The organism is Rhodococcus sp. GXMU-t2271 (assembly GCF_041414735.1).
In the GTDB taxonomy this organism is placed as follows: Bacteria; Actinomycetota; Actinomycetes; order Mycobacteriales; family Mycobacteriaceae; genus Rhodococcus; species Rhodococcus indonesiensis.
In genome coordinates, this window is the sequence record NZ_JAUIZP010000001.1 from 1 (window position 1) to 57,671 (window position 57,671).

Here is a 57,671-nt window from a genome sequence, read left to right on the forward strand (position 1 = left end):
CCGGCGGGCTGTCCCGCGTGGATCTGCTTGGTCTCGAAGCTCCAGGAAGCTGCGGGATCGATGGGGGTTTCGCTCATGGGGTTGCTGCTCCGTTGTTCGTTCGACAATCGTCTCGGGGTGACGTGACGGTTCCCGCACGGGACGAGACACGGGGACGTCACGTCGGTTGCGCGATCGGGATGCCCGGTACGGGCGAGGATCGGGTGCGGCCGGTCAGACGGCCGGACACCCGCGCATACACATGCGCACGGCGTGGCAGCGGGCGGAGGGCCCCGGCATTGCCTGTATCAGTGTCCGGCTCACGCGCCCGACACTATCTGCTGTGCGAGGTGCCGACCAGCGCTCCCCGGAATTCATGCGATCTCGACGACGGTCCGCACCGGGGTGGGATTGCGGGTCAGATCGAGGACGGGGCAGTGGGCGTCCACCGCTTCCTGCAGTTCGAGGTAGCGTTCGCGCGGCTCCGGTCCGGACAGAGTGACGGCGACCCGCACCTCTCCGAATCCGGGGCGGACGTCGTCGAAGCCGAAGAACCCGCGCACGTCCAGGTCGCCCTCGGCGCGCGCAGAGATGTCGTCGACGCTGATCCCGAGTTTGTCCGCCCAGACGCGGTAGGTCACGACCTGGCAGGACAGCAGCGAGGCCAAGTAGTACTCGACGGGGTTCGGCGCGGTGTTCTCCCCGCCGAGAGCCGGCGGTTCGTCGACCTCCACGCTGAACCTGCCGAGGGCGACGGTGCTGGCGACGGCGTCGTGCCCGTGCGCTTCGGCTCGGAAGACGGCGTGGGCCCTGGTGTGGTCCTCGGCGATGGCGTCACGGTTCGTGTCTACGACCGCGCGCAGGTCGGTGGATGGGGCAGTGCTCATGAATGTGATTCCTCGACAGTCGGTTCGGGGGAAGGGACCGGCCTACGGGCACGGACATGTGGACGTCGCCGTGCGGGCGAAGTCGATGTGTCGGCGACGGGTCAGCAGGAGCACGGCGCAGACGGTAACCAATTCCAGACCGTAAAGCTAGGGATAAGTGCGTGTGTTCCGCGGCTCAGTGTCTGCACCCTGCGGACGTGAGCTCGGCGAGCTGGGCGATCACGTCCCGGGCGGTGCCGCCGGCCGAGAACACCCGTCGCTGCCGGACGGCCCCGTTTCCACAGCCGAGCACGGCGTGCAGGCCCTCGCGCGCCTGCTGGTAGCTGCCGAGATCCTCGAGGGCGGGCCGGACGTGCTCGATCATCGCCCGGAGCAGCTGGGCGGCCGGGCGACGGGCGGTCGAGGGCAGGTCGATGCCGTCGCCGGGCAGGCCGTCGCGCGCCGCGCGCCAGTACGCGGCCCGCAGTACTTCGGAGGAGAAGGCCACGGCGGTGCGGCCGGCATCGAGATCGCGCAGAGCGGTGAGCACCAGGGCGCGAACGAGGACGGCGACGAGGACCGTCTCGGCGACGGTCACAGGGACGTCGCACACCCGCACCTCGACGGTGGGGAAGTTGGCCGACGGACGGACGTCCCAGTAGACCATCGCCTTGTCGAGGATGCTGCCGCACTCCAGCATGGCCGCGACGGTGTTGTCGTACTCCTCCACCGACGAGAAGTACGGTGGCGGACCGGCACTCGGCCAGCGCGACCACAGGATCGAGCGCCAGCTCGCGTACCCGGTGTCCACTCCCCGGTGGATCGGGGAGTTGGCCGACAGTGACAGCAGGGCGGGCAGCCACGGCCGGAGGTGATTGCTCACCTGCACGGCGGTCGCCCGGTCCGGCACGGCCACGTGCACATGACAGCCGCAGATGCCCTGTTCGCGGGCCAGCATGCCGAAGTGACGTTCCATCCGCAGGTATCGCGGCTTCTCCGTGACCGGAAGCTCACGGGATCCGACGACCGGGACACCCACCGCCACCAGCCGGGACCCGCAGCGGCGGGCCGCCTCGGCGACGAGGGATCGCCGGGTGGACAGGTCGGTGTACAGCTCGTGGGCGTCGTGGCAGACCCCCGACGCCGTCTCGACCTGGCAGCGGTCGAGTTCGTACTGCAGTTCCACCCCGAGCACGCGGGCCTGCTCGACGACCTCGGAGTTGTTGACGGCGGGTTCTCCGGTTTCCGCGTCGACGAGGAGGAATTCCTCTTCGACCCCCACCGTGGGGAGGTCGGACGATGTGGTCATGGTGCTCCCGGGCAGGGCTCGCGGTTCCTACCTGAATTCTGCGCCGCCAGTGACGGTGCTGCAGCACTTGCGCGAATCCGGCTTGCCGGATCGGTGCGCCGGCGACGGGATTCCGTGGACGAGGCCCGGCGGGCGGTCCGGCCGAGTAGGGTCGATTCCCGAACCGAGGAGGCGTGGTGAACGAATCGACATCGGTTCCCGGAGGGTCGTGGCCGCGATTGCGCACGGCCGACTGGGCCGCGACGCGGGACACCCTGCACATGTGGCTGCAGATCGTCGGCAAGATTCGGCTGACCCACGCGCCGATGGTCAACCACTGGTGGCAGGCGACGCTGTACGTCACCCCGCGCGGGCTGGGCACCTCGTCGATCCCCAACCGGCACAACGCGTTCGACCTCGAGTTCGACTTCTGCGAGCACCTCCTGCGCATCCGCTCGAGCGACGGCGGCAGCCGCTCCGTCCCGCTCGCTGCGCAGTCGGTGGCGGACTTCCACGGACGCGTTCTCGGCGCCCTCGACGAGCTGGGCCTCCCCACCCGGATCCAGGGAACCCCCAACGAGGTGGACCCGGCGATCCCGTTCGCGCAGGACCACGAGCACAACACGTACGACCCCGATGCGGCTCACCTCTTCTGGCGGCAGCTGCTCCAGGCCGATCGCGTCCTGCACGAGTTCCGAGGGGAATTCCTCGGTAAGGTCAGTCCGGTGCACTTCTTCTGGGGCGCGATGGATCTCGCCTGCACGCGCTTCTCCGGGCGAACCGCGCCGCCCCACCCCGGAGGCATCCCCAACTGCGCCGACTGGGTGATGACCGAGGCCTATTCGCACGAACTCAGCAGCTGCGGATTCTGGCCCGGGGGTGCGGACGAAGGCGCCTTCTATTCCTACGCTTATCCGGCGCCGGAGGGTTTCGCCGAGCATCCGGTGCATCCGGACGCCGCGTACTACTCCGCCGAGCTGGGGGAGTTCCTGCTGCCGTACGAAGCGGTGCGTACCGCGGCCGACCCCGATGCGGAACTGCTGCGGTTCCTGCGCAGCACCTACGAGGCGGCCGCCGATCTCGGCCACTGGGAGCGAGCCGATCTCGAGCGGACGACCGGATGAGGGTGCGGGCCGGGGACCCCGGACGGCCGGGGCGCGCGAGACCCCTCGACCTCGCGCGACCTCGGCCGTGACGGCTCAGAGCAGGTGGACCTTCTTGTAGAGAATCTTCGACGGTCCACCGATCAGGCCGACGCTGTCGAGGAACGTCATGAGCTTGGCGCCGGACTTGCGCACGCGGTCGTGGTAGTGGGTGTTGTTCGCGGCCTCGGCCAGTGCGCGGTCGCGGTCGAGTCCCGCGTTGCTGTACACGTCGGGATGGATCATGCTCTTGACCACGAAGTACACGGTCACCGCGGTGTTGATCCGCTCGAACTGCAGGCGGGCGCGGCTCGCCCCGGCCAGCCGGCGGGCGACCTCCTCGCGGGCGAACCGGATGTGCCGGGCCTCTTCGAGGACGTGGATCTTGCTGACCGTGCGGGTGACCGGCTGGACGCGTTCGTCGCGCATGAAGTCGCGCTGCATCATGTCCAGGATCTCCTCCGCGGCCATGACGCTCGCGTAGGCGTTGGCACCCCGGAAGAACCCGCCCCACACCCGGCCGAGGCGGTGGATGTAGCGGGCCGGGCCGTAGTCCGGCATGCCGAGGCGTTCCCCGGCCCGGCCGAACATGACGGAGTGGCGGCACTCGTCGGCGACCTCGGTCAGGGCGAACTGGACGTGGCGGGAGTGCTTGTCACGGTTGTAGACGTCGCGCAGCAGCATCTGCATGAGCAGGATCTCGAACCACAAGCCCACGCTCGAGACGCTCGCGGCCTCGTGCTTGGTCAGTTCGATGCGCTGTTCCTCGGTCATCTCGTCCCACAGCGCGGTGCCGTACAGCGTGCTCCACTCGGGGGTCATGCCGTACTTGTCGGTGGGGACGGGGGCCTCCCAGTCGACCTCCACCGTCGGGTCGTAGGACTTGCGGGCCGACGAGGCGAGCAGGCGCTGCGCCGTCTCCTCGCGCTCGGACAGCGGGACGCCGGGGACGAAGCCCTTGCTCTCGGCTTCCGACGGGCGGGTGAGCGATGCGGTCATGTCTCCACCTTTTAGTGTGACGACTGGTAACTGTTAATCCGAGGTTACCGCGACAGCCGTCGACACACAACAGGTCGTGGCCGCCCGCCACGCACACCACACCGCTCCGGCCGGCACCACCACCCCGCGCGCCCAGCTCACCTGCTGCATTCCGTGCAGGAATGCATCGCGAGCAACCACCTCGAGCTCGGGTCCGCGTGGACCGTCGGGTTCGGCGACGACCGCGGCAGCGAGCGGGTCCGAGGTGATCGCACTGCTTGCCGGTTCCGGGACAGCTCGTGACCGGCACGATCCGGTCGGAACGAGCCGCTTTCAGCGAGGTCGACAGTGCCCGGCGCGCTCTACGGGATGGCGGTCACTACGGGGCCGACGTAGTAGTACGGCGCACCCGTGCCGATGCACTGGATGAACACTCGGGTGCCGGGGGTGTATCGGAAGAACATCGGGTTCGGTCCGGTCTCGAACTTGTAGAAGTCCGGTATCACCTGCAGGTACGGCGGCTCGAGACTCCACCCCTCGCACTCCCACGTTTCTCCCGGAGCCAGGTCCATACGGATGATCCCGCCGGGCTCGGGTGTGGCGACCGGCGGAGTCGCGGACGCCGGGCCGACGGCCAGCAGCATGAGCGCTGCCGCCGCAGCTACCGGCCCGGCACCTCGGGTGTTTCCGAGTCGGAGGTTTCTCATGAGAAACCCTCCTCTGGTCGGATCTGGGGGGCAGGTTCAGCAGTGGTTGTGGAATGTGCCAGCCGGATCAGCAGACCGCCGAGCAAGTGGCCTTGCTTCCCGAGCGCTCCGAAGCGGTGGATCACCGCGAGGTCGCGTTTGTACCGGGTGCCGGTGCTGCCGCAGACTCGCTCGGCTGCGGCAACCCTCCGAGCAAGCTCCGTGCGCCGCACGATCGCCGCAAGGATTTCGGCGTCGATGTTGTCGATTTCGTGGTGCAGTTCGCCGAACTCGATCGTGATCGACCGGTCGTTCGATTCGAGGGATGCAAGCGGATTCATCTTCGGCTCCTGGCGGCAATCGGGTATCGAGCCCGGGGTTTTCGGTGGTACACCGCGCAGTCGAGACCCTGTGTGGGGGCTGGGTCAGCCGCGCAAGCGCCGGGCTCACCGGAATCTTCTGCATCGTCGAGCTCCGTCGACTGCGCAGCTGATCGCCTACCACAATCTGCCGGGACCGCTACCTGCGGTAGGCACCCCAGGGTGCCAATTCCCACCCCCCGGGGGGTGCTTGCGGGTGGGTCGGCACGAACCGTGCCGGTGGTCGCGGACCGGGCGAGGGCATGCTGCCGCGTGGAACCTGTCGAGGTGGGGCGGGTGAGGCATCCGTGGCATCGGCGATCGCGGCGCCCTCGCGCATGACGGCCTCGCCGGGCCGGGCTACACCGCCGACACCAGGTCGGGGAAGGAGAAGGCGTTGTCGACACGCGGCACACCGGCGCGGGTGTGGGCACCGGCGGGTCGAGCAGATGGATCGGCTCGGGGCGGCCACCACGGCGCGAGGCGCGTTCTCGGTCACGGTGGTAAGGGCGACGCTGTTCGGCACTGCGACTGGGCGGTCCCTGCCGGTGGCTCTTCCACGCCCGCCGTCGACGCGCACAGTCAGCGCATCGACTGCGGCCCAGCGAGAGCCGATTCTCGCAGGGACTCGTCCAGCCCGATCCGCGCATGCAGCCGGCGCAGCGGTCCCGGTGCCCACCAGTTGTATTCGCCGGCCACTTGCATGAATGCCGGCACCAGCACACCGCGCACGAGGGTGGCGTCGATCAACACGGCGAGAGCGGTGCCGATCCCGAACATCTGCAGGAACGACAGCCCGGTCGAGAAGGACAGCAAGGTCACGGAGAGCAGGGCGGCGGCGCTGCTCACGATCCGCCCGACGCGACCCAGGCCGTCGATGGTCGCCTCGGTGAGACTCGCCCCACCGTCGCGCGCCTCCTTGATCCGGCTCAGCAGGAAGATCTCGTAGTCCACCGACAGACTGAAGGCGATGCAGCACACCAGCACCACCATGCCGATGGTCAGTGGTGCGGGTGTCACGCCGGTGATCGCGGTCAGGTGCCCGTCCTGGAACAACAACACCATCACCCCGGTCACCGCGACGAGCACGCACACGTTGAGCAGCAGCGCCTTGATCGGCACGATCACGCTGCCGGTGAACAGGAACAACAGCACGAAGGTCGACGCGGCCAGCAGTGTCAGCGCCAACGGCAGCCGCGCGGTGATTGCGGAATTGCTGTCGATTAGCGTCGCCGTCGGACCACCGACGGCGAAGTGGTTCTCGGTCACTGTCGGCAGCGTCCGGATCCGGCGCACCAGGTCCTGGGCCGCTTCCGAGTGTGCCTCCGCCGTCGGTTCGACCAGGATGTACCCGGCGTCGCCGGCGGTGAAGCGCGCGCTGTGCGGGCCCGGGCCGGCCACCGGCATCCCGTGTCGGTAGCGGCCGAACGCGCCGTCCACCCGGGCCACCTCGTCGAGCGCGGACACCTCACGGGCCACTCGCTCGAGCGCCGCCGCGTCGTCGCGCGCTACCACGGTCGTCGCGTCCGAGCTGTCGGCGGCGTAGTCGTCCCGGATCGCGGTAGTGACCTCACGCGCGGGCGAATCCGCCGGCAGGGCCCGCGCGTCCGGGGTTGCGAACTGCGCATGCAGGGCTGGGGTGCCCAGCAACAGCAACAGCACCAGCACCGGCAGTGCGGCCCGTACCGGTCGGCGCATCACTGCCGCCGCGGTGCGACGCCAGAACGGCGAATCCGTCGCCAGACGGTCGCGGCGGCGCCGCACCGTCAACGAGTCGATTCGCCCACCGAGCAATGCCAGGATCGCCGGCAGCACCACCACCGCGCTCACCGCCGCCGTCCCCACCACCACCATCGCCGCGAGCCCGACCGACCGCAGGAAGTAGAGGGGGAACACGAGCATTCCACCCATCGCCACCGTCACGGTGGCCGCGCTGAACAAGATGGTGCGGCCGGCCGTCGCGACCGACTCGATCACCGCTTCCCGCGGCAGTTTTCCAGCGGCCCGCTCCTCACGGAACCGGGACACCAGCAGCAACCCGAAGTCGATAGCCAGGCCGAGTCCGAACGCCGTGGCCACAGTCAGGGCGTAGACGGACACGTCGGTCATCTTGGCCAGCACGAACAGCACCAGCATCGTCGCCAGAATCGAGATCACGCCCAGGCTCAGCGGCAGCAGCGCCGCCACCACGCTGCCGAACGCGACGATCAGCAACAGCAGCGTCGCAGGCAGCGCGATCGATTCGGCCAACTTCAGGTCCTGTGCCACCTGGGTCTCGAGGGCGTCGGTCAGCCCCAGCCTGCCCCCGGCCGCCACCCGCACCGCCGGGTCCTCGGCGGGCAGCGCCGCGAGGATCGCCGAGGTGTGCCGTGCAGCCTGTTCCGCGCTGCCGCCGACGTGCAACAGCACCAGCGCCGACCGGCTGTCGGCGCTGCGCAGATCCGGCAGCTGCGTGGTCCAGTAGGAGCCGACCACGGTCACTTCCGGCTCCGCCGCGATCCGCCGCTCGAGCCGCTGCGCCGCCACCATCACCTCAGGATTGTTCACGTCGCCGGAGCGGGCGGTGACCTGAAGTATCAGGTTCGGTGTCGAGCCGCCGAAGCGCTCGTCGAGGAAGCTTTCGGCCAGGGACGACTCCGAATCGGGGTCGTTGAAACCGCCGACCTTCAGTTCGGCGGAGACCCCGGTGCCGAGTACGCCGGCGAGCACCATGAACGTCAGCGCGATGGCGAGAACTCGGCGCGGATGGTCGACGATGCGGGTAGCGAGCCGTGTCAGCATGGCGCCGTACCACGGGGAACCGGTCGTCGGACCGAACGGTCCTGCGCATGCCGCGGGCCCAACACGTCGAGCATGATCGGCCGGCGCGGTCCGGTGGCGATGTTGTGCGGGACCGACACCGGCGGTCGACGGCGTCGGTCCCGTTCCGGCAGGGCCAGCCGGACCCGCGACAGGATGGTCGCCAGCACGATCGGCATCTCGTAGTCCGCCAGAGCGGACCCGATGCACCGCCGATGCGCCCCGCCGAACGGTGCGAACTCGAACGGGCTGTAGCGCCGTCCGACGAAGCGCCCGGGATCGAACCGGTCGGGCCGCTCCCAGACGCCCGGATGCGAATGCAGAAGCGGCAAGGCGATACCGACCGTCGCGCCCGGGGCTACCGGGACGCCACGCACGTGCAGCGGCCCGGTCAGCCGACGCAGCACGATCGGCACCGGCGGATGCAACCGCAGCGTCTCGTTGCACACCGCGGTGAGGTATGGCAATCGCGCGAGTTGCTCGGGTGTGGCCGTCGAGCCCAGGTTCCGCACCTCGGCCATCACCCGCGCGCGGACGTCGGGGTGGCGGTGCAGGTGGAACAACGCCCAGCACACCGAGGTCGCGGTGGTCTCGTGGCCGGCGACCAGCAATGTGCGCAGTTCCTCGCGCAGTTCGGCATCGTCCATCCGTGACCCGTCGTCGTAGGTGGCGGTGAGCAACATGCTCAGGATGTCCGGCCGGCCGTCCTCGGGTCCGGCGCGCCGGCGCGCGATGTCTTCGGTCAGCAGCGCATCGAACTCGTCGCGGGCGCGGACGAACCGGTCCCAGGGGGCGCGTCCGAACATGCCGTGGCGCAGCAGCGGAACCAGCATCAGCGGACCGGTATAGGCGGCGAGGAAGTCGGCGACCACCCGCGTGTATGCGGCCGACCTGTCGGCGTCGGAGAGCCCGAACACTGCCTCCAGGATCACGCGCAGGGTGATGGCCCGCAGGGCAGCCCGCGAGTCGACGGTGCGTCCCGGAATCCAGCCGGCGATCTCGTCCAGCGTCGAATTGCGGATGATCTCGCCGTACGCCCGCATCCGTTCCCCGTGCAACGGCGGGGTCAGCAATTTCCGTTCCCGGCGGTGCCGCTCTCCGGATATCAGAATCAGCGACGAATCCCCGACCATCGGCGCGATCGGATTCGGTGTCGGGGGTTCGACCAGATCGACGGGCGCACGGAAGATGTCGCGGGCACCCTCGGGATGGCCGGTGAACAGGATCGGTGCAAAGCCGGGAAACCGGACCTCGAACGGGTCGCCGTCACGGTCCCGCCGCCACCGGAAGTATCGATCGGGATCGGCGCCGGCGGTGACGGTGCGAACGGCTCCGCGTCCGGCCGCACGGATCCGCGCAGCGCGCGGCCGCATCGTGGACATACGCGGACCTCACAGCTTCCGCAGTGTCCGCAGCACCGCGCGGCCGGCAGCGCGGTCGCCCACCGCGATGCGGGCACTGCCGTCGGCGTAGGACTTGGCCACGATGCCGGCGCGCTGCAGCGCCGGTGCGGTGTGCGGCCCGCCCAGGAAGAGGAAATTGGCGTGGCTGCGGGGCACCTGCACCCCGTTCTGCCGCAACGCGTCCCGCAGCAGCTCGCGCTCGGCGGTGATCCGCGTGACCCGGGCTCGCAGTTCGTCCTCTGCCGCGTAGGAGGCGGTGACCGCCGCCACCGCCGCACAACTCATTCCGAACGGTAGCTGCCAGCGCCGCACCCGTGCCGCCAACTCGCGTCCCCCGAAGGCGTACCCGATGCGCAGCCCGGCCAGTCCGAACGCCTTCGAAAACGTCCGTAACACGAGCACATTGGGGTAGCGACGAACGAGGCCGAGCACGTCGACCGCATCGACGTCGTCGACGAACTCGACGTAGGCCTCGTCGAGGATCACCACCACCCGCGGCGGGATCGAGGCGAGGAACACCTCCAGGTCGACCGCGGAGACCAGAGTGCCGGTCGGGTTGTGTGGGCGGCACACCACTACCAGCCCGGTCCGGTCGTCGACGATCTCGCTCAGGGCGCCCAGATCCTGCCGCCCCGCCCGGTCCAGCGGCACCGTCACCGCTTCGACCCCCATCATGTCGGCCATGATCGGGTAGCCGTCGAACGTGGGCGTCGCGAACGCCATGGTTTCGCCGTCGCCCAGCACGGCCTGCATGATCTGCATCGCGACCCCGGTGGCGCCCGCGCCGACCACCACCTGCGGGGGATCCACGCCGAGTCGTTCGGCGACGATCTGCGGTAGCCGCTGTGGCAGGAACTCCGGATACCGATTGGCCTGGGCCATCTGTTCGTGCAGCGCCGCCAGCACGGACGGTAATGGGGGGAACGGGTTTTCGCTCAGCCCGAGCTCGAAGTGGCGTGCCGGTCGACTCCCGCCACCCGCCACTGGTGTCGTCATCTCTGTGGTCTTGCCGGTCATGGTGTCGGCCCCGCTCCCCATCGGACGGCGGCGGCACCGGCGAAGTCGCCGGCGTGGGCGAATCCGGCCAGCAGCACCAACGATCCGTTGCCGATGCGCCCCTCCCGATTGGCGGTGTCCAGCGTCACCGGGATCCCGGCGCCGAACAGGTTTCCGCACTCGTCGAAGGTGTCCGGGTGCTTTTCCGGGGGCAGCTGCATGGCCTCGCGCCAGTTCCGCAGGAACAGCCGATTGGGTTGGTTGGTGACGAAGGTGTCGATCTCGCCGGACTGCACCCCGATCCGATCGCACACCGCCAGCGACACCTCCGGAACCAGCCGGTTGCCGCGGGCGAACACCTTGGTGATCTTGGACTCGGTGAATCCCACGCACACCTGGCCGGGTCCCGATTCCCAGTACTTGCGGTCGGAGACCGGGACTGTTTCGAAGGTCATGTCCCCACCGAACTCCGGGTAGGTGCGGCAGTCGATGCCCAGGATCGGCGCGTCGTCGGATTTGGTCAGCAGGCCGACCCCGCAGCCGTCGCCGGGGACCGAGGCGTGCGCCAGCCCGCGGATCTCGGTCTGGGTGAAGACCTGTCCCGCACTGTTCTGAACCGTGGCGATCAATGCCGTGGTCGCGTCGGTGCTGCGCAGGATGGTCCGGGCGAGTGCCATCATGTGCACGAACGATGCGCAGCCGCCGTTGTGCACGTCGATCACCCAGTCCGGGCGCAGCCCCAACCGCCGGGCGACCTCCGGGCCGCAGCCGAGCACCGGGTTGTCGGGCAGTTGGGTGTGGGTGAGCAGCACATCCACGTTGGAAATTGTGTCCGGGCCGTGTCTGTCGATCAGCGGCGCGACCGCCCGCTCCACCATGTCCACCGCGGTCTCGTCACGGGCCACGTGGTGCCGATACCTCGGTGCGCGGAACATGACGTTCTTCGCCATCCGGTCCGAACGTGAGAACTGGGTGAAATACTCGGTGGGAACTCGGTTCTCCGGTAGATAGCCGGCAACGTCGATCAGGCTGACCGCAGGCAGGGACGCTGTCGTCGGCGCGTGCGCTGTCATGCTCATTTCATCCACTCCGGCTTGATCGGAAGACCATGTGCGGCGCGGTACTCGCAGATGGCCTTGAGGTTGTCCATTTCCAACTGGTGTCCGGCGGAGAACATGTCCCAGAAGTCGCCGACCCACACCGGGCGGTTCGCCGGCGCCGTCTCCGGGTAGGGGTTCTCGTCGTAGAACGGGTGGTGGCAGTTGGTCCACAGCACCACCGATCCGGGGGTGTTCAGCACCACTTCCGCGTCGACCACCCGCATCAGATAGATCATCCACAGGTGTCGGCCCTGGTCCCAGGCGCAGTGGTAGTCCACCGTCATCGCGTCGGGGTTCGCGACGGTGCGGACAAAGCATTTCGTCTGGTCGCCGAGCCGGTCGTAAGAGAGCCACAGCCCGGGCTCGTCGGTCTCGGTGAACCCGCGCAGGCTGTAGGTCCACTCCTCCAGGCATCGGGTGTCCGCCAGGTACTCGTACACCTCACGCGGCGGTGCCGCGATGTAGGCGTTGATCGGACAGAACTGGCCGAACACCTGCTCGTGGGGGTACACCGACCGCAGCATGTCCATGATGATCGGTGTGGTGGCATCCTTGTCGGAATTCTCGATCCGCATCACACCGGGGATCGAATCCTCGGCGATGTCGCTCAGGGCGGGAAGGCTGATGGTCATGACTTGTCTCCTGGAATCAAGGTCGGGTCAGGAACGGCAGGAACGGTGGTATCTCGTCGGGATCGCAGTCCACCGCAATGAAGGACGGGCCTTCGGCGTGTGCACTGTGTGCCAGCGCGTCGGTCAGCTCGCTGACGTTTCGGGCGGCGAATGCCGGCAGCGTCGGGAACATCGCCGCGATGCCCTCGCCGAGCAGAGTCGGCCGGAAGCGGTTGAAGCTGTATCGGTCGCGGTAGAACAGTTGCTCGCGGGTCACGCACATGGCGTGCGCGTTGTTGTTGAACACGATGAAAGTCACCGGCAGGTCGTGCTCGATCGCGGTGTGCATCTCCAGGCCGTGCATGAAGAACGCGCCGTCACCGGCGATGACGAACGTCCTTCTGTTCCGCGCGAACGCCGAACCGATCCCCGCGCCGAAACTGTAGCCCATGCCACCCATCCCGAGGGCGACCACGAACCGCCCGCCCCGCGGCACCGGCAGATGATGCACCACGGATGCGCCCGTGTTCCCGGCATCGGCGAACACGTCCGATCCCGCCGGCAGCATCGCCGAGATCGCCTCCACTGCCTCGCGGTAGCGCAGCCCCGGCCCCGAGGAGTCCGGCACCTCCAGCGTCGTCAGGGCCTGCGGGCCTACCGGTTCCGGTTCGCCGTCGGCCTCGAACATCGCCGCGAGCTCGGCCAGTGTCGACCGGAGGTCCCTGCTCACCGCGTGCACTGTGGGCGGATAGGGTGGTTCGGCACCGATGCTGGCCACCGGCACCCCGGCCAGCGCACCGTCGAGTCCGGCCCGCGCGGTCATCGGCATCCGGGTGCCCACCAACAGGCACAACGCCGAATGCTCCACGGCGTCGACGAGTTCGGCGTGGCCCATCGTGCCCGCGACCCCGCAGAATCCGTGCTCGTCGGCGGCGTAGCAGTCCTTCGCATCCGGTGCGACTCCGACCGCCGCATCCAACGCGACGGCCAATTCTCGCACCTGCGCACGGGCGTCGTTGCGCGCAACCTGGTCACCGACGACGAGCACGATCTTGCCTGTTCGTCGGGCCGCGGCGACCATCTCGGCGATCCGGGCCAGCCCGACGTGATCGTGAACCACCTGGGGTGTCGGCGGGGTGAACCGGGACACCGTCACGGATGCTTGCTGAATGTCTTTGGGCAACAGCAACACCGCCGGACCGCCCTGCAGCGCCGAGGACACCGCTCGCTCCAGGTGCTCGGCGATGTCCTCGGGCTGGTCGATCCGCGCGCAGTAGCGGGAGATCTCGAAGAACAACCGCGCCGCGTCGATCGAACCCGCTCGGCCGCTGGAATCCTGGAATGCCCCCTCGCCCTCCGACGCGGTCGGTGGCTGGCCGACCAAGGCCAGCACCGGTACCCGCGAGGTGTAGGACTCGGCCAGCCCGGCGACCAGGTTCATCGCGCCACCGCCCGATGTTGCGGCGACGACGCCGAGCCCGCTCGTCGAGCGGGCGTACCCGTCGGCCATGGTGGCCGCGGAGAACTCGTGCTTGGCCACCACTCCGGTGACGTCCACGTCGGCATCGAAGACCGCATCGTAGAGGTCCTCGATGTTGGCGCCGTCCACCCCGAAGATGTTCCGCACGCCCAGCGCGGCCACGGCCTCGACCAGATAGTCGACTACTCGGCGCTGTTCGCGTCCATGACTTCGATCGCTCGCTACCATCGTGTGCTCTTTCCGGGACTCCGGTCCCTCGGGTGCTTGCCGCTCCCTGCGGATATCGCTGGTCGGCTCGGTCACCACCGCGGGTGTGCCGGGGCGACCCGGGGTGGGGCGGGAGGGTGGGCCCCGAGTCGCCGGACCTACCCGAAATTCCTCCGTTGTCACGCGTCGTCGGATGTGCAGCTGATCGCCTACCACGATCTGCCGGAACCGCTACCTGCAGTAGGAACCCCAGGGTGCAAATCGCTACCCCGAGGGGGAGGGGTTGCGGGTAGGTCGGGACGGTGACCCCGGACTTCGGGCCGGCGCAGCACCGCTGCACGCAAGTCCCGGCGCCGCTGATCGGCAGCCGCGCCACTGGTACGCAATCGAGTGTCACCCTGCCGCCGCCGGAGCGCGCGACAGGACAGTCGACGTTCTCCGACTGCCCCGGTGCCGGCGTCTCAGTCCTGGGCCGGCCGCAGCACCGAGGGACGCAACCGGTGGAAATCCTTGACCCGCAGCGCGCGCAGGGGGCGCAACCGGAAGTGCTCGTCGCCCTCGAGCACGCCGGCCAGGGTCGAGTCGATCAGCACCGTCCCCGGTCGCGCGGCGCCGGTCAGTCGTGCCGCGATGTTGACCGCCGAGCCGAACATGTCCCCGAACCGGGCCAGGACCGGGCCCTGCGCCATGCCCACCCGCAGTTCCGGGGCGTCGGGCCGCGAGCTCGACGACTCCTGCAGCGCGAGCGCGATCCGGGCCGCGTCCACCGGGTCTTCGGCGGCGAACATCACCTCGTCGCCCACGGTCTTGATCACCCAGCCCCCACCCTGGGTCACGATGCCCGTCGCGGTCGACTCGAAGTCCTCGAGCAGATCGTTGAGTTCGTCGGCGTCGATCCGGCGGGTCAGGCGGGTGTACCCCACCATGTCGGCGAAGCCGACGACCAGCACCCGGCCCGCCGACTCGCCCCCGGCCCGCACCACGTTGCGTCCGGTCGTCGCGACCAGGTGCCGTCGCCACACGTACAGCTGCAGGTTCTCGGTGAGCGGCAGGACCTGTTGCAGCAGTCCGTCGACGAACGACCGGATCTCCTCCTCGGACGGGGAGGCTCCGGTGTACTCGGTCTCGAGCCGGTCCAGGATGTGGGTGTTCATCAACGTCACCTCCCACTCGGCCAGCCGGGACATGGACTGCCCCAGCGACCGCGCAGCCGCGAGCTCGAGGTCGGGGTGCAGGGCGCCGCTGCCCACGATGGCGTCGATGTTGCGCAGAGCCGCGACGTCACCGTCCGTGAACGTCCGCGCGTCCGGGTCCGGATCCACGGTGAACCCCAGCGCCTGCCAGAGTCGTTGGGCGCGTTCGTAGTCCACCCCGGCCAGGGCGGCGCTCTCCTTCTGGGTGTAGCGGCGTTCGCCACCGAGCAGGGTCCGCTCGAGTTCGGCCTGCACGGCCTGCAGGAGCTCGTTCCCGAGCTCCGGTTGCTCCGACGCGCTCACGTCGCTCCTTCCCGGCCGCCGAAGGTGACCGGCCGACCCAGCATTGCTCACCACGGTTCGGGTGCGCAACGAATTCGCGAGAGTGTCGCACCTGTGTGCGACAGTGATCGCGCCTCCTGCACCCCCAGCACGAAAGGACGCGCATGCCGCCCCGCAGACGAGCCGGCGCAACCGGCCCGGATCACCTCACCGACGAGCAGCTCGCCGAGCTGACCGCCGCCATCGCGAACGGTCGCCGTGCCACCGTCTATCTCATCGAGGGCATCCCGAGCCTGGGCATCGCGCCGGGCGCGTCGGCCCGGGCGGTGTCGGTGGCGGGCCGCACCCTCACCGTCCGGCCCAAAGGCGTCGACGACGAACTGCCCTTCGAGGCCGAGGAACTGCGCCTGACGAAGGAGCCGGCCCGCAAGACCGCGGATCGACCCGCCCCGCGCTCCACCACTGCGCGCTCCACCACTGCGCGCTCCACCACTGCGCACTCCACCCCGCGCACCGCCGCGCAGCCCGCGGCATCGGGGACCTCCCGCGGTCCCGCCCCGAAGAGCTCGTCGTCCCCGGCACCCACGCCCGCCCCGAAGGAGACCCCCGCCGTGCCGCCCACCGCACCCGAACCGCAGACCGGCGCAACCGCGAAGCCCAAGGCGGCGCCGCGCCGGGCCAAGAAGCAGCCGGGGGTGACCGTCACCATCACGATCGATCCGGACCAGGAGTGGACCGTCGGTGTCGCGCAGGGCACCCGACGTCTGAGCAAGGCCAATCCCGTCAGTCCCGACGCCGTCGAGCGCGCGGTGCTCGAACTCGGCGACGAGGCGGCCGTCGAGGCGGTCCGGTCCGTGATCGACGCGGCGCGTCAGGCGGCGGAGGAACGCGTCGCGCAGCTCAGCCGTGAACTCGAGGCGGCCAGAAAGGCGTTGGAGAGCCTGGGGTCGGGCTCGACCGGGTAGGCTGATCGGCTGATGCGGCCGGAACCGGCCGGGCGGGAGGGCTCATGTTCAAGCGCGTTGCGATGGCGATCGTCGCGGGTGTCGCACTGCTGGCAGGGGGGACGGGGGTCGCGGTCGCGGCACCGCCGGTTCCGCTCGGGGGTGGCTCGGGCATCACGCTCGGCAACGGTTCCGAGGACATGTTCGACTGCACGCTCACCACGATCGGCAACGACCGGGCCGGCCGGCTCGTCGGCTTCACCGCCGGACACTGCGGCGGCCCCGGAACGACCGTGAAGTCCGAGATGGACCGCGGGGCCGGGGTCCTCGGCCGGATCGTCGGCACCAACGAGGTGCTCGACTACTCGGTCATCGAGTTCGACCGCAGCCGGGTCGCACCGGTGAACCGGGTCGGCAACGTCACCATCACCGGCGTCGGCACCCCCGTGGGATTCCCCAACGTGGCCTGCAAGGAGGGCCGCACCACCGGCAACACGTGCGGTGTGGTCTGGGGTGACGTGTTCAATTCCCAGGAGACCTGGACGCAGGTGTGCGTCGTCGAGGGCGACTCCGGCGCGCCGTTGGTCGTCGGCACGACCCTCGTCGCCATGGTCAACGCGTACCTGCTCACCCCGTGCGTCGGCCCGGAGGTCGGCACCAACTTCGTCACGATCCTCGGGGACGTCGACGCCCGCGGCGGCGTCGGCGCGGGTTACCGCCCCATCTGACATGCACCCGGATGCGGGCCCCTGTCCGGGGCCCGCATCTCAGCCGCAGACCGCCCCGCCCGACGCCGACCCGACGAGCTTCGTGTACTTGGCCAGCACCCCGCGGGTGTACCGGGGAGGCAGCGGTTCCCACCCCTGCCGGCGGGACGCGAGTTCGTCCTCGTCGACCAGTACGTCCAGGGTGCCGTTCGCGACGTCCAGCCGGATCGGGTCGCCGTCGCGGACGAACGCGATCGGACCGCCGTCCACGGCTTCCGGCGCCACGTGCCCGACGCACAGCCCCGTCGTGCCGCCGGAGAACCGGCCGTCGGTGAGCAGCAGCACGTCCTTCCCGAGTCCGGCGCCCTTGATCGCGCCCGTGATGGCGAGCATCTCCCGCATTCCCGGCCCGCCCTTCGGGCCTTCGTACCGGATCACCACCACGTCGCCCGCCGTGATCGTGCCGTCCTCGAGGGCGTCCATCGCCGCCCGCTCGCGCTCGAAGACCCGGGCGGTGCCCTCGAACACCGACTCGTCGAATCCGGCGGACTTCACCACCGCTCCGCCCGGCGCGAGACTGCCCTTCAAGATCGTGATGCCACCCGTGGGATGGATGGGCTCGCCCAGTGCGCGCAGCACCTTTCCGTCCGGATCGGGCGGGGCGATCTCGGCCAGGTTCTCGGCGACGGTCCGCCCCGTGACGGTGAGGCAGTCGCCGTGCAGCAGGCCCGCGTCGAGCAGGGCCTTCATGATCACCGGGACTCCGCCGATGTGGTCGACATCCTTCATCACGTGCCGGCCGAACGGCTTGACGTCGGCCAGATGCGGAACCCGGGCACCGATGCGGGAGAAGTCGTCCAGCGTCAGCTCGACCCGCGCCTCGTGCGCGATCGCCAGCAGATGCAACACCGCGTTGGTCGACCCGCCGAACGCCATCACGACGGCGATCGCGTTCTCGAACGCCTCCTTGGTGAGGATGTCGGAGGCGGTGATGCCGCGGCGCAGCAGGTTCACCACGGCCTGGCCGCTGCGGCGGGCGTATCCGTCGCGACGGCGGTCCGTCGCCGGCGGGGCCGCGCTGCCCGGCAGCGACATACCGAGCGCCTCGGCTGCGCTCGCCATCGTGTTCGCCGTGTACATGCCGCCACACGCGCCCTCGCCGGGGCAGATGGCCCGCTCGATCGCGTCGACGTCCTCCCGGCTCATCAGTCCCCGGGCGCATGCGCCGACCGCTTCGAAGGCGTCGATGATCGTCACGTCGCGTTCGGAGCCGTCGGACAGCTTCGCGACGCCCGGCAGGATCGATCCCGCATAGAGGAAGACGGCCGCGAGGTCGAGACGCGCGGCGGCCATCAGCATCCCGGGCAGGGACTTGTCGCATCCGGCGAGCAGCACCGACCCGTCGAGCCGTTCCGCCTGCATGACGGTCTCCACGCTGTCGGCGATCACCTCGCGTGAGACGAGCGAGAAGTGCATCCCCTCGTGGCCCATCGAAATGCCGTCGGAGACGGAGATCGTGCCGAACTCGAGCGGGTAGCCGCCGGCGGCGTGCACGCCGTCCTTGACCGCCTGCGCCAGCCGATCCAGCGACAGGTTGCACGGGGTGATCTCGTTCCACGACGAGGCCACCCCGATCTGCGGCTTGTCCCAGTCGTCGTCGCCCATGCCGACGGCACGGAGCATGCCGCGCGCGGCGGTCTTCTCCAGCCCGTCGGTGACGTCGCGGCTGCGCGGCTTGACGTCCGGCTCGGTCACACCGCTCGCCTCGGGTGTCATCGCGCTGCTCCCCGCGGGTCGCGTCCGGTCAGCGCCAGCAACCGGTCCTGCAGGGGCGCGTCGTCCGGCATCGGGACGGGCGGCGCGAACAGCCCGCTCGCACCCAGCATGTCGCGCTGCGGTTGCAGGTCCTCCCACACCGCCGCCACCAGATCGGGGTCGAGGGTCTCGTCGGCGCCCACGGCCCGTGCCAGATCCCAGGTGTGGATCGCGATGTCGCTCACCTGCTGTCGCAGATAGTCCCGCGCGGGAACCATTCCGTACGACAGGTGCACCTGTCTGTCCGGATCGGTGGACGCCCACGCGACGGACGCGTCGACCGCGTGCCGGTCCCACTCGGCCGGCAGGTCGTCGCCGAGGGGGAGGAGATCGGCCTCCGCCTCGGCGATCGTCTTCCCGGCGAGGAGGGGCGGCACCCACCGTTGCTCGTCCACCACGTGCCGGACCAGCGTGGCGACGTCCCATTCGGTGTCGGGGGTGGGGGCGGACCAGTCGGTGACCGCCGAGAGCCGGTTCTCGAAACCCTGCCGGGCGATGCGCTGCAATTCGAGCCAGTCGTACGACATGGACTCAGCGTAGGCGGGTGGTGGCGACGGCACCGGGTTTCCCCGGACGTGCGCCGGATGCCGATGTTCGGAAGGATCGAGCGGGCGCACCCGGCGCGCATCCCGTTCGTCCGACATGCACTGGAGAATTCATGCCCGTCCCCACCGTCGCCCTCGCCCCCGGTCTGACCGTCAGTGCCCAGGGCTACGGCGCGATGTCCGTCTCGCCCGCCTACGGCCCGGTCGACCTCGACGAGGCCCTCGCCACGCTGCACCACGCGGTCGATCTCGGCATCACGTTCGTCGACACCGCCGACGTCTACGGCGACGGCACCAGCGAGCGGGTCGTCGGGAAGCTGCTGGAGGACCGCGGCGACGAAGTGCAGGTGGCCACCAAATTCGGTCTGGTCGGCGCGCTGGGGACCGGCAACCGCGGTATCGACGGCCGCCCCGAGTACGCGAAGCGGGCGATCGACGAGTCCCTGGGCCGGCTCGGGGTGGACAGCGTGGACCTGTACTACCTGCATCGCGTGGACCCGAACGTGCCGGTCGAGGACACCGTCGGCGCCCTCGCCGAGCTGGTGCAGGCCGGCAAGATCCGGCACATCGGCCTGTCCGAGGCCACCGGCGACGAGCTGCGGCGCGCGCACGCCGTGCACCCGATCTCCGCGATCCAGTCCGAATGGAGCATCGTTTCCCGCGACGTCGAGAAGAACGTGGTGCCCACGGCCGCCGAGCTGGGCATCGGATTCGTGCCGTACTCGCCGGTCAGCCGGGGCCTGCTCACCGACGACTTCGACGCCGGACAGATCGGCGACCGGGATCTGCGCCGGCGTTTCCCCCGGTTCGACGCCGACGCGCTGCCCGCCAACCTGCAGGTGCGGGCCGCGGTGCGCGCGGTCGCCGACGAGGCGGGGGCGACCGTCGCCCAGGTGGCGCTGGCGTGGCTCGACGCCAAGGCACGGCAGTTCGGATTGCCGTCGGTCGCGATCCCGGGCAGCCGCTACGCCGCACGCGTCACCGAGAACGCCGGCGCACTCGACGTGCGGCTCACCGACGAGCAGCTCGTCCGGCTCGACGCCCTCGCCGACACCGTCGTCGGTGGACGGGCCGCGGACCCGACCTGGGTGTCGTGGGGCCGCGAATGACTACCGGCCGGTAGACCCGTCGCCACGTAAAGTCGTTTCATCATGAAACGGGTGTGGTGGGTCTGGGGTGTCGGTGTCCTTGCCTATGTCGTGGCCGTCATGCATCGCACGTCGTTCGGCGTGTCCGGTCTCGCGGCCACCGAACGTTTCGACATCACTCCGGCCGTGCTCTCCGGATTCGTGGTCCTGCAGATCGTGGTGTACGCGAGCATGCAGATCCCGGCCGGGGTGTTGCTCGACCGGTTCGGGTCCCGGGTGATGATCGCCTCGGGTGCGGCGATCATGGCGTCGGCGCAGCTGGTGCTGGCGTTCACCGAATCCCTGCCCGCCGCCTACGCGGCCCGGGTCTTCGTCGGCGCGGGCGACGCGCTCACGTTCATCTCGGTGCTGCGCCTGGTACCGGTGTGGTTCGACGTGCGCCGGGTGCCGCTGGTCTCCCAGCTCACGGGAATTCTCGGGCAGCTGGGGCAGGTGCTCTCGGCGCTGCCCTTCGTGCTGATCCTGAACGGAGCGGGGTGGAGCGCGGCCTTCGCGAGTGCTGCGGCTCTCGGTGTGCTCGCGTGCGTGCTCGCCGTGGCCGTGGTGCGCGATGCCCCGCCCGGCGTGGTGGTGCGGACCGAGGCTGCCGGGATGCGGCAGGTGCTCGCGCAGATCGGGGTGGTGTGGCGCCGGCCGGGGACGCGGCTGGGGTTCTTCACCCACATGGGGACCCAATTCTCGATCACCACGTTCGCGTTGCTGTGGGGCGTGCCGTATCTCCAGTCGGCGCAGGGACTGTCCGCGGCGGCGGCCGGGTCGCTGCTCACCCTCTCCGTGGTCTCGGCGATCGCGGCCGGCCCGGTGCTCGGGATCCTCAGCGGCCGGTTCCCGCTGCACCGCTCGTGGCTGGTGCTGTCGATCATGGTGAGCAACGCGGTGATGTGGACGGTCGTGCTGCTGCTGCCGGCGCCGGCCCCGATGTGGCTGCTCGTCCTCCTGATCGTGACCATCTCGGTGGGCGGGCCCGGGTCTATGATCGGATTCGACTATGCGCGGACGTTCAACCCGAGCACCGCGCTCGGCACCGCCCAGGGCATGGTCAACATCGGCGGATTCCTGGCGTCCCTGCTGGTGATCCAGGCGATGGGGGTGATCCTGCAGCGTCTCGGCGGCTACACCTTCGAGGCGTTCCGGGTCGCTTGGCTGGCGCAGTATCCCGTGTGGGTCGTGGCGATCGTCGGGGTGCTCGTCACCCGCGGCAAGGCTCGCCGCGAGGCGGGGGTATCGCCGCGGACGTTGCGGCAGGTGCTGCGCGACGGTCGTCGCGCAGGGCCGGCGGAGTCGCCGACGCGCGTCGAGGAGGCTGGCGATGACGGGGATCGGACCCGAGCGGACTGACAGCCCCCGGCGGGACCCGGCTGGTGGCGGCAGAGCCGGCGGATTCGCCCTGGAGGACCTGCGGACCAAGATCGGAATCGTGCGGGACGAGTTCGTCGATCGTCACGGCTACGACCCGGTCGAACACGTCGAGTCGTGGACGGCCGGCGCCGCGTCGTCCGAGCTCGCCGGAATCCGCATCACGTGTGGAGTGAACGCCGACGTGTACCGGCTGCGGGATCTGCTCGCCGTCCGGCGGGACGTGCGGGTGGTGGAGGCCCGGGACTACATCAGACGCGCGGGTCCCGACGGGTACCGGGGTCTGTGCCTCGTCGTGGAGGTCCCGGTGACACGGTCGGACGGTGTGCGTGCGGTGCGCGTCGAGGTGCAGATCCGCACCGGGATCATGGAATCGTGGGAGTTCGTGGCGACCCGGCTCCGCACCGGATTCGCCGATCACCTGCCGCCGGAGATGCTCGACGAGCTGGGCGTGGCGGCCGAGCGTGCCCGCGACCTCGACTCGCGGATCGGCGCTCTGCACCGGCGCATGGAGGACCGCATCGCCGGGACGCAGCAGGAAGCGCCGCCGGCCTAGAGCCGGGCGTGCACCTGCGCGCGCAAAACCTTGTCGCGCGGGTACTTACGGGCGCATGCAGCACTACCCCGCGCGGGGACGACGACAGCACGGACCCCCGCCGGAGATCCGACGGGGGTCCGTGCTGTGGGGCTCAGTTGTAGCTGTAGAAGCCCTGGCCGGTCTTGCGGCCGAGACGGCCGGCGTCGACCATGCGGCGCAGCAGCGCCGGCGGCGCGTAGTGCGGCTCGGCGAACTCGTCGTACAGCGACTGGGCGGCGTTGAGCGTGATGTCGAGGCCGACGGTGTCGATGAGGGTGAGCGGGCCCATCGGGTAGCCGCAGCCGCCCTTCATCGCGGCGTCGATGTCTTCCTTCGTCGCATAGCCCGACTCGAGCATCCGCACGGCGGAGGTCAGGTACGGGATCAGCAGCGCGTTGACGATGAAGCCGGCGCGGTCGCCGGCGCGGACCGTCGTCTTGCCGAGGGTGTTCTTCACGTAGTCGAAGACGGCGTTCGCGGTCTCCTCCTCGGTGGTGAGCGCCGAGATGATCTCCACCAGCGGCATCACCGGCACCGGGTTGAAGAAGTGCACACCCACGACCCGACCCGGACGCGACGTCGCCTGGGCCATCTTGATCACCGGCAGCGACGAGGTGTTGGTCGCCAGGATGCCGGACGGCTTCACGACCGCGTCGAGCTTGGTGAAGATGTCGACCTTGAGCGACTCGATCTCGGGCGCCGCCTCGATGACGAGGTCGCGGTCGGCGAGGTCGGAGACGTCGGTAGTGACGCGGACCCGCGCGACGGCGGCGTCGGCCTCCTCCTGCGTGATCTTGCCGCGGGCGACGCCCTTGCCGATCGAGCCGGCGACGCGCTTGCGGGCCGCTTCGGCGAACTCCTCGCTGGTCTCGAGCACGATGACGTCGCTGCCGGCCTTGGCGCACACCTCGGCGATGCCGGCACCCATCGTGCCGCCACCGACCACGCCGATCAATTCCACTGCCACGGGGATTCTCCTCGTTACGAAGGTTGGACCAGGGTGAACTTACTGCCGCAGGGTCAGCGCAGCAGCGCGCGGGACATGACGACCCGCTGGATCTGGTTGGTTCCCTCGTAGATCTGGGTGATCTTGGCGTCGCGCATCATGCGCTCGACCGGGAAGTCGGTGGTGTATCCGGCGCCGCCGAACAGCTGCACGGCGTCGGTGGTGACCTCCATCGCGACGTCGGACGCGAAGCACTTGGCCGCGGAGGAGATGAAGCCGAGGTTCGGCTCGCCCCGCTCGGCGCGTGCCGCGGAGGTGTACACCATCAGCCGGGCGGCCTCGACCTTCATGGCCATGTCGGCGAGCATGAACTGCACGCCCTGGAAGTCGGAGATCGACTTGCCGAACTGCTTGCGGTCCTTGGTGTAGGCGATCGCGGCGTCGAGCGCGCCCTGCGCCAGGCCCACGGCCTGCGCACCGATGGTGGGCCGGGTGTGGTCGAGCGTGGCGAGGGCGGTCTTGAAGCCGGTACCGGGCTCGCCGATGATGCGGTCGCCGGGGATGCGGCAGTTCTCGAAGTACAGCTCGGCGGTCGGGGAGCCCTTGATGCCGAGCTTCTTCTCCTTCGGGCCGACCACGAAGCCCTCGTCGTCCTTGTGGACCATGAAGGCGGAGATGCCGTTGGCGCCCTTGTCGGGGTCGGTCACGGCCATGACGGTGTACCAGCTGGACTTGCCGCCGTTGGTGATCCAGCACTTCGAGCCGTTGAGGATCCAGTCCTCACCGTCGGCCTTGGCGCGGGTGCGCATGCTCGCGGCGTCGGAGCCGGCCTCACGCTCGGACAGGGCGTACGACGCCATCTCACCCTTGACGAGGTCGGGCAGCACCTTGCCCTTGAGCTCGTCGGACCCGGACAGGATCAGTCCCATGGTGCCGAGCTTGTTCACGGCGGGGATCAGCGAGGACGAGCCGCATACGCGGGCGACCTCCTCGATGACGATGCAGGTGGCGACGGAGTCGGCGCCGTCGCCACCGAACTCGGCCGGCACGTGGATCGCGTTCAGGCCGGACTTGTTGAGGGCGTCGAGCGCCTCCTGCGGGAAGCGTGAGTTCTCGTCGACGTCCTTGGCGAAGGGCGCGATCTCCTTCTCGGCCAGCGCGCGGATCGCGGCGCGAAGCTCGTCGTGCTCCTCGTTCAGCTTGAACAGACCGAACTCCGGGTTGAAGGCCATGACGGCGGACTCCTATCGGCACGCAGTGCCAGTATCTGAGTTGGTGTCGCATCCACCCTATCGGACGTAGGGCGCGCGACGTCATGAAATTGCATCAAGTGAAGCACGGCACTCAGTGCCAAGTCAATGGTTGCGCGGGTCGGAGGTTCACCCGGCGTCAGTCCGGTGCCGCCTCGAGCTGTGCCTGCACCCGGCGGGCGACCTCCGCCGGCGGGGTGCCCGGCGGATACGTCACGACCGTGATCGCCCGCTCGTCCGCGGCGGCAGCGACGCCGGGGGCCTCGCTCTGCCCCGGGGCGACACCGAACGAGCGTCGCACCTCGAGCAGCGCGCGGCGCAGTTCCTCCGCCGTCGCGGACTCGTCGCCGCGGATCATCGCGCGCAACAGGAAGTTGTGCGTCGCGGTCATCGCCGCCGCGAAGCTGACGATCCGCACCCCCGACTCCGACGGCACCGCGGAACGCAGGTAGTCGGTGAACAGCCGCTCGTAGCGGTACGTCGTGACCAGCTCCCGCTCGCGCAGCGCGGGCACCCGCTGCACCACCCGGTACCGCCACACCGCGAGCTCCCGCTTGTCCCGGAAGTGCCCGAACACCAGCTCGGCGGCCTCGGCCGTGGCCGCCCACGGATCGGCGAAGTGCCCCGACAGGTACCGCGCGACCTGCTCGAGCAGCGACTCGTGATCGGCGAAGATCACGTCCTCCTTCGAGCGGAACTGCCGGAAGAAGGTCCGGCGCGACACCCCCGCGGCCGACGCGATCTGCTCGACGGTGGTCGACTCGTAGCCGTACTCGGAGAACAGGCGGATCGCCTGCGTCACCACGTGCACCCGGAACTGAGCGGGATCGGGGCCGGTCGCGTCGATGCGGCGGGCGGAGTCGGGACCGAGTGCCATGGTTCTCAGTATCCAATCCGCCGCATCGAAGTCGAAACGGCCGCGCCGCCGGACCGGCGGCGCGGACGGCCTCAGGCCTGCGGCGAGTGCGCGGCCCGCAGCTCGAACTTGAGGATCTTGCCGGTCGGCGTGCGCGGCAGGTCCAGCGGGAACACGATCTCCCGCGGCACCTTGTACCCGGCGAGCAGCGTGCGGGTGTAGGAGATGAGCTCCTCCGCCGTGACGGTCTCGTCCTTCTTCAGGATCACGAACGCCTTGGGTCGCTCGCCCCACTTCTCGTCGGGCACGCCCACCACCGCGACGTCCAGCACCGCCGGATGGCTCACGATGGCCTGTTCGACCTCCACGGTGGAGATGTTCTCGCCGCCGGAGATGATGATGTCCTTCGCGCGGTCCTTGAGCTGGATGTAGCCGTCCGGGTACATCACGCCCAGGTCACCGGTGTGGAACCAGCCGCCCTCGAACGCCTTCGCCGTGGCTTCCGGATCCTTGAAGTAGCCCGCCATGACGTTGTTGCCGCGCAGCACGATCTCGCCCATCGTCTGCCCGTCGGCGGGCACGTCGTTCATGTTCGCGTCGACGACCCGGGCGTTCTCCGCCTGCAGCATGCCCACGCCCTGACGCGACAGCAGCGCCGCGCGTTCCTCGGCGGGTTTGTCGTCCCACGAGTCCTGGTACTCGCAGATCGTGTACGGCCCGTAGACCTCGGTCAGGCCGTACACGTGCACCACGGTCACGCCGATCTTCTCGAGCTGTGCGATCACCGTCGGCGACGGCGGCGCGCCCGCCGTGGTGATCCGCAGCGGCCGGTCCAGCCGGTGGGCCTGCGGGGCTTCGGCGATGGTCGAGCACACTGCCGGAGCGCCGCACAGGTTGGTGACCCCGAGGTTGTCGACGGCATCCCAGATCGCGTCCGCCCGCACGGCCCGCAGGCAGATGTGCGTACCGCCGGCCGCCGTGACGGCCCACGGCGTGCACCACCCGTTGCAGTGGAACATCGGCAGGGTCCACAGGTACTGCGTCTTCCCGTCGAACCCGTTGTGGAATGTCTCGCCGAAGGAATTGAGATACGCGCCGCGGTGCGTGTACATCACGCCCTTCGGCTTGCCGGTGGTGCCCGAGGTGTAGTTCAGGGTGATGACCTGCTCCTCGTCGTCGACGCCCCAGTGCAACGGGGTGCTGTCGAGGCCGTCGGCGGCGGCGAGGAACTCGTCGTACCGGGCGGTGACGATCCCGGCCGGAACGTCCGGGTACGGAACCGTCGAATCCGGCACCTCCACGACCTCGGTCAGCGACGGCACGCGGTCCGCGACGCCTGCGACCGAGCCGACGAACTCCGAGTCGACGAACAGCAGCGACGCCTCGGCGTGGCCGAGGATGTACTCGAGCTCGGGTCCGGCGAGCCGTGAGTTCAGCGCGATGAGCACACCACCGGCGAGAGGCACCGCGAAGTGCGCGATGAGCAGTTCCGGCACGTTCGGCGCCAGGAACGCCACCCGGTCGCCGGGCTGGATGCGGCTGCGCAGAACCCGTGCGAAGCGCTGTGCCTCGTCGGCGAACTGCGCGTACGTGTAGCGGCGGTCGCCGTGGATGATCGCGGTGCGATCGGGGAACACGGACGACGATCGTTCGAGGAACCGCAGGGGGCTGAGCGGGGTGTGGTTCGCCGTTCGGGCGGCGGCGCTGGACGTGAGGGTGGACGACGGGGTGGACACGGATACCTCCGGAACTTCGGCACTCGGTCGGTGTACGCCATTGTGATCGCTGCAACACCGGAACGGGTGGAGGCTATGGGTCACGGGAGATCCCCCGCTACCCTCCGAAGTGGGTATTCGTGGTCTCGGAGGTGGTTCCGGTGAGGTCTGTGTCGGCGAGGCTCGGGGCGTCGACTGCTGCGCCGACGGGCCGGCACGCGCAGCTGCGGCCGAGCGACGAGGACGCGCTGCGCGCCGAGCTGCGCCGCCTGCAGACCTTGACGGGGATGCCGGTGCTGTTCGGCGGCACCGTGCACGGCGGGGACATGCTGCTGTCCGGGTTCGTCGGCACGCGCAGTGGCATCCTCCGCGACCTGGTGATCAGCTCGGAGTGCGGGCTCGGCGGCAAGGTGGTCGCCGAGCAGCGGCCCGGGGCGGTGTCGGACTACTTCAACTCCCGTCAGATCTCCCACGAGTACGACCGCGAGGTCGCGGGGGAGGGCATCGAGTCGCTGCTCGCCGTGCCGGTGGTGGTGCGCCGCCGCACCCGCGCCGCCCTGTACGGCGGCCTGCGCACCAACCTGCCCATCGGCGACGTGGTCGTCGAGCAGGTGCTGCGCTCGGCCCGCACCCTCGCCCGCGAGATCGAGATCCGCGACGAGGTGGACCGGCGGGTCGCCCTCATCGACAACGCCCGTGCCGCCGCCCCGCCGGCCGTGTCCGCGGCGGTATCGGAGGGCATCACCGAGAGCTACCTGGCCCTGCGGGAGATCGCGGCACAGACGTCCGACCCTGCGATCGGAGCGCGCCTGCGTGAGGTCGAGGAGAAGCTGCGGACGCTGACCGGCGGGAATGCGGCACCGGCGGTGCGGCTGTCGGCGCGGGAGCGGGATGTGCTGGCGTACGTGGCGCTCGGGTGCCGCAACGCCGAGATCGCCGAGCGGCTGGCGCTGAGTGTGGAGACGGTCAAGAGCTACATGCGCAACCTGATGGGCAAGCTCGAGGTGGGCAGCCGGCACGAGGCGGTCGTCGAGGCCCGCCGGCAGGGCCTGCTGCCCTAGCAGGCGACGAGCGAGGCGCGTGGTCCGTGCGCGCGTCGCCGGTTCACACGTCCAGGGTCACCGAACACGACCATCCGTCCGGTCCGCGCCCGAGGCGTAGTCCGTGCAGCGAAACGGCCTTCGGGACCGCGCCCACCTGGGCCACCGTGGCGGCGTCGACCATCGAGAACCGCACCTCCGCCGTGCCGGCACCGGAGTCGACGACCACGTCGACCGGGACCTCGCCGGCCGCGTCGAGCAGATAGACGACCTCGTCGAGTACCGCGACGAGCAGGTCCTCGTCGCCGTCGGCTGTCAGCCGGCGGGTGCGTATCCGGGCCGGCCCGGCGGCGGAGATGTCGGCGAAGCTCGCGACGGCGCCGTGCACCGCCTGCGCGATGCACTCGTCACGGGTGGGTGCCCACGCCTCGATGCGCAGGTCCGCCGTGTGCGGCACCGACCGGTACCCGCTTTCGTTCATGACGCGCTCCTGTGCAGCGGGCACTGCAGATTCTATGGTGGAACGAAGCCGCCGACGTCGCGTTCTCCACCCCGGATCGGACAGTGATGAGGATCGTCGAGGAGACCCCGTACCGGTTCCGGATCGACCGGACCGGCGCGATGCGCGTACCCGGGATCGTCTTCGCGGCCCGGTCCCTGCTTCCCGCCGCGGAAGGAGACGAGGCGCTGACCCAGGTCGCGAACGTCGCGACCCTGCCGGGCATCGTCACTGCGTCGTTCGCCATGCCGGACGTGCACTGGGGTTACGGCTTTCCTATCGGTGGGGTCGCGGCGACGGACATCGACGACGGCGGCGTCGTCTCCCCCGGTGGGGTGGGCTTCGACATCTCGTGCGGCGTGCGGCTGCTGATCGCGCGTGACGCCGACCGGTCCGCGCTCGCGCCGCGCCTCGGGTTGCTGATGGACCGGCTCGGTCGCGTCGTGCCGCGTGGCATGCAGACCCGGGGCGTGTGGGAGCTGCCGAACCGCACCGTGCTGCACGAGGTGCTCGAGGGCGGCGCCCGATTCGCGGTGCAACAGGGGCACGGCGTCGTCCGCGATCTCGAGCGATGCGAGGACCGGGGCGTGTTGGACGGCGCCGACCCGGCCGCGGTGAGCGACCGGGCCGTCGAGCGGGGCCTCGGTCAGCTCGGCAGCCTGGGGTCGGGAAACCACTTCCTCGAGGTGCAGGCCGTCGAGCGGATCTTCGATCCGGACACCGCGCGGCCGATGGGTCTCGACGTGGGCACGGTGTGCGTGATGATCCATTGCGGGTCCCGCGGTCTCGGCCACCAGATCTGCACCGACCATGTGCGGGAGATGGGTAAGGCGATGGGCCGCTACGGGATTCACGTTCCCGACCGACAGCTGGCGTGCGTTCCGGTCCGGTCACCGGAGGGGGAGGCGTATCTCGGGGCGATGGTGGCGGCGGCCAACTACGGCCGGGCCAACCGGCAGTTGCTCACCGAGGCGGCCCGCCGGGTCTTCGAGGACACGGCCGGTACGACCCTCGACCTCCTCTACGACATCTCGCACAACCTCGCGAAACTCGAGCGGCACGAGGTCGACGGTCGCCTCCGCACCCTGTGCGTGCACCGCAAAGGCGCGACGCGGTCGCTGCCGCCCCGCCATCCCGACGTCCCCGCGGATCTGGTGGACGTGGGGCAGCCGGTGCTCATTCCCGGCACGATGGGCACCGCGTCGTACGTGGTCGCGGGCATCGCCGGGAACCCGGCGTTCTACTCCACCGCGCACGGCGCCGGCCGGGTGCAGAGCCGGCACCGCGCCGCCCGGCACACCGACGGCCGGGCGGTGCGCGACGCGCTCGAGTCCCACGGCGTGCTCGTGCGGGGGAGTTCGTGGCGGGGGCTGGCGGAGGAGAAGCCGCAGGCGTACAAGGACATCGACGCGGTGACGGAGGTCAGCGAGCGGGCGGGCCTGGCCCGTCGGGTCGCGCGGCTCGTGCCGCTCGGTGTCGTCAAGGGGTGAGCGCTCCGCCCTGACCGAATGTCACATTCGGTCGACTGCATCGACGCGATGTGACATTGGGTCACAACAGCTCTCAGGCGATCCCGCGAATCGGCCACTGCGGGTCCACGTCGGACACGTCGCGCCCGAGACCCGCGAGATACTCGGCGAAATTGCGTTGCCGCTCCGCGTGCCAGGCCGCCTGGTCCGTCATGATGTCCAGGTCGGCGAGCTGGGGGAAGCGGGTGCACAGCGCCCGCGCCAGTTGCCCCGCAGCGAGGGCGTCCGCCTCGGCCTGGTGAGCGGCGGTCAACGCGATGCCGTATGCCTCGCAGACCGCCTGCAGGGTGCGGCTGCCCTCGCGGTCGCGGTCCAGCTCGCGGTCGACGACGTACGGGTCAAACACCAGGCCCGTCTCGAGTCCCGGCAGACCCAGCCGGCGGCCCTCGGCATCGATCACCGTGAGGTCGTAACTGGCGTTGAACGCCACGACGATGTGATCACGGACCCATGCCTCGCACAGTGCCTCACGGATCCGGGTGTATCCGGTCGTGTACTCGAGGCCCTCCGCGCGCGCACGCTCCGTGGTCACACCGTGGATCGCCGACGTCTCCTCGGGGATCTCGATGCCCGGATCGAGCAACCATGTCCGCGACGAGACCGTGTCACCGTCGAGGACGACGACGGACGCGGTCACGATGCGCGCGATCCGCGGATCGCGGTCGGTGGTCTCGAGGTCGAACGCGCAGATCGGTCGATCGGGCCAGTGCGTCATCGGGGTCCTGTCGTCGGTCGGGCGGTCACGGCGATTGTGGCCGCACCCACCGACACGTCGCCGCAGCGCGAGCCCGGGGGACCGGACCGGCTGGCTCCGCACGGCCCGAGGGCGTACGCTGCTGGGGGTTCGTCGAGCCTCGGCGCGGTGCCGGGTGATGTGGAGGAGGTGGGACTCGCGATGCGCAGTCGACCTCCGAGTACCAGCTGACGGCAGCCCGTACGCGCCCTGTCGGTGCGCGACGGTTGCCGTCGCGTGTGTGTGCCCTACGGCGAATGTCCTCGCCGTCGCCCTCCGTGCCCCGAAAGGCCGTGCCGACATGCTGCCGAACCGTTCCGTCCGTGCCCTGCTGCCGCGTCGCTCCGTCCCGGCGACCGCCGACCCGTCCGCCGGTTTCGGCGCGTCCCTGAATCCCGCTGCCGCGCAGAGTTCCGGCCGTGACGGTGCGGCGCGGGCGGAGAACAGCATCGTCGACAGCGCGGTCTACCGGGACGGCCGCCGCGTCGCGTCGCCGGCGACACTCGCGCAGGCCCTCGACTGCCTGCCCGAGCCCGGGTCGATGGCCTGGATCGGGATGTACCGGCCCACCGACGCGCAACTTCACGCCGCCGCAGAGCAATTCGGGTTGCACGAGCTGGCCGTCGAGGATGCCATTGCCGCCCACCAGCGCCCGAAGCTCGAGCGTTACGGCGACACCCTGTTCGTCGTGCTGCGTGCCGCCCGCTACGTCGACGAATCCGAGCGCGTCGACTTCGGTGAGGTGCACGTCTTCGTCGGTCCGACGTTCGTACTGACGGTCCGGCACAGCGAATCGCCCGACCTGTCGGCGGTGCGGGACCGGATGGAGAGCGAGCCCGAGCTGCTGCGGCTGGGCCCCGAGGCGGTGCTCTACGCGATCCTCGACGCCGTCGTCGACGGGTACGCGCCGGTCGTCGCGGGCCTGCAGAACGACATCGACGAGATCGAGACCGAGGTGTTCAGCGGGGATCCCCGGGTCTCGCGCCGCATCTACGAGCTCTCCCGCGAGGTCATCGAGTTCCAGCGGGCGGCCAAGCCGCTGCTCACGGTGCTGTCCGGTCTGTCGTCGGGATTCGCCAAGTACCGTACCGACGACGAACTGCAGCGCTACCTGCGGGACGTCACCGACCACGCGACGACGGTCGTCGAGCAGGTAGACAGTTTCCGGCAGTTGCTCGGCAACATCCTCACGGTCAACGCGACACTGGTGTCGCAGATGCAGAACGAGGAGATGCGCAATCTGAGCCGGGCGAGCATCGAGCAGAACGAGGAGATCAAGCGCATCTCGGCGTGGGCGGCGATTCTGTTCGCGCCCACGCTGATCGGCACGGTCTACGGGATGAACTTCGACACCATGCCCGAATTGCATTGGGCCGCAGGTTATCCCATGGCCCTACTGATGATGGTCATGACGTGCGCGGGTCTCTACGCGATCTTCCGTCGCCGCGGCTGGCTGTAGCGGCCGCGGCGGGCGGCGACCTCAGAGCGTATCGGTGCAGACCACGAAACGACGCTCGCTGTAGACGAATCCACCCTCGGAGGTGGAGCAGTCGTTGACGTTGTCGGTGTTCTGCAGGATCTCGGTGACCTTCTCCGTCTCGGGGCCGGGCGCGGCGCAGTCGACGCGCTGCGGGTCTTCACCGGAGATGTCCATGCAGCTGCCGACCACCCAGTCGACGTCGAGGCACAGGGCGCCCACCTCGACTCCGCCGGAGGACTCGTAGTAGGTCTGGTCGGCGTCCGAGACGCACTGCTCGCTGGAGTCGACGATGTCGATCACCTTGTAGTTCGAGTCCATGCTGCCGCAGGTCGCGTTCTCGATGGTCGCGTCGTCGACGGTGCCACCGAGGCGCACGCAGTCACCGATCTCGACGTCGATGTCCAGGCCGGAGGAGCCGGGGGACGTCGGTGCCGAGGTGGTGGTGGTCGGACGGCCGGTGGTCGTCCGGGTATCCGATGCGCTCGCCGACGTGGTCTCGGACCCGGACTCGGGCACCGCCCGGGGCTCGACGTCCGATCCGCACGCGCCGAGCACCAGAGCCGCCGCGGCCAACGCAACGGCGGTGCCGCTCACCCGTCGAATGAGGTTCATGGGGGGAGAGCGTACGGAATGTCCGCCTCGGACGGTAACCGTAGGGCGATTTCTCACAGATCCGGCGGGCACGTGTCGGCCCCGGGTGCGACCATGAGCCGGTGCAGCTGCCAGTCGAACCGCCGATCGCACCGATGCTCGCCAAGGCCGTGCCCGAGGTTCCGGCCCAGCCCACCGACGGCGACCCCGAGTGGTCGTACGAGCCGAAGTGGGACGGCTTCCGGGCTGTGGTGTTCCGCGACGGCGACGAGGTGGTGCTGAGTTCGCGGGGCGGGAAGGATCTGGTGCGCTACTTCCCGGAGCTGACCGCTGCGGTGCGGGCGGAACTGCCCGCCCGGTGCGTGGTCGACGGGGAGATCGTGGTGCCGCGCCCGCACGACGGCCGGACCCGGCTCGACTGGCAGGCCCTGTCCGAGCGTATCCACCCGGCGGCGAGCCGCATCGCGCTGCTCGCCGAGCAGACCCCCGCACAGTTCGTCGGCTTCGATCTGCTCGCCCTCGGCGACGAGAACCTGATGGAGATGCCGTTCGCGCGTCGCCGGGAGCGGCTGCGGGCGGCGGTCGGTGGCGGCCCGAGCTGCCACGTCACCGCCGCCACCCTCGACGCACAGATCGCCGGCCGATGGTTCGCCGAGTTCGAGGGCGCCGGCCTCGACGGGGTCGTCGCCAAGCGTCTCGACGGACCCTACGTGCCCGACAAGCGGGAGATGCGCAAGGTCAAGCATGCCCGCACCGCCGACTGTGTGCTCATCGGCTACCGCCCGCACAAGAGCATCGACGGGGTCGGGTCCCTGCTGCTGGGGCTGTACGACGGCGGCGACGAACCGGTGATGGTCGGTGGCGCGTCGGCGTTCACCGTCGAGCAGCGCCAGGAGCTGCTCGCCGACCTCGCGCCGCTGCGGGTCGGTGCCGACGTCGTCGCCGAGGGCGAGCCGAGCCGGTGGCGGACGGCCGCGGACCGTCGATGGATACCGCTGCGGCCCGAGCGGGTGCTGGAGGTGGCCTACGACCAGATGGAGGGCAGTCAGGTGGCGGGCAGCGTGGGGGCCGGCCTGCGGTTCCGGCACGCGGCGCGGTTCCTGCGGTGGCGGCCCGACCGCGATCCGCGCAGCTGCACCTTCGAACAGTTGGATGTGCCGGTGCGGTACGACCTCGCCGACGTCCTCGACCGGACAGGAGTGTGATCTCCGGTGCCCGACGCGAAGCGTTCTCCCGCGGTGGAGCTGGACGTCGGCGGTGTGCCCGTCCGGCTGTCCAACCCCGACAAGGTCTACTTCCCCCGGCTCGGTGAGGCCGGCAGCAAGCGTCGACTCGTCGAGTACTACCGGACCGTCGCGACGGCCGGCTCGGCGCCGCTACTGCAGGCGCTGCAGGAGCGGCCGACGCATCTGCAGCGGTTCCCGGACGGGATCGAGGGCGAGGAGATCTACCAGAAGCGGGTGCCTGCGCGCCGGCCCGACCACGTCGCGACATGCGAGGTCACGTTCCCGTCCGGCCGGACCGCCGACGTGCTGCGGGTGCGCGCCGCCGCGGACGTCGTGTGGGCGGCGAACCTGGGCACCGTGACGTTCCATCCGTGGGCGGTGCGCTGCGGGGACGTCGACCGCCCGGACGAGTTGCGCATCGATCTGGACCCGCAGCCGGGGACCGCCTTCGACGATGCCCGTGCGGTCGCCCTCGAGGTGCTGCGGCCGCTGCTCGACGAACTGGGTCTGGTCGGGTTCCCGAAGACGTCGGGTGGCCGTGGCCTGCACGTGTACGTGCGCATCGTCCCGGAGTGGGACTTCGTCGGCGTGCGCCGCGCCGGCATCGCCCTGATGCGGGAGGTGGAACGTCGTAGCGGCGGACGGGCCACCACCGCGTGGTGGAAGGAGGAGCGTGGGCAGCGCATCTTCCTCGACTTCAACCAGAACGCCCGCGACAAGACGATCGCGTCGGCGTACTCGGTGCGGCGCACCCCGATCGCGACGGTGTCGACACCCCTGACGTGGGACGAACTCGTCGACGCCGACCCGGACGATTTCACGATCGCGACCGTGCCGGGGCTGCTCGAGCGCCGCGGCGACCCGATGGCCGCGATGGACGAGACCGCGCAGACCCTCGACGTGCTGCTCGAGATGGCCGAGCGGGACGCCGCCGCCGGTCTCGGCGACCTGCCCTACCCGCCCACCCACCCGAAGATGCCGGGCGAGCCGAAGCGGGTGCAGCCGTCGCGCGACACGGATCGCAAGCGGCCCGGGTAGGCATTTCCCCGGGGCGTAGTCACCGGAGCGGTGACGTCCCGTGACCGCATCGATGCCCGCCCACCCGGTGAACCGATGCGCGTCTCCGTAGACTCCCCTGAGGGGATTCGGTTTGCGGGGGACGAGGCCGGAGGAGGCAGTCACCGTGTCGGTGGTAGCGCATGCACGCAAGTCGGTTCGGGTGCTCGGCGGTGGTGCGGTGGTGGTCGCGGGTGTCGCGGCCGCACTCGTTGCGGCACCGTCCGCCCAGGCGGTGACGTGCGCCGCGCCTCCGGGTACGGCGACCTCGGTGACCCAGCTCGACGGGCGGACCGCGTGCGGTGCGGTCGCGGACGCACCGAGCGGCGCGTGGAGCTACGGCGACGGCGGAGTCGGCTTCGCCGATGCCCGCACCGGGGCACGGGTGCTCGCGGCCGGACTGTCCGGGGGTGCCGGAGCGGGCGAAGCCGCGGGAGGCCCCCTGGCCGCCGTCGGCTTCGGCGAGAACGCCCTGGCGCTGGGGATCGTCGAGGAGCCCGCGGCCGCGCTCGTCCTGGCCGGCCCGCAGTCCCAGGCGTTCATCGGTGACCTGCGCGATCCGGTGCTGTGCGAAGGGTCCGCCGCGACCGCGGTCAACCTCACGACGGGACGGGGCTGCGTCGTGCTGGGGACGTTCCGGTACGTCGCACCCTGACGGACCGTTCGGCAAAACCCGTTCGGGAACGGACGCTGCGACGTAGCCTGGCGGCACGATGTCGACTGGGAGGTACCACGGATGACAGCCCGACCGGTGCGGGGCGCGACGGCGGTCCAGGACCCGCCGCCGACCGAGATGCACGTCGACCGGCGATTCCTGCCGCTCGCGGATCGCTTCTTCGACCTGTACCGGCTGCCCCGGCACGGCGGCGGGGCCCTCACCGCCTACCTGGACGGCGAGAAAGTACTCGACATCTGGGCGGGCTGGGCCACCCGCGACCGGCGCTGGAACCGCGACACGGTGTCGCTGTCCTTCTCCACCGGCAAGGGCGTGGCGTCGACCGTGGTGCACCGGCTCGCAGAGCGCGGCCTGATCGACTACTTCGCGCCGGTCGCCCGGTACTGGCCGGAATTCGCGGCGGCCGGTAAGGAGCACGTCACCGTCGCGGACGTCCTCACCCACCGCGCCGGGCTGCACCGGGTACGCCACCTGCGGCCCGGCCGGATGGGCATCGTCGACTACGACGCGACGGTGCGTGCGCTGGCGGCGGCGCCGCCCGATCCCCGCCGGCTCAGCGGACCGGGGTACCACGCGGTGACCTACGGCTGGCTCGTCGCGGAGATCGTGCAGCGGGTGACCGGGCTGCCGTTCGTCGACGTCGTCCGGCAGGAGATCGCCGAACCCCTGGGCACCCCCGACTTCTGGTTCCGCGTTCCGGAGGACCAGCGTCACCGCATCGCCAAGCTGTTCCCGCGGATCAATCCCGCCGGACTGCACTGGGGGATGACCGCCTCGGTGCTGTCGCGGGTGAGCCTGACCCGCGGTCTCGCGGAGGCCGCGATGCCGGAGGAGTTCGACGAGCTGGTGCGTGATCCGTCGGTGCACGACGCGGTGATGCCCGGGTGGAACGGGGTGTTCTCGGCGCGGGCCCTGGCGCGGATGTACGGGGCGATCGCCGCGGGCGGCACGATCGACGGCGTGCAGTTCCTGAAACCGGAGACTGTCGAGGCCATGAACGAGGTCCGGGTGCGCGGGCGCGACTACGTGCTCGGCGTCCCGATGGCGTGGCGCCTCGGCTACCACCAGCCGGTGTTCGTCAGCCGGGAGCGGCCGCGTGGGGCGCTCGGCCACTACGGGGTCGGCGGTTCGGGCGCCTTCGCCGACCTCGACACCGGTCTGTCGCTCGCGTTCACGACGAATCGCCTGGGCAGCGGCCCGATCGCGCTGGGCGATCTGCGGCTCGCCCGACTGGGCGCGGTGGCCCGCGAGCTTGCCCGTCGCGCCTGAGGACGGCCACGAGTGTTCGAAGCAGTTCGATACGGAGGGAGCGAAGCTGTGAGCCACGTGTACCGGGTGATCGAGGTGGTGGGTTCGTCGACGGACAGCGTCGACGACGCGATCAAGCAGGCCGTCGCGCGGGCGGCGGAGACCACGCGTCATCTCGAGTGGTTCGAGATGATGAACGTCAGGGGCCACATCGACGACGGGGCCGTCGCGCACATCCAGGTGACCGTGAAGATCGGCTTCCGCATCGAGCCGAGCGACAGCTGACGCCCGGCGCGGGGGACACGCCGGGAGAGCAGGTGCAGCGAACCGGATCTCGACCGGAATTGGAACACGTTATAGTCTGAGTGGGTCGTCGAACCCCCGGCACTTCAGGCAGGTATCCACCGTGGTTTACGTGATCACCCAGGCGTGTTGCAACGATGCCTCGTGCGTCGAGGTCTGCCCCGTCAACTGCATCCACCCCACGCCCGACGAGGCGCCGTTCGCCACCACCGAGATGCTCTACATCGACCCGGACACCTGCATCGACTGCGGCGCGTGCGTGGACGAATGCCCGGTGGATGCGATCTACGCCGACAACGAACTCCCCGCCGAGCACGAGCCCTACCTGAAGATCGCCGAGGACTACTACCGGCGCTACCCGATCGGGCCGGACTGGCCCGAGGAACGCGACCGCACCAAGATCCCCGCCGAACTCGGCACCCTGCGGGTCGCGATCGTCGGTTCGGGTCCGTCTGCCTGCTACGCCGCGCTGGAGCTGACCGGCCGGGCCCGCGTCGAGGTCGACATCTTCGACCGCCTGCCCACCCCGTACGGACTCGTCCGCGCCGGTGTCGCCCCGGACCATCAGAGCACCAAGTCCGTCGGTGAGCTGTTCCGCAGCGCCCTCGGGCACAAGAGGAGCCAGTGCTGGTTCAACGTCGAGGTGGGCACCCACATCAGCCACGAGGAACTGCTCGCGCATCACCACGCGGTGATCTACGCCGTCGGTGCCGCCGGCGACCGGCACCTGGACGTCCCCGGCGAGGACCTGCCCGGCTCGCATGCCGCCACCGAGTTCGTCGCTTGGTACAACGGGCACCCCGACTACGCCGACCGCGCCTTCGACCTGTCCGGTGAACGCGCGGTGATCATCGGCAACGGCAACGTCGCCCTCGACGTGGCGCGGGCACTGGTCACCGACCCGGACGAGCTGGCGAAGACCGACATGGCCGACCACGCCGTCGCCGCCCTGCGCGCGTCGAACATCCGCGAGGTCGTCGTCGTGGGACGGCGCGGACCCGCCCAGGCCGCCTACACCAACCCGGAACTGCTGGCCCTCGGACAGCTCCCGGGCGTCGACCTCGTCGTCGACCCGGCCGAGGCCGAACTCGACCCGGCCAGCCAAGCCCTCGTCGACGACCCCGCCGTCGAACCGCGGATCGCACTGAAGGTCGAACAGGTCCAGGGCTTCGCCCGCCGGACCCCGACCGAGGGCAACAAGCGGATCGTGCTGCGCTTCCTCGCCGCACCCGTCGCGTTGAACGGTGACGGCCGGGTCGAGTCGATCACCCTCGAACGCACCGAACTCGCCGAGACCAACGGTCGCCTCGAGGCGCACCGCACCGGACGGACCGAGACCCTGTCCACGGGCCTGGTCCTGCGGTCGGTCGGTTACCGGGGGCATCCCGTCGCCGACCTGCCGTTCGACGAGACGCGCGGCATCCTCCCCAACGAGGAGGGCCGGGTCGTGGACCCGGAAACGAACGAGCCCCTGCCCGGGGTGTACACCGCGGGCTGGATCAAGCGCGGACCCACCGGCGTCATCGGCACCAACAAGCAGTGCTCCGCCCAGACCGTCGAGCACCTGGTCCAGGACTTCGTGGCCGGCCGCCTCGTGGCCCCCGTCGCCGACCGGGAGAAGCTCGCGGCGCTGATCTCCGAGCGCCGGCCGGAATACGTGGACTACCGGGGCTGGCAGCAGATCGACAAGCAGGAACGCGCCCGGGGCGGTGCTGCGGGCCGCTCCCGCGTGAAGTTCGTCGCTGTCGACGATCTCCTCGCTGCCTCCCGAATCGAGTCCTGACCTGGGGCCGAGCTCCCGGCGGGCGACCCGGACGGGCGCGGTCGAATTGCCCGCCCGCAGGTGTGCTGTGTCTAATGGGTTCGCCAAGTCGTCGCTGTCGGGGCGGACGTGGGTGCGACGGCACGAACGAACGATGGGTTGTCGAATGTTCGAGAACAAGGGTCGGCCGAGCAGTCGCGGCCGCGCCGGACGCTGGTCCGGTCGTGTCGTCACCGCGCTGGTGGGTGTCGGCGCCGCCACGCTCACCATGACGGGACCCGCCGCCGCGGTACCCCTGTGGCCCGGCGGACCCGAACTGCCGAGCGTGCAGGAACTCGTCGAACGGTTGCCGGGCCAGGCTCCGGAACCGGCCCCGTTCTCTGCGCCGTCGATCAACCCGTCGAACGGCGAGACCGTGGGCGTCGCGCAGCCGATCATCATCCGCTTCGACGAGCCGATCACCGACCGCGCCGCCGCCGAGCGGCACATCGAGGTCGAGGCCGACCCGCCCGTCGACGGGCACTTCTACTGGGCGTCGGACCGGCAGGTGCGCTGGCGTCCCTTCGAGTTCTGGCCCGCACACACCCAGGTCACCGTGAACGCCGGGGGCACGCAGTCGTCGTACACCGTCGGCGACGCGCTGATCACCGTCGCGGACGACGCCACCAAGACCATCACCGTCACCCGCAACGGTGAGGTCGTCAAAACCATGCCGACGTCGTTCGGCAAGCCGGGCTACGAGACGCCCAACGGCACCTACATCGTCGGCGAGAAGTTCCGCGACATGTACATGGACTCGTCCACGTACGGCGTGCCGGTGGACTCGCCCGAGGGGTACCGCACCTACGTCGAGTACGCGACCCGCATCTCCAACAGCGGCATCTTCGTGCATGCGGCGCCGTGGTCCGAGTGGGCGCAGGGCAGCACGAACGTCAGCCACGGCTGCCTGAACGTGAGCACCGAGGACGGCCGCTGGTTCTTCGAGAACGCCCGGAAGGGTGACCCGGTGATCGTGCAGAACACCGGTGGCGGCACCCTCAACGGCTGGGACGGCCTCGGCGACTGGAACCTCTAGTCGCACAACGGCCGGCGCCGGCGAGCACTTCGTGACCGCGAAGGTGGCGAGAGTACTCGTCGGCGCCAGACCGGCGTAACCTCCGGTTCGTTCGCGGCAGACACACTGCCGCAGTGCGCTCGAGTCCGGAAAGAGTACTGCCCCGAACCGACCGGGGTCCGTGGGGACGCCCCTGGGGCGACTACGCGCTGTTCGCCGCGCTGATCGGGCCGAATCTCGCGCTGCTGGTCCTGTTCACGTACCGGCCGCTCGTCGACAACATCCGACTGTCGTTCTTCGAGTGGAACATCTCGAGCCCCACCGCGACGTTCGTCGGACTCGGCAACTACCGCGAGTGGTTCGGCCGTGCCGACACCTGGCAGATCGTCGGCAACACCGTCGCCTTCACCGTCGCCACCGTCGCGGGATCCATGCTGCTCGGGCTGGCGCTGGCGCTCCTGCTGGATCGGAAACTGCTGGGCCGCAACCTTGTCCGGTCCGCGCTCTTCGCCCCGTTCGTCATCTCCGGTGCCGCGGTGGGGGTGGCGTTCCAGTTCGTGTTCGACCCCAACTTCGGCCTCGTCCAGGATCTGCTGGGCAGGCTGGGGCTGAACACCCCGGACTTCTACCAGGATCCGACCTGGGCGCTGGTGATGATCACCCTCACCTACCTGTGGAAGAACCTCGGCTACACGTTCGTGATCTATCTGGCGGCCCTGCAGGGCCTGCGTCCCGAACTGTCCGAGGCCGCCGCGATCGACGGCGCCTCGTCGTGGACCGCCTTCCGGCGCGTACTGCTGCCACAGCTCCGTCCCACCACGTACTTCCTGTCGATCACCGTACTGCTCAACTCCTTCCAGGTCTTCGACATCATCAACGTGATGACCCGGGGCGGACCGCTCGGCACCGGTACCACCACGATGGTCTACCAGGTCTACAACGAGTCCTTCCGGAACTTCCGGGCCGGCTACGGTGCCACCGTCGCGACGATCATGTTCCTCGTGCTGCTGGCCGTCACGGTCTACCAGGTGCGTCTGATGGACCGCGACGACGCGCCGCGCCCCGCCCGTCGTCCCCGGCGCGTGCGTGGGCGTGCCCGTGCGCATGCGACCGAATGTCACATTGGTTCGATTACATCGAACCAATGTGACATTCGGTCGGGCCGACGGGCGGGGGTTGCAGAATGACGACGCTGCTGGACCGTCAGGTCGCGCCCGCGGAACCGGAAGCGGCGCAGCCGTACCGGCGACGCGAGCGCACGATCCGGGTACTCGCCTACGCCGCGATGGTCGTGGCGCTGCTCGTCGTGGCGCTCCCGCTGTACTGGATCGTGGTGACCTCGTTCAAGCAGCGACCCGACATCTACACGCTGCCGGTCACCTGGTGGCCCGGCGTGTTCCATCCACAGAACTACACCGAGGCGGTCACCTCGGTGCCGTTCGGCACGTTCCTGCGGAACTCGCTGATCATCACCACGGTGCTGTCGAGCGTGAAGTTCGTCCTCGGCATCCTGAGCGCCTACGGTCTGGTGTTCCTGCGCTTCCCCGGCAAGAACCTCGTATTCCTCGGGATCGTCGCCGCGCTCATGGTGCCGAACCAGATCACCGTCATCTCCAACTACGCGCTGGTGGCGGAATGGGGATGGCGCAACACCTTCCAGGGGATCATCGTGCCGCTGGCAGGTGTGGCATTCGGAACGTTCCTGCTGCGCAACCACTTCCTGTCCATCCCCGCCGAGATCATCGAGGCGGCGCGGATGGACGGCGCCGGGCACGTCCGCCTGTTGTGGCGGGTGGTGCTACCGGTGTCCGGGCCGACCCTGGTCGCGTTCGCACTCATCACCGTGGTCAACGAATGGAACGAATACCTGTGGCCGTTTCTCATGGCCGACGACGCGTCCGTGGCGCCGCTGCCGATCGGGCTGACCCAGCTGCAGAACAACGACGGCGTCACCAACTGGGGACCGGTGATGGCCGGCACGGTGCTGGCCATGCTGCCGATCTTCGTGATCTTCCTTGCGCTGCAACGTCACATGATCAAGGGCCTCACCTCCGGTGCGGTCAAGGGCTGAACTCTCCTAGGAGCAATCTCGTGAACATCGACAGGCGTAGGTTTCTCGGACTGACCGGGGTCGTCGCGGCGAGCGCCGCGCTGGCCGCGTGCGCCGGCACCGGCTCGTCCGGACCGTCGGAGTCCGCCGCCGCCGCGAACACCGTCAAGTTCTGGTCCAACCACCCGGGCAAGTCCCAGGACGTGGAGCGGGAGCTCATCGCCCGGTTCGAGGCGAGGTACCCGGAGTTGACGGTCGACCTGATCGACGGCGGCAAGAACTACGAAGAGGTGTCGCAGAAGTTCAACGCGGCCCTGTCCGGGGGCGATCTGCCCGATGTGGTGGTCCTGTCGGACGTGTGGTGGTTCAACTACGCGCTGACCGGCGCGATCGCACCGCTCGACGATCTGTTCACCGAGGTCGGCGTGGACACCGGGGACTACGTCGATTCGCTGCTGGCCGACTACCTCTTCGAGGGCCGTCATTTCGCGCTGCCCTATGCCCGCTCGACGCCGCTGTTCTACTACAACCGCGACGTCTGGCGGCAGGCCGGTCTTCCCGACCGCGGGCCCGCCACCTGGCAGGAGTTCGCCGAGTGGGGCCCCGAACTGCAGCGCGTGGTCGGATCCGGCAAGCTGGCGCACGGCTGGGGCAACGCCAAGGACTACCTCGGCTGGACCTTCGAAGGACCGATCTGGACGTTCGGGGGAGCCTACTCCGACGGCTGGCGGCTGCGTTTCGGCGACCCGGAGACGATCGCCGCGGGACAGTTCCTGAAGGACATGATCCACACCGGCAGGTACGCGGGCGTGTCCACGGACATCGCCAACGACTTCTCGGCCGGGATCATCGCGTCCACCATCGCCTCGACAGGCGACCTGTCCGGCATCACCGCCAACGCCGCGTTCGACTTCGGCACCGCGTTCCTGCCCGCCCCGGACGGGACGCCGGGATGCCCCACCGGCGGTGCGGGACTGGCGATTCCGGCGAACATCTCCGACGAGCGGAAGCGCAACGCGCTGAAGTTCGTCGACTTCGTCACCAACGCAGAGAACACCGCCTATTTCTCGCAGAAGATCGGCTACATGCCGGTACGCAAGTCCGCCACCGAGGATCCCGCGATGAAGGCGTTTCTCGAGCAGAACCCCAACGCCCGCACCGCGGTCGACCAACTCGCACGCACCCGGTCGCAGGACTACGCACGCGTCTTCGTTCCGGGCGGCGACCAGATCATCGGCACCGGCCTCGAACAGATCGCGCTGCAGGGCGCCGACGTGACGACGGCGTTCGGCGACGTCGCGCGGCAGCTGCAGCAGATCATCGACCGTCAGATCACCCCGAATCTGTAGGGAAAGCATTGGCAAGCATACGTTTCCGAGCCGTCACGCATCGCTATCCCGGCGCCGACCGGCCGTCGGTGGACCGCCTCGATCTCGACGTCGCGGACGGGGAGTTCCTGGTCCTGGTCGGCCCGTCGGGCTGCGGGAAGACCACGAGCCTGCGCATGCTCGCCGGCCTCGAGGCGGTCGACGACGGCCGCATCGAGATCGGCGGGACCGACGTGACGGGACTGCCGCCCAAGGCCCGCGACGTGGCGATGGTGTTCCAGAACTACGCGCTCTACCCGAACATGACCGTGGCCGAGAACATGGGTTTCGCACTGCGCAACGCCGGCGTCGGCAGGGCGGAACGGACGGCGCGGGTGCTCGACGTCGCGCGGATGCTCGAACTCGAGCCGCTGCTCGACCGCAAGCCGGGCAAGCTCTCGGGCGGGCAGCGACAGCGCGTGGCCATGGGGCGGGCGATCGTGCGACGGCCCGCGGTGTTCTGCATGGACGAACCGCTGAGCAACCTCGACGCGAAACTGCGCGTCAGCACGCGTTCGCAGATCGCGGGACTGCAGCGGCGGCTCGGCACGACGACCGTGTACGTCACCCACGACCAGGTGGAGGCCATGACGATGGGGGACCGGGTGGCCGTCCTCGACGGCGGTCGCCTGCAGCAGGTCGCCGCACCCCGCGTCCTGTACGACAACCCCGTCAACACCTTCGTCGCCGGGTTCGTCGGTTCGCCCGGCATGAACCTGCTCGACGCACCTGTCCGCGACGGCGCGGCCGTGCTCGGCGCTCTGCGGGTGCCGGTACCGGCCGGCGTCGACGCCGAACGGATCGTCGTGGGGGTGCGGCCCGAGGCCTGGACTCCCGTCGGCGCGTGGCGGTCCGGGACCCTGTCCCTGACGGTGGACCTCGTCGAGCAGCTCGGCGCGGAGGCCTTCGTCCATGCGACGGCGGCCGGGCCGGCCGACTGGTCGAGCGCGTCGGGCAAGGTCGTGGTGCGGGTGGATCGGCGAGTGGCGATCGGCCCGGGAGAACAGGTGTTCCTGCTCCCGCAACCGGGTGAGGTCTACTTCTTCTCCGCGACGACGGGTGCCCGCCTCGGTGTGGGTGACCGAATGTCACATGCGGTCGATTCGATCGAACGCGTGTGACATTCGGTCGAAGCGGGGGCACGCGGGACGAGCAGGCTCAGCCCGGATACGGCGGGTACTGCCGTTCGCGCAGCACGGTGCTCAGGTGCACGGCGTTCCGGGCCAGTGCCTGGGTGGTCGTGGAAACCGGTTCGGGTACCTCGGACAGGTCCTTGAAGTCCGTGCCGGACATCGCTTCCCCGTTCCAGTAGGTGCAGCCCTGGGCCGGGATGCTGAATCCGATGTCGTTGAGACCCTGGAAGAGGTCGGCGACGATCTTGTGCGCACCGTCCTCGTTGCCCACGACCGCGGCGACGGCGACCTTCCCGACCATGCGAGGCCGGTTCTCGTCGTCGGTGCTCGACAGTTCCGCGTCGAGGCGTTCGAGTACGCGCTGGGCGACGCTGGACATGTGGCCGACCCAGGTCGGCGTGGCGACGACCAGGATGTCGGCGGCGGAGATGCGTTCGAGCAGGCCCGGCCACTCGTCGCCGTCGCCCATGTCCGCCTCTATTCCGGGACGGACGTCGTGGTCGACGACCCGCACCGACTCGGTGGTCACGCCGTGCGGGGCGAGGGCGGACAGTACATGCGACACCATCAGATCGGTGCTGGACTCCGCCGGGGACGGCTTGAGTGTGCAGTTCAGGGCAAGGGCACGAAGGGTGGTCATGGGTGCGGTTACCCGGTCGGGTGAGGGTCAATCCCCGGCCGCGGGTTTCCCCGGCCGCGGTGCGGGCATCCGGGTGATCGCACCGGTGCCGGGACGAGCCGCACCGGCCGGCCAGTGGGAAGGGAGGACGGCAGTGGAGGAGAAAGAGCTCCGGGTCGGCGACGAGGTGGAATGGAACAGTCACGGCAGCACCGTGACCGGCGTGGTGGAGGAGATCCTCACCGCGGACACCGAGGCAGCCGGACGGACGGTGCGAGCCTCGGAGGACGATCCGCAGTACCGCGTGCGCAGCGACAACAGCGGCAGCGATGCCGTGCACAAGGCCGGCGCGCTGCGCCGGCACTCGAAACGGAATGCGGACCGGAGGAACACCTGATGGCAGAGCCGAATTCGTATAGATACACCGCAACGGCCGAGGACACCTCGGTGCGCATCGACGGGCACTCGCCGGACCTGCGCGTGACGACGCCGGACAACGCCGCCGGGTTCGACTCGGTGACGCCCGAGCAACTGTATGCGGCGGCACTGGCGGCGTGCGTGTACCAGACCCTGATCGCGACGGCGTCGGCCGGCGATCACGACCTGGGGGAGTGCGCCGTGGACGCCCGCGTGGAACTCACTCCACAGGGCAATCAGGAGTTCGATCTGTCCGCCGAGGTCGACGTGCGGCTGCCTCGTGTCGAGGATCGCGATGCGCGGGAAGCCCTCGCGTTGCGGGCTGTCGAACGGTGTCCGATGGCGAAGTCGGTCCAGGTGCGACTTGCCGGCGCGCACGCGTCGTGACGAGCACGAGCCGGCACGCACGGTGACCGCGCCGTCCGGACACGAGCGGACGGTTCGGCGCTACCCGGCGGGCAGGCAGGGTCCGTCCGGTGGCGGGGTGTGCTCGTAGCCGGGGTAGCAGGGCAGGACCTGCGGTGCAGCCGGTGCCGGAGCCGGGGCCGGTGCGGGGCCCGACCCGGCGGGCAGGCAGGGTCCGTCCGGTGGCGGGGTGTGCTCGTAGCCGGGGTAGCAGGGCAGGACCTGCGGTGCAGCCGGTGCCGGAGCCGGGGCCGGTGCGGGGCCCGACCCGGCGGGCAGGCAGGGTCCGTCCGGTGGCGGGGTGTGTTCGGAGCCGGGGTAGCAGGGCAGGACCTGCGGCGCTGCGGGCGCCGGCGCCGGTGCCGGCGCCGGGGCGGGCGCGGGGCCTGACCCGGCGGGCAGGCAGGGTCCGTCCGGTGGCGGGGTGGGTTCGTAGCCGGGGTCGCAGGGCAGGACCTGCGGCGCTGCGGGCGCCGGCGCCGGTGCCGGCGCCGGGGCGGGCGCGGGGCCTGACCCGGCGGGCAGGCAGGGTCCGTCCGGTGGCGGGGTGTGTTCGTAGCCGGGGTAGCAGGGCAGGACCTGCGGCGCTGCGGGCGCCGGCGCCGGTGCCGGGGCCGGGGCGGGCGCGGGGCCTGACCCGGCGGGCAGGCAGGGTCCGTCCGGTGGCGGGGTGTGTTCGTAGCCCGGGTAGCAGGGCAGGACCTGCGGCGCTGCGGGCGCCGGCGCCGGTGCCGGGGCCGGGGCGGGCGCGGGGCCTGACCCGGCGGGCAGGCAGGGTCCGTCCGGTGGCGGGGTGTGTTCGTAGCCCGGGTAGCAGGGCAGGACCTGCGGCGCTGCGGGTGCCGGTGCCGGGGCAGGCGCCGGAGCAGGGGCGGGCGGTGCCGATCGAGGGGCCGGCCTCGCGGGGGCGGCGTCCTGCGGTGGAACCTCGGCGACCTGCGATGGGACCTCGGCGACCTGGGATTCCTCCCGAGGTGGCGCCGGCTCCTGTTCCTCGGCCGTCGAGGTGGTCGGTGACGGCGAGGGCGCGGGCGTCGGAGAGGCCGGCTGCACCGCAATGGGGACGGGCGCCGGGTCGGCCTCGTCGGACGACACGGCCCCGAGTGCCATGCCGCCGACGACGAGTACGAGTACAGCGACGATCGCCGCGAGAACGGGGATCAGGACGCGCCGGTTCCGGGCGAGCGGAGCGACCGCGGGAACGGATCTGCCGGTCGGATGTGACGGCGAAGCTGCGGCGCGCGCCGCCGCGGCCAGCTCGCTCGCCGATCCGTAGCGCCGCGCGGGTTCGGGTGCCGTTCCGCGTGCGATGACCTCGACCATGCCGGCCGGAAGGGCCGAGATCGCCGACGACGACTGCGGTGGCCCCGCTCGTCCACCCGAGGACTGGAAGAGTCCGCCGGTGAGGCATTCGTACAGCACCGTCGTCAGGCCGTAGACGCCCGTCGCAGCGCCGGGATGCGGGGGGAACCCGACATCGGTGAGAAGGACGTTTCCGTCGCCCTGCACCAGGACGTTCGCCGATGTCACTTCCTGTTCGACCAGTCCGGCGGCGTGTACGGCCTCGAGCGCCGACGCCAGCTGCTCGACGACATCGACTGCGCGCGGCACGTCCATCGCGCCGGTGGACCGGAGCATCGTCTGCAGACCGGTGCCTTCGACGACGGGCGTTGCGAGGAAGAGCCTGCTGCCGATCTGCCCGAAGTCGTGGATCGGGAGCACACGAGGGTTCCGGATCCGAGCGGCGATCTCGGCTTCGCGTTCGAAACGAGCGCGGTACTCGTCGTCCTCGGTCACGTCCGGCGGCAGCGCCCGCACCGCGACGTTCCGTCCCGTGGTGGTGTCGAACGCGGCCCATACCTCGCCCGTCGCGTCCACCGACAGTGGACGGTCCAGACGGTACCTACCGAACAGGGCACCAACTTGCATCTGTCACTCTCCGCCCCTCGAAGTAGCTGTGGCTGCGGATCCGTGCGCCGGAAGGATCGACCGCCTCCTCCACCGGAAGTCTATGCGGCGGACGTGCGCAGTGTCGCGCTCGGGTGCGAACCACGCTTCTACGCTGGTTCTTTCGCCTGCGGCTTCAGGCCACCGGCTGCGTCGTTGCCGGAAGTGCTGCCCGGGAGAAGCGCACGGCGCCGTCCTCGAGTCGTCCGCGGCGCATCATCACCAGGTCCCGGATGTAGTTCTGGAACAGGCGCCACGGCGCTGCGGGACCCTGCCTGGGCATCGAATCGATGCTGCGCAGGACGTACCCGGACGCGAGATCGACCAACGGGGATGTCTCGGTCGTGGTTGCGGGGGCGGTCGGGGTGCAGTAGGCATATCCGCGTGCGTCCATGTGCCGCAGCAGGCGGCACACGTATCCGGCGACGAGGTCGGCCTTCAACGTCCACGACGCGTTGGTGTATCCGACGGTGAATGCGAGATTGGGCACTCCGGAGAGCATCATCCCCTTGTACGCCAGCGTCTTTCCCATCTCGACGTCGCGACCGTCGACGCTCACGGCCATCCCGCCGAGCAGAAGCAGGTTCAGTCCCGTCGCGGTGACGATCACGTCGGCGTCGAGTTCCCGCCCGGATCCCAGGCGGATCCCGCGTTCGGTGAAGGTGTCGATCGTGTCGGTGACGACCGTCGCCCGGCCCTCGCGCAGCGCCCGGAACAGGTCGCCGTCGGGCACGAAACAGACGCGCTGGTCCCACGGGTCGTACCGCGGCCGGAAGTGGACGTCCACCTCGTAGTCCGCGGGCAGGCGGCTCTGCACACCCTTGCGTAGCAGCCGCTTGACCAGATCGGGCCGGCGCCGGCTCAACTGGAAGAAGGCCATGCTGCCCAGCACGTTTGCCCAGCGGACGACGGGATAGGCCAGCTTCAGCGGGATCCGACCGAGCAACGCGCCGGCGACCGGGTCGATCGAGGGACGTGACATGACGTAGCTCGGGGAGCGCTGCAGCATCGTCACGTGTGCGGCCGTCCTCGCGAGAGCCGGGACGAGGGTCACGGCGGTGGCGCCGCTGCCGACGACGACGATGCGCTTGCCGGTGTAGTCCAGGTCTTCGGGCCAGTGCTGCGGGTGCACGAGAGTGCCGGTGAACCGTTCCACGCCGGGGAACTCGGGCGTGTAGCCCTCGTCGTAGCGGTAGTAGCCCGAATTGACGAAGAGGAAGCCACAGGTCAGACGAACTCGCTCCCCGGTGTCGGTGCGCTCGGCCGTCACGGTCCAGCGGGCCGCCGGCGTGGACCATTCGGCGCGGACCACGCGATGCCGGAACCGGACCTTCTCGTCGATGCCGCGGTCGCGTGCGGTGCGACGGACGTAGTCGCGGATGGACGGGCCGTCGGCGAAGGTCTCGGGCTCGGCCCAGGGCTCGAACGAGTACCCCAGGGTGAACATGTCGGAGTCGGATCGGATGCCCGGGTAGCGGAAGAGGTCCCAGGTGCCGCCGATGGCGTCGCGGGCCTCCAGGACTGTGAAGGTCTTGTCCGGGCATTCGTCCTGCAGGTGGCAGGCCGCACCGATACCGGACAGGCCGGCGCCGACGATGAGGACGTCGACGTGTTCGTCGTGCATCGCGCTTCTCCGTTCCCGGGGTCTGGGCGACCGGGGCAGCTGACGAAGAACACTACCAACGCGCAGGGAACTCGGCGGCGATGCCGCAGGGAACTCGGCGGCGATGCCGCTGGGAACTCGGCGGCGATGCCGCTGGGAACTCGGCGGCGATGCCGCAGGGAACTCGGCGGCGATGCCGCGGTGCACTCAGCGGCGGCGCCGCAGCGCCCCCTGCAACGCTGCGGTGCCGCCGATGCCTGCTGCCAGCACGAACAGCAGCAGGACGACATTGACCGTCACGGCTGGACCTGCCGTGACGCGCTTCGAGGATCGCACCCGTGGGGTGCGGCCGGGATGGCGAGCAGATGGGCCGTTGCTGTTCCTCCGTCGACACTTCCGACTGCTGGAGCAACGCCTGGCTGGGCAGGAGAGCAGCAGTCGCCTACGTAACGAAATGCGGCTGCTTCTCAACCTCGTTCGCAACAGTAACGTCTCGGCGGCGTACCTGTAGGCCGAATCCGCGAAAATTCTGCGAAGACCCGGGAATCCCCGTCGTGCCCGAACGCTTCAGCGCGCTCCGGAGCGGACGGACCGCACCGACTGCGGATCCGCCGGGACGCATCTCTCGTAGGTGCGCACGGCGTCGGCAGCGGAACGGTCCCACGAGTAGCGGGTACTCGCCCGGTCGTGGCCGGCGAGACCGAAGGCGGTGCGCTGGACGTGGTCGGTGAGCAGGGTGTGTACCGCTGCCGCGACGGCGTCGGTCGCGTGCGGTGGCACCAGCGTGCCCGTCACCCCGTCGACGACCGTGTCGAGCAGGCCACCGACCGCGGTGGCGACCACCGGCCGGCCGCACGCCATGGCAGCGAGCGGCACGAGGCCGAGCGGTTCGTACCAGGGCGTGCATACGACGACGTCCGCCGACCGCAGCAGGGCCGGCATGTCCGTCCGGGACACGTGTCCGGTCATTTGCACCCGGTCGAGCACGCCGTGGTGCCCGGCGACGGCGCGCAGGCGTGCGGTCTCGTCGGGGGTGCCGTCGTCCGCCGGTCCGCCGGCGATCACCAGTTCCGTGTCGGGGAGCAGGGCCAGAGCCCGGATCGCCACGTCGAAGCCCATACGCGGCACGAGCGGTCCGACAGCGACGATGCGGCGCCCCGGCCCACGCGCCGGAGCCTGGGGTCCCGTGGGCGCGAATTGTGCGAGGTCCACCCCGCAGGGCACGACGGACGTGCGGGTGCGGGGCAGGCCCAGCGCGGCGAGCTCGAACACCTCGTCCGTGCAGGTGGCGGCGACCCGGCTCGCGCCGCGCGCCAGGAGCCGCTCGAGACGGATCCGGTTCGGCGACCAGGTCTCCGCACCGCCCCGGTGCCGGCTCTCCACCACGCCCAGGGTGTGGAAGGTCTGCACCGTGGGCACCGTGACGGTGCGGGCGGCGAGCTGGGTCGCGATCCCCGGCATCCAGCAATGGGCGTGGGCGATGTCGGGGCGATCCCTCGTCCATTCCCGTTCGAGGAAGGTGCCGAACTCGCCCATCCGCGGGAGGAGTTCGTCCGCCGGCAGCGGAGCCGGCGGACCGGCGGGGACGTGGACCACTTCGTATCCGACGTCGGTCCGAACTCGCTCGGGAAAGTCGGGGTCGTCGCGACGGGTGTAGACGGTCACGTCGTGTCCCGCCCGCACCAGCGCCGCCGAGAGTTCGGCGACGTGCACCTTCCGGCCGTCGGCGTCGACCTCGCCCGGGGCCGTGAAGGGGCTTGCGTGCTCGGACACCATCGCGATCTTCATGGCCCTCCCCTTCTGCGGATCGTCGTGCTCGTCGCGTCGCCCGACAGCCTCGTCGCGCCACCTGACAGCGAATGCGACCCGCGAACCCGTGACCGGTGCGGACTCCGAACGTGCGGGGGCATCGAGAAACCGTGAACGTGCCACGACAGCACGTTCACCGAGGACGCCACAGGTGCAGGGTTGCCGATTCTGCGGCAGGTAAACCGCGTGGAGCGAATTACCGTCGGATCGTTGCGGGCACGTTTACTCCTGTCGGTCGCGGGCACACGACTCGAAAGGCCACCGACGAAGGAGCAGCTGTGCACGCCGATCGATTCGCAGACTTCACCACCGCGACCGGCCCGTTCGCCTCGGTGTACTACGAGGATTCGCATGCGACAGAGGATGCTGCAAAGGTTGCCGAACTGACCTGGCGTTCCATCTCGGAGCAACTCGAACGACTCGGGACTCCGCAGGCCGTGCTCGACAACGTCGAGCGCGCGGTGACCGAAGCACCGACGGCGGTCGGCAGCGGCGGCCGTGCGATCGTGGCAAACCCGGAAGGGGTCCTCGTGCACGAGCGGCTCGTGCGCCCGCCGCTGCGCACCGAGGTGCGAGTGTCCGACATGCCGTACCTGCTTCCGCTGGTGGAACACGGCACGAGCGGCCGGCCCTACCTCGTGGCCGCTGTCGACCACGCGGGCGGCGACCTGACCGTCTACGACCGGCACGGCGGCGTACTCCACGAGGAGACGGTCACCGGAGAGGGCTACCCGATCCACAAGGCTGCCGGCGCCCAGTCACCCGGTTACGGGGATCCCGAACCCAACGTCGAGGAGCAGCGGCGCCGCAACATCGCTGCCGTCGCCGACCGCATCACCGAGTTGGTCGACGAGCACCACGCCGACCCGGTGTTCGTGATCGGCGAGGTCCGCTCCCGCACGGATCTGGCGGAGACCGTGCCTCAGCGCACCGGCGATGTTCTGGTGCAGGTGCAGACCGGCTCTCGCGCCGAAGGTTCCGACCGCGAACGGGTCCGCCAGTCCATCCAGGAGGAACTCGCGCAACGCCGCCTGGTCGAAATGGACGACGCGGCCGAACGCTATCGGGTCGGCGCCGGAACCGGCCTGGCGGTCGAGGGTTCGTCCGAGGTGACGGCGGCGCTGCGCGAACGACGGGTCGACACGCTGATCCTGGGAGATCTCGACGACACCACGGTGCTGGTGGGCGACGATCCGTCGCTCGTGGCTGCCGACGCAGGAGCGCTGTCCGAGATGGGTTCGGGGAGCGAACGCGTCTGCCGCGCCGACGAAGCTCTGCCGTTCGCGGCCGTGGCCACCGGCGCCACCGTGCTCCGGATGGACGAGCGCCTCACCCCCGCGGACGGCATCGGCGCACTGCTGCGCTACTGACCGCAGGTGTCAGGTTTGCGTCGGCCAGGGCACCGTCGCCTGCAGGACGGCTTCCTGCAGCGCGTCGGTGCGCCACGCCGTGACCCGCTGGTATTCGGGGTCGGCGACCATTTCGGAGAAGGCACGCCGCGACGGGTAGCGCACCAACAGGACCGCGTCCCAGTCCTGCCCGTTCTCCGCGACGAGAGCGGTCGACCCGTCGCCCGCGTAGAGCACCTCGCCGCCGTAGCGCGGCAGGAACGTCTCGTGGAGGGCGTCGGCGTAGCGGGCATAGAGTTCGCGACCACCTGCGCCGAACCGCAGCAGATTCAGCATCACCACCGGCCCGCCCGGGTCCTCGGTGAGAAAGCGCTTCAGGTCGGCACCGCGTGGATCGACAGCCATGTTCCGGAGTCTGGCACCACACCGGACACGCCGTGGTCTTCGCTTCCCGGCATGTCGGCCGGTCGCGGCGGCCGGAGTACAGCAGTTGCCGCACCGCATACGGTCGGAGAACGTTTCATGCACCCCCTGGTCCAGGAGCCCACCACATGACCCAGCCTGCCGAACCCATCGTCGTCCTGCTGGTCGAGGACGACGCCGGGGACGAGTTGATGACCCGAGAAGCCCTGGACGAGCACAAATTCGCCAACACCTTGCACGTCGTACGCGACGGTGAGCAGGCATTGAGCTTTCTCTTCCGGCGCGACCCCTATCCCGACGCGCCGCGGCCCGATCTGATCCTCCTCGACCTGAATCTGCCCCGGTACGACGGCCGGGAGGTCCTCGCACGGATCAAGGCGGACCCCGAACTGCGGCACATCCCGGTGGTGGTGCTCACCGCCTCCGCCGCCGAGGAAGACCTGCTGCGCAGCTATCGGCTGCACGCCAACGCCTACATCACCAAACCGGTCGACTTCCCGCAGTTCGCGGAGGTGATACGCCGGATCGACAACTTCTTCCTCCACATCGTGCGCCTGCCGCGTGGCAGCTGAGGCCCGGAATCTGTCCCGATACGACGCAGACGAGGACGACGTCGACACCTCTGTGCGGTCGGCGACGATCCATCGGTGTCTCCGCCTGCGTTTACCGGTTCTCCCGGCTCTTCCTGGTCTCCCTGTCTTTGGCTGTGCACAAGGCCTCGACGAGTTCGTCCTCGGACATAATGGATCTGCCGTCGATACCCAGTTTCCGGGCCTGCTGGTAGAGATGCTTCTTGGTGGCATCGGCATCCACACCGCCCTCGGCCGCTCCCGAATCGTGGCCGCCTGCGCTCTCGGCCCGCAAGTCGGAAGTGCCTTTGCGACCTTTCGGCTCCCAGTGGTCACAGACCTTTTCATGGGTGTGTTTCACCGCGCTCCAGGCGATGCGGGGCGGTGCGTGATTCGTCGTCGTTACTCCTCGGCGGCCGAGTCGTATGTCTTGGCGAACGTGCGCTGGACTTCTCGTCGGAGCGCTGCAGGGTGGAGGGCAGTTCGCTCTTCTCGACGTCTCCGCTCCTGTTGGTTTTCGGCATGTCGGCCTGCGAATGCAGGATGTATGCGGACAGGCCTGGAACCCGGCCGCTGTGGCGCTGCACGGTGCAGCGAACACGGCAGTGAGGGTAGTTTCTTCATCAGGCAATTCCCCTCGTTACCGAGGCCGGCGATACCCAGCATGCGGACGCACCGACGCCCGTCGTGTCCCTCTGCCAGCTCTCGCGCTCGGTGCGGAGCCTCCGTGCGATGACCGTCAACTCCACCGCGACGTCGATGTCGAACATCGGATCACGCTCATCGGAATAGCACCCGCTGCGCCGACTGCATCACCGTGCGGTACACCCCGCCGAATGCGCCATCGCGGGCGAGCGCGGCACGGGCGGCGTTGGCCCCCGGGGCGCCGTGCACCGCCCCACCAGGGTGAGCTGAGGCGCTGGCCAGGAACAGACGGTCGACCGGGGTATCGGCGCGGCCCAGACCTGGGGTGGGACGGAAGATCAGCTCCTGATGGATCGCTGCGGTGCCCTGATTGATCGCCCCGCCGACAAGGCTCGGATTGTGGTGCTGGAGATCCTCGGGGCTCTGGATCGCCCGGGCCACGATCCGGCCGGCGAATCCCGGGGCGTGCCGCTCGACGGTGGCCTCGATCCGTTCGGCGAAACGCTCCAGCCGGTCCTTCGTCCAGTCGATGTCGCGGGGCACGTGGGTGTACGCCCACACCGCTTCGGTGCCCTGCGGGGAGCGGTTCGGGTCGGCGGTCGTCATCTGCCCCATGAGCAGGAACGGCCGGTCCGGCAGGACCCCGTTGCGTACCTGGGTGTGGTACGTCGCGAGGCCGTTCATGTCGGCACCGAGATGAATCGTTCCGGCACCGGCTGCCGCGGGATTCGACCAGGGGATCGGTCCCGACAGTGCCCAGTCGATCTTGACGGTGCCGGCGTCCCACTGGAAGCGCCGCAGGTCGTCGACCAGACGGGCCGGCAGGTGCTCCTCCCCGAGGAGCCGGTGATACAGCGCCGGGGCGTCCACGTCGGCGAGCACGGCGCGCGTCGCCGCGATTTCCTCACCGTGCACGTCGCGCACGCCGGTTCCGCGGCCGTCGTGGACGACGACGGCGGTCACCGCACGGCCGCATTCCACCGTGCCGCCGTACGCGGTGAGCCGGCGCACCAGCGCATCGGTGATGCGGCCGGCCCCGCCCTCGGGCACCGGGAACCCGACGGTCTGCCCCAGCATGGTCAGCAGCCATCCGAACATGGCGCCGCCCGCGTCGTCGGGGCCGAGCTCGCTGTGGACGGCGCTGCCGGCGAACAGGATTCGCGCACCCCGACCCTGGAAGGTCTCGTGGCCGAACCGGCGGACCGGCAGCAGGAACCGCCGCACGAGCCGGAGCGTCTGCGCGGTCCCGAGGGTGCGCACGAGCGCCGTGGTCGACCGGATCGGCGGAAAGGGCCGCAGAAGGGCCGCGAGCAGGTCGTCGCCGATGCGGTGCCACAGCTCGACCTCGCCGTGCCAGGCCTGCGCATCGGCCGGTGCGAACCGGCCTACCGAGGCCGCCGTGCGGTCGACATCTCGGGACAGCACCGCTACTTCGTCGTCGGGCAGGATGTGTGCCAGCACGTCGGGGGCGTGCCGCCAGCGCAGCCCGTACCGGTCGAGTTCGAGGCCGGCGATCACTGGAGAGGCGGCACCGAGGGGATAGAAGGCGCTGCACAGGTCGGTCCGGAAGCCGGGTGCGGTGAGTTCGGCACTGCGCACCGATCCACCGGGTTCGTCGGCGGTTTCGAGGACGAGCACGCTCCATCCCGCATCGGCCAGCAGATTGGCGGCGACGAGCCCGTTGGGTCCGGCGCCGATCACGACCGCGTCGAATCGCCGCACCTCTAACTCCTTTCCTCGTCGGAGCGCCGGGACGACGGGGGGACGGGGCGGTGCTCCGCGCCGGACGTCGCCGAGTGATCCCCGCGGTGTGCGGTGTCCTCGGCGACGCGAGTGCCACGCCCGGCCCCAAACGGGTGCACGTGGGCTTCGGCGCGGATGCGGTCGACCATGTGCGGGTAGTGCAGCTCGAACGCGGGCCGCTCGGAGCGGATACGCGGCAGCTCGTAGAAGTTGTGCCGCGGCGGCGGGCAGGTGGTCGCCCACTCGAGCGAGTTGCCGTAGCCCCACGGATCGTCGACCGTGACCGGCACCCCGTACCGGTAGCTGCGGAAGACGTTCCACAGGAATGGAAGCGTCGAGGCGCCGAGCATGAACGCACCGATTGTCGATATCGTGTTGAGCGTGGTGAAGCCGTCGGAGGGCAGGTAGTCCGCGTAGCGCCGCGGCATGCCTTCGGCGCCGAGCCAGTGCTGCACCAGGAAGGTGGTGTGGAAACCGGCGAAGGTCAGCCAGAAGTGCCATGTGCCGAGCCGCTCGTCGAGCATGCGCCCGGTCATCTTCGGGAACCAGAAGTAGATGCCTGCGTAGGTGGCGAACACGATGGTGCCGAAGAGCACGTAGTGGAAGTGTGCTACGACGAAATAGGTGTCGTGGACCTGAAAGTCGAGTGACGGACTGGCGAGGATCACGCCGGAGAGGCCACCGAACAGGAAGGTGACGACGAATCCGACCGAGAACAGCATCGGCGTCTCGAAGGACAGTTGTCCCTTCCACATGGTGCCGATCCAGTTGAAGAACTTCACCCCTGTCGGGATCGCGATGAGGAACGAGGTGAACGAGAAGAACGGCAGCAGTACGGCCCCGGTAGCGAACATGTGGTGGGCCCATACCGCCATCGACAGCGCGGCGATGGAGATGGTGGCGAAGACCAGTCCCTTGTAACCGAACACCGGCTTGCGGGAGAAGACCGGCAGGATTTCGGTGACGATCCCGAAGAACGGCAGCGCGACGATGTACACCTCGGGGTGTCCGAAGAACCAGAACAGGTGCTGCCACAGGATGGCGCCCCCGGAGGCCGGATCATAGAGGTGAGCGCCCAGGTGGCGATCGGCGGCCAGGCCCATGAGCGCGGCGGTCAGGATCGGAAAGGCCAGCAGCACCAGCAGGCTGGTGAGGAGGATGTTCCAG

General features: G+C 69.8%; 52 protein-coding genes and 1 pseudogene (1 of these 53 running past the window's edge). 24 read left to right on the forward strand and 29 right to left on the reverse strand.

The genetic code is table 11. The annotated features are described in order from the left end of the window. Window positions 1-353 precede the first annotated feature (353 nt). Together QYS60_RS00005 and QYS60_RS00010 are read right to left on the reverse strand one after the other, a co-directional pair. Window positions 354-866 carry an OsmC family protein gene (locus QYS60_RS00005; protein ID WP_054373745.1) on the reverse strand — a complete coding sequence of 171 codons (513 nt, stop codon included), beginning with the start codon at window positions 864-866 and terminating at the stop codon, window positions 354-356. Window positions 867-1,041: 175 nt separating this feature from the next. Beyond that, window positions 1,042-2,154 carry a glutamate--cysteine ligase gene (locus QYS60_RS00010; RefSeq protein ID WP_371382063.1) on the reverse strand — a complete coding sequence of 371 codons (1,113 nt, stop codon included), beginning with the start codon at window positions 2,152-2,154 and terminating at the stop codon, window positions 1,042-1,044. A 176-nt stretch (window positions 2,155-2,330) separates the two neighbouring features. Here QYS60_RS00010 and QYS60_RS00015 point away from each other — a divergent pair, with 176 nt between their 5' ends. Then, the gene (locus QYS60_RS00015; RefSeq protein WP_371382064.1) at window positions 2,331-3,257 is read left to right on the forward strand and encodes a DUF5996 family protein; all 927 of its coding nucleotides are present in this window, start codon (window positions 2,331-2,333) and stop codon (window positions 3,255-3,257) included. Between the two features lie 75 nt (window positions 3,258-3,332). Here the strand turns inward: QYS60_RS00015 and QYS60_RS00020 are convergent, their stop codons facing one another. The 10 genes from QYS60_RS00020 to QYS60_RS00065 all read right to left on the reverse strand — a co-directional run bounded on the left by QYS60_RS00020 (window position 3,333) and on the right by QYS60_RS00065 (window position 15,390). Further along, entirely contained in the window at window positions 3,333-4,274 is a 942-nt protein-coding gene (locus QYS60_RS00020) for a diiron oxygenase (RefSeq protein ID WP_165037528.1), read from the reverse strand. Between the two features lie 341 nt (window positions 4,275-4,615). Beyond that, entirely contained in the window at window positions 4,616-4,960 is a 345-nt protein-coding gene (locus QYS60_RS00025) for a hypothetical protein (RefSeq protein ID WP_152975411.1), read from the reverse strand. Next, window positions 4,957-5,280 carry a chorismate mutase gene (locus QYS60_RS00030; protein ID WP_054373755.1) on the reverse strand — a complete coding sequence of 108 codons (324 nt, stop codon included), beginning with the start codon at window positions 5,278-5,280 and terminating at the stop codon, window positions 4,957-4,959. Before QYS60_RS00030 ends, QYS60_RS00025 begins: the two co-directional genes overlap by 4 nt. A gap of 600 nt (window positions 5,281-5,880) precedes the next feature. Next, window positions 5,881-8,079, reverse strand: coding sequence for an MMPL family transporter (locus QYS60_RS00035; RefSeq protein WP_371382065.1), 2,199 nt, complete (start codon window positions 8,077-8,079; stop codon window positions 5,881-5,883). After that, on the reverse strand, window positions 8,073-9,479 hold the full coding sequence (locus tag QYS60_RS00040) for a cytochrome P450 (RefSeq protein WP_289382336.1): 1,407 nt from the start codon (window positions 9,477-9,479) through the stop codon (window positions 8,073-8,075). The genes QYS60_RS00035 and QYS60_RS00040 overlap by 7 nt, the downstream gene beginning before the upstream one ends. 9 nt (window positions 9,480-9,488) lie before the next feature. Further along, window positions 9,489-10,496 (reverse strand): histidinol-phosphate transaminase, encoded by a 1,008-nt coding sequence (locus QYS60_RS00045; protein ID WP_371382066.1) that lies wholly within the window; start codon window positions 10,494-10,496, stop codon window positions 9,489-9,491. Window positions 10,497-10,513: 17 nt separating this feature from the next. Beyond that, the gene (locus tag QYS60_RS00050; protein WP_193788792.1) at window positions 10,514-11,575 is read right to left on the reverse strand and encodes a 3-oxoacyl-ACP synthase III family protein; all 1,062 of its coding nucleotides are present in this window, start codon (window positions 11,573-11,575) and stop codon (window positions 10,514-10,516) included. Then, the gene (locus QYS60_RS00055; RefSeq protein ID WP_289382331.1) at window positions 11,572-12,228 is read right to left on the reverse strand and encodes an SRPBCC family protein; all 657 of its coding nucleotides are present in this window, start codon (window positions 12,226-12,228) and stop codon (window positions 11,572-11,574) included. Before QYS60_RS00055 ends, QYS60_RS00050 begins: the two co-directional genes overlap by 4 nt. Window positions 12,229-12,244: 16 nt before the next feature. Continuing rightward, window positions 12,245-13,915, reverse strand: coding sequence for a thiamine pyrophosphate-binding protein (locus tag QYS60_RS00060; protein ID WP_289382329.1), 1,671 nt, complete (start codon window positions 13,913-13,915; stop codon window positions 12,245-12,247). Between the two features lie 440 nt (window positions 13,916-14,355). Beyond that, entirely contained in the window at window positions 14,356-15,390 is a 1,035-nt protein-coding gene (locus QYS60_RS00065; protein WP_003934871.1) for an adenylate/guanylate cyclase domain-containing protein, read from the reverse strand. Between the two features lie 143 nt (window positions 15,391-15,533). Between QYS60_RS00065 and QYS60_RS00070 the strand changes: the two genes are divergently transcribed. Both QYS60_RS00070 and QYS60_RS00075 read left to right on the forward strand, forming a co-directional pair. After that, complete coding sequence (locus QYS60_RS00070) at window positions 15,534-16,334, forward strand: DUF6319 family protein (RefSeq protein WP_371382067.1); 801 nt, start codon at window positions 15,534-15,536, stop codon at window positions 16,332-16,334. A 44-nt stretch (window positions 16,335-16,378) separates the two neighbouring features. Beyond that, entirely contained in the window at window positions 16,379-17,041 is a 663-nt protein-coding gene (locus QYS60_RS00075) for a serine protease (protein WP_371382068.1), read from the forward strand. Between the two features lie 39 nt (window positions 17,042-17,080). On the opposite strand, the gene ilvD is transcribed toward QYS60_RS00075, so the two are convergent. After that, a complete protein-coding gene (gene ilvD, locus QYS60_RS00080; RefSeq protein ID WP_371382069.1) occupies window positions 17,081-18,796 on the reverse strand; it encodes a dihydroxy-acid dehydratase in 1,716 nt (571 codons plus the stop codon). After that, complete coding sequence (locus QYS60_RS00085) at window positions 18,793-19,362, reverse strand: TIGR03086 family metal-binding protein (RefSeq protein ID WP_371382070.1); 570 nt, start codon at window positions 19,360-19,362, stop codon at window positions 18,793-18,795. The genes ilvD and QYS60_RS00085 overlap by 4 nt, the downstream gene beginning before the upstream one ends. Before the next feature lie 131 nt (window positions 19,363-19,493). On the opposite strand from QYS60_RS00085, the gene QYS60_RS00090 reads away from it, so the two are divergent. From QYS60_RS00090 to QYS60_RS00100, 3 genes are read left to right on the forward strand one after another with little or no spacing between them, the layout of a single operon-like run. Beyond that, the gene (locus tag QYS60_RS00090; RefSeq protein ID WP_371382071.1) at window positions 19,494-20,489 is read left to right on the forward strand and encodes an aldo/keto reductase; all 996 of its coding nucleotides are present in this window, start codon (window positions 19,494-19,496) and stop codon (window positions 20,487-20,489) included. Between the two features lie 42 nt (window positions 20,490-20,531). After that, window positions 20,532-21,866: a nitrate/nitrite transporter gene (locus tag QYS60_RS00095; protein ID WP_054373786.1), complete on the forward strand. Its 1,335-nt coding sequence runs from the start codon at window positions 20,532-20,534 to the stop codon at window positions 21,864-21,866. Continuing rightward, on the forward strand, window positions 21,838-22,440 hold the full coding sequence (locus QYS60_RS00100; protein ID WP_289381139.1) for a GTP pyrophosphokinase family protein: 603 nt from the start codon (window positions 21,838-21,840) through the stop codon (window positions 22,438-22,440). Before QYS60_RS00095 ends, QYS60_RS00100 begins: the two co-directional genes overlap by 29 nt. A 133-nt stretch (window positions 22,441-22,573) precedes the next feature. On the opposite strand, the gene QYS60_RS00105 is transcribed toward QYS60_RS00100, so the two are convergent. The 4 genes from QYS60_RS00105 to QYS60_RS00120 all read right to left on the reverse strand — a co-directional run bounded on the left by QYS60_RS00105 (window position 22,574) and on the right by QYS60_RS00120 (window position 27,249). Then, a complete protein-coding gene (locus QYS60_RS00105) occupies window positions 22,574-23,422 on the reverse strand; it encodes a 3-hydroxybutyryl-CoA dehydrogenase (protein WP_289381160.1) in 849 nt (282 codons plus the stop codon). Between the two features lie 59 nt (window positions 23,423-23,481). Beyond that, window positions 23,482-24,639: an acyl-CoA dehydrogenase gene (locus tag QYS60_RS00110; RefSeq protein WP_003934862.1), complete on the reverse strand. Its 1,158-nt coding sequence runs from the start codon at window positions 24,637-24,639 to the stop codon at window positions 23,482-23,484. Window positions 24,640-24,796: 157 nt separating this feature from the next. After that, window positions 24,797-25,534, reverse strand: a complete 738-nt coding sequence (locus QYS60_RS00115; protein ID WP_003934861.1) for a TetR family transcriptional regulator — start codon at window positions 25,532-25,534, stop codon at window positions 24,797-24,799. A gap of 71 nt (window positions 25,535-25,605) precedes the next feature. Further along, window positions 25,606-27,249, reverse strand: coding sequence for an acyl--CoA ligase family protein (locus QYS60_RS00120; protein WP_289381142.1), 1,644 nt, complete (start codon window positions 27,247-27,249; stop codon window positions 25,606-25,608). Window positions 27,250-27,398: 149 nt separating this feature from the next. Between QYS60_RS00120 and QYS60_RS00125 the strand changes: the two genes are divergently transcribed. Further along, entirely contained in the window at window positions 27,399-28,289 is an 891-nt protein-coding gene (locus QYS60_RS00125) for a LuxR C-terminal-related transcriptional regulator (protein ID WP_289381162.1), read from the forward strand. A gap of 43 nt (window positions 28,290-28,332) precedes the next feature. On the opposite strand, the gene QYS60_RS00130 is transcribed toward QYS60_RS00125, so the two are convergent. Next, a complete protein-coding gene (locus tag QYS60_RS00130) occupies window positions 28,333-28,749 on the reverse strand; it encodes an archease (protein WP_289381144.1) in 417 nt (138 codons plus the stop codon). A gap of 86 nt (window positions 28,750-28,835) precedes the next feature. Between QYS60_RS00130 and QYS60_RS00135 the strand changes: the two genes are divergently transcribed. Then, window positions 28,836-30,257, forward strand: a complete 1,422-nt coding sequence (locus tag QYS60_RS00135; RefSeq protein WP_371382072.1) for an RtcB family protein — start codon at window positions 28,836-28,838, stop codon at window positions 30,255-30,257. Window positions 30,258-30,330: 73 nt separating this feature from the next. Here QYS60_RS00135 and QYS60_RS00140 read toward each other — a convergent pair whose 3' ends face one another. Next, window positions 30,331-31,011 (reverse strand): 3'-5' exonuclease, encoded by a 681-nt coding sequence (locus QYS60_RS00140; RefSeq protein ID WP_054372549.1) that lies wholly within the window; start codon window positions 31,009-31,011, stop codon window positions 30,331-30,333. A 319-nt stretch (window positions 31,012-31,330) separates the two neighbouring features. On the opposite strand from QYS60_RS00140, the gene corA reads away from it, so the two are divergent. Next, on the forward strand, window positions 31,331-32,488 hold the full coding sequence (corA, locus tag QYS60_RS00145) for a magnesium/cobalt transporter CorA (RefSeq protein ID WP_371382073.1): 1,158 nt from the start codon (window positions 31,331-31,333) through the stop codon (window positions 32,486-32,488). 21 nt (window positions 32,489-32,509) lie between these two features. Here corA and QYS60_RS00150 read toward each other — a convergent pair whose 3' ends face one another. After that, window positions 32,510-33,121 (reverse strand): hypothetical protein, encoded by a 612-nt coding sequence (locus tag QYS60_RS00150; protein WP_054372547.1) that lies wholly within the window; start codon window positions 33,119-33,121, stop codon window positions 32,510-32,512. Window positions 33,122-33,222: 101 nt separating this feature from the next. Between QYS60_RS00150 and QYS60_RS00155 the strand changes: the two genes are divergently transcribed. The 11 genes from QYS60_RS00155 (at window position 33,223) to QYS60_RS00205 (ending at window position 44,963) form a co-directional block, all read left to right on the forward strand. Continuing rightward, on the forward strand, window positions 33,223-34,305 hold the full coding sequence (locus QYS60_RS00155) for an ATP-dependent DNA ligase (protein ID WP_289381155.1): 1,083 nt from the start codon (window positions 33,223-33,225) through the stop codon (window positions 34,303-34,305). Window positions 34,306-34,311: 6 nt separating this feature from the next. Then, window positions 34,312-35,364, forward strand: coding sequence for a DNA polymerase domain-containing protein (locus QYS60_RS00160; RefSeq protein WP_003934850.1), 1,053 nt, complete (start codon window positions 34,312-34,314; stop codon window positions 35,362-35,364). A gap of 145 nt (window positions 35,365-35,509) precedes the next feature. Further along, a complete protein-coding gene (locus tag QYS60_RS00165) occupies window positions 35,510-36,037 on the forward strand; it encodes a DUF6764 family protein (protein WP_003934849.1) in 528 nt (175 codons plus the stop codon). A gap of 81 nt (window positions 36,038-36,118) precedes the next feature. After that, on the forward strand, window positions 36,119-37,327 hold the full coding sequence (locus QYS60_RS00170) for a serine hydrolase domain-containing protein (protein WP_371382074.1): 1,209 nt from the start codon (window positions 36,119-36,121) through the stop codon (window positions 37,325-37,327). Between the two features lie 48 nt (window positions 37,328-37,375). Beyond that, a complete protein-coding gene (locus QYS60_RS00175; protein ID WP_003934847.1) occupies window positions 37,376-37,591 on the forward strand; it encodes a dodecin in 216 nt (71 codons plus the stop codon). A gap of 121 nt (window positions 37,592-37,712) precedes the next feature. Next, on the forward strand, window positions 37,713-39,392 hold the full coding sequence (locus QYS60_RS00180) for a 4Fe-4S binding protein (RefSeq protein WP_371382075.1): 1,680 nt from the start codon (window positions 37,713-37,715) through the stop codon (window positions 39,390-39,392). A gap of 145 nt (window positions 39,393-39,537) precedes the next feature. Continuing rightward, on the forward strand, window positions 39,538-40,446 hold the full coding sequence (locus tag QYS60_RS00185; RefSeq protein WP_054372542.1) for an Ig-like domain-containing protein: 909 nt from the start codon (window positions 39,538-39,540) through the stop codon (window positions 40,444-40,446). A gap of 113 nt (window positions 40,447-40,559) precedes the next feature. Further along, window positions 40,560-41,612, forward strand: coding sequence for a carbohydrate ABC transporter permease (locus QYS60_RS00190; RefSeq protein WP_371382076.1), 1,053 nt, complete (start codon window positions 40,560-40,562; stop codon window positions 41,610-41,612). Continuing rightward, window positions 41,609-42,496, forward strand: coding sequence for a carbohydrate ABC transporter permease (locus QYS60_RS00195; protein WP_371382077.1), 888 nt, complete (start codon window positions 41,609-41,611; stop codon window positions 42,494-42,496). Before QYS60_RS00190 ends, QYS60_RS00195 begins: the two co-directional genes overlap by 4 nt. Before the next feature lie 20 nt (window positions 42,497-42,516). Next, window positions 42,517-43,824 (forward strand): ABC transporter substrate-binding protein, encoded by a 1,308-nt coding sequence (locus QYS60_RS00200; protein WP_371382078.1) that lies wholly within the window; start codon window positions 42,517-42,519, stop codon window positions 43,822-43,824. 8 nt (window positions 43,825-43,832) lie between these two features. Then, window positions 43,833-44,963, forward strand: coding sequence for an ABC transporter ATP-binding protein (locus tag QYS60_RS00205; protein ID WP_371382079.1), 1,131 nt, complete (start codon window positions 43,833-43,835; stop codon window positions 44,961-44,963). Between the two features lie 37 nt (window positions 44,964-45,000). Here QYS60_RS00205 and QYS60_RS00210 read toward each other — a convergent pair whose 3' ends face one another. Beyond that, window positions 45,001-45,615: a flavodoxin family protein gene (locus QYS60_RS00210; RefSeq protein ID WP_371382080.1), complete on the reverse strand. Its 615-nt coding sequence runs from the start codon at window positions 45,613-45,615 to the stop codon at window positions 45,001-45,003. Window positions 45,616-45,748: 133 nt separating this feature from the next. Between QYS60_RS00210 and QYS60_RS00215 the strand changes: the two genes are divergently transcribed. Continuing rightward, on the forward strand, window positions 45,749-45,991 hold the full coding sequence (locus QYS60_RS00215; RefSeq protein ID WP_054372536.1) for a DUF2945 domain-containing protein: 243 nt from the start codon (window positions 45,749-45,751) through the stop codon (window positions 45,989-45,991). Continuing rightward, window positions 45,991-46,398 carry an OsmC family protein gene (locus QYS60_RS00220; protein ID WP_003934838.1) on the forward strand — a complete coding sequence of 136 codons (408 nt, stop codon included), beginning with the start codon at window positions 45,991-45,993 and terminating at the stop codon, window positions 46,396-46,398. Before QYS60_RS00215 ends, QYS60_RS00220 begins: the two co-directional genes overlap by 1 nt. Before the next feature lie 654 nt (window positions 46,399-47,052). Here the strand turns inward: QYS60_RS00220 and QYS60_RS00225 are convergent. From QYS60_RS00225 to QYS60_RS00235, 3 genes and pseudogenes are all read right to left on the reverse strand, one after another. Further along, a pseudogene (locus QYS60_RS00225) lies at window positions 47,053-48,345 on the reverse strand (serine/threonine-protein kinase); the annotation flags it as partial. 154 nt (window positions 48,346-48,499) lie between these two features. Continuing rightward, window positions 48,500-49,987, reverse strand: a complete 1,488-nt coding sequence (locus tag QYS60_RS00230) for an NAD(P)/FAD-dependent oxidoreductase (RefSeq protein WP_289379312.1) — start codon at window positions 49,985-49,987, stop codon at window positions 48,500-48,502. 546 nt (window positions 49,988-50,533) lie between these two features. Further along, the gene (locus QYS60_RS00235) at window positions 50,534-51,754 is read right to left on the reverse strand and encodes a glycosyltransferase (RefSeq protein WP_289379313.1); all 1,221 of its coding nucleotides are present in this window, start codon (window positions 51,752-51,754) and stop codon (window positions 50,534-50,536) included. 299 nt (window positions 51,755-52,053) lie between these two features. Here QYS60_RS00235 and QYS60_RS00240 point away from each other — a divergent pair, with 299 nt between their 5' ends. After that, on the forward strand, window positions 52,054-53,145 hold the full coding sequence (locus tag QYS60_RS00240; RefSeq protein ID WP_371382081.1) for a hypothetical protein: 1,092 nt from the start codon (window positions 52,054-52,056) through the stop codon (window positions 53,143-53,145). A 9-nt stretch (window positions 53,146-53,154) separates the two neighbouring features. Here the strand turns inward: QYS60_RS00240 and QYS60_RS00245 are convergent, their stop codons facing one another. After that, window positions 53,155-53,529, reverse strand: coding sequence for a DUF1330 domain-containing protein (locus QYS60_RS00245; protein WP_289379315.1), 375 nt, complete (start codon window positions 53,527-53,529; stop codon window positions 53,155-53,157). 146 nt (window positions 53,530-53,675) lie between these two features. Here QYS60_RS00245 and QYS60_RS00250 point away from each other — a divergent pair, with 146 nt between their 5' ends. Then, window positions 53,676-54,119 (forward strand): response regulator, encoded by a 444-nt coding sequence (locus QYS60_RS00250; RefSeq protein ID WP_289379316.1) that lies wholly within the window; start codon window positions 53,676-53,678, stop codon window positions 54,117-54,119. Window positions 54,120-54,210: 91 nt separating this feature from the next. Here QYS60_RS00250 and QYS60_RS00255 read toward each other — a convergent pair whose 3' ends face one another. From QYS60_RS00255 to ctaD, 3 genes are all read right to left on the reverse strand, one after another. Next, window positions 54,211-54,477 carry a hypothetical protein gene (locus QYS60_RS00255; protein WP_328517609.1) on the reverse strand — a complete coding sequence of 89 codons (267 nt, stop codon included), beginning with the start codon at window positions 54,475-54,477 and terminating at the stop codon, window positions 54,211-54,213. Between the two features lie 419 nt (window positions 54,478-54,896). After that, window positions 54,897-56,483 carry a phytoene desaturase family protein gene (locus QYS60_RS00260; protein ID WP_371382082.1) on the reverse strand — a complete coding sequence of 529 codons (1,587 nt, stop codon included), beginning with the start codon at window positions 56,481-56,483 and terminating at the stop codon, window positions 54,897-54,899. A 2-nt stretch (window positions 56,484-56,485) separates the two neighbouring features. Then, window positions 56,486-57,671, reverse strand: the 3' portion of a protein-coding gene (gene ctaD / locus QYS60_RS00265; RefSeq protein ID WP_289379318.1) for a cytochrome c oxidase subunit I. It continues 623 nt past the right edge of the window; the window shows 1,186 of its 1,809 coding nt (coding positions 624-1,809); its start codon lies off the right edge, out of view — the gene reads right to left on this strand; it ends in the stop codon at window positions 56,486-56,488.

Coding starts and splice junctions, on each gene's coding strand:
- QYS60_RS00005 (WP_054373745.1), bottom strand. CDS start 866: ATGAGCACTGCCCCATCCACCGACCTGCGCGCGGTCGTAGACACGAAC.
- QYS60_RS00010 (WP_371382063.1), bottom strand. CDS start 2,154: ATGACCACATCGTCCGACCTCCCCACGGTGGGGGTCGAAGAGGAATTC.
- QYS60_RS00020 (WP_165037528.1), bottom strand. CDS start 4,274: ATGACCGCATCGCTCACCCGCCCGTCGGAAGCCGAGAGCAAGGGCTTC.
- QYS60_RS00025 (WP_152975411.1), bottom strand. CDS start 4,960: ATGAGAAACCTCCGACTCGGAAACACCCGAGGTGCCGGGCCGGTAGCT.
- QYS60_RS00030 (WP_054373755.1), bottom strand. CDS start 5,280: ATGAATCCGCTTGCATCCCTCGAATCGAACGACCGGTCGATCACGATC.
- QYS60_RS00035 (WP_371382065.1), bottom strand. CDS start 8,079: ATGCTGACACGGCTCGCTACCCGCATCGTCGACCATCCGCGCCGAGTT.
- QYS60_RS00040 (WP_289382336.1), bottom strand. CDS start 9,479: ATGTCCACGATGCGGCCGCGCGCTGCGCGGATCCGTGCGGCCGGACGC.
- QYS60_RS00045 (WP_371382066.1), bottom strand. CDS start 10,496: ATGACGACACCAGTGGCGGGTGGCGGGAGTCGACCGGCACGCCACTTC.
- QYS60_RS00050 (WP_193788792.1), bottom strand. CDS start 11,575: ATGAGCATGACAGCGCACGCGCCGACGACAGCGTCCCTGCCTGCGGTC.
- QYS60_RS00055 (WP_289382331.1), bottom strand. CDS start 12,228: ATGACCATCAGCCTTCCCGCCCTGAGCGACATCGCCGAGGATTCGATC.
- QYS60_RS00060 (WP_289382329.1), bottom strand. CDS start 13,915: ATGGTAGCGAGCGATCGAAGTCATGGACGCGAACAGCGCCGAGTAGTC.
- QYS60_RS00070 (WP_371382067.1), top strand. CDS start 15,534: ATGCCGCCCCGCAGACGAGCCGGCGCAACCGGCCCGGATCACCTCACC.
- QYS60_RS00075 (WP_371382068.1), top strand. CDS start 16,379: ATGTTCAAGCGCGTTGCGATGGCGATCGTCGCGGGTGTCGCACTGCTG.
- ilvD (WP_371382069.1), bottom strand. CDS start 18,796: ATGACACCCGAGGCGAGCGGTGTGACCGAGCCGGACGTCAAGCCGCGC.
- QYS60_RS00085 (WP_371382070.1), bottom strand. CDS start 19,362: ATGTCGTACGACTGGCTCGAATTGCAGCGCATCGCCCGGCAGGGTTTC.
- QYS60_RS00090 (WP_371382071.1), top strand. CDS start 19,494: ATGCCCGTCCCCACCGTCGCCCTCGCCCCCGGTCTGACCGTCAGTGCC.
- QYS60_RS00095 (WP_054373786.1), top strand. CDS start 20,532: ATGAAACGGGTGTGGTGGGTCTGGGGTGTCGGTGTCCTTGCCTATGTC.
- QYS60_RS00100 (WP_289381139.1), top strand. CDS start 21,838: ATGACGGGGATCGGACCCGAGCGGACTGACAGCCCCCGGCGGGACCCG.
- QYS60_RS00110 (WP_003934862.1), bottom strand. CDS start 24,639: ATGGCCTTCAACCCGGAGTTCGGTCTGTTCAAGCTGAACGAGGAGCAC.
- QYS60_RS00115 (WP_003934861.1), bottom strand. CDS start 25,534: ATGGCACTCGGTCCCGACTCCGCCCGCCGCATCGACGCGACCGGCCCC.
- QYS60_RS00130 (WP_289381144.1), bottom strand. CDS start 28,749: ATGAACGAAAGCGGGTACCGGTCGGTGCCGCACACGGCGGACCTGCGC.
- QYS60_RS00135 (WP_371382072.1), top strand. CDS start 28,836: ATGAGGATCGTCGAGGAGACCCCGTACCGGTTCCGGATCGACCGGACC.
- QYS60_RS00140 (WP_054372549.1), bottom strand. CDS start 31,011: ATGACGCACTGGCCCGATCGACCGATCTGCGCGTTCGACCTCGAGACC.
- corA (WP_371382073.1), top strand. CDS start 31,331: ATGCTGCCGAACCGTTCCGTCCGTGCCCTGCTGCCGCGTCGCTCCGTC.
- QYS60_RS00150 (WP_054372547.1), bottom strand. CDS start 33,121: ATGAACCTCATTCGACGGGTGAGCGGCACCGCCGTTGCGTTGGCCGCG.
- QYS60_RS00170 (WP_371382074.1), top strand. CDS start 36,119: ATGACAGCCCGACCGGTGCGGGGCGCGACGGCGGTCCAGGACCCGCCG.
- QYS60_RS00185 (WP_054372542.1), top strand. CDS start 39,538: ATGTTCGAGAACAAGGGTCGGCCGAGCAGTCGCGGCCGCGCCGGACGC.
- QYS60_RS00195 (WP_371382077.1), top strand. CDS start 41,609: ATGACGACGCTGCTGGACCGTCAGGTCGCGCCCGCGGAACCGGAAGCG.
- QYS60_RS00210 (WP_371382080.1), bottom strand. CDS start 45,615: ATGACCACCCTTCGTGCCCTTGCCCTGAACTGCACACTCAAGCCGTCC.
- QYS60_RS00220 (WP_003934838.1), top strand. CDS start 45,991: ATGGCAGAGCCGAATTCGTATAGATACACCGCAACGGCCGAGGACACC.
- QYS60_RS00230 (WP_289379312.1), bottom strand. CDS start 49,987: ATGCACGACGAACACGTCGACGTCCTCATCGTCGGCGCCGGCCTGTCC.
- QYS60_RS00235 (WP_289379313.1), bottom strand. CDS start 51,754: ATGAAGATCGCGATGGTGTCCGAGCACGCAAGCCCCTTCACGGCCCCG.
- QYS60_RS00245 (WP_289379315.1), bottom strand. CDS start 53,529: ATGGCTGTCGATCCACGCGGTGCCGACCTGAAGCGCTTTCTCACCGAG.
- QYS60_RS00250 (WP_289379316.1), top strand. CDS start 53,676: ATGACCCAGCCTGCCGAACCCATCGTCGTCCTGCTGGTCGAGGACGAC.